Below are 57,671 nucleotides of genomic sequence, written 5' to 3' on the forward strand. Positions count from 1 at the left end.
CTGTATCAGGAAAAGTGGTAGAAGTCAATGAAGCGTTATTAGACCAGCCAGAACTTGTCAACGAAGCACCTTATGATCAATGGTTATTTAAAATTGAAGAAGTCAGCGACATTCAAGAAAATCTTTTGCAGAAAGAGGCTTATGAAAATTTAATTGCAGAGGAGGCATAAGAATGTCGAAAGGAAAATATGTCAGCCATACAGAGGCAGAACGACAAGAAATGTTAAAAACAATTGGTGTTGAAAAGCTAGAAGACCTTTATCAAGATGTTCCAGTTGAGATGAAAGAAACTTCATTAAACCTTCCAGACGGTCAATCAGAATTGGAAGTTAGCCAAGCGATATCAAAATTAGCTGAGCAAAACTACGTCTTTCATGATGTGTATCGAGGGGCGGGTGCGTACCGGCATTATATTCCGGCCTTAGTTCGACAAATTGCGAGTAAAGAAGAGTTTTTAACAGCTTATACACCCTATCAGGCCGAAATCAGTCAAGGTGTATTGCAATCGATTTTTGAATTTCAAACGATGATTTGTGAATTGACGGGGATGGATGTAGCGAACGCCTCTGTTTATGACGGAGCCACAGCAGCAGCAGAAGCAATGAATATGGTTGTTGATCGTCGCAAGAAAGTCGTGTTGATAAGTGACTCAATTCATCCAATGGTTAAAGAAACGATGCTAACGTATGCCACAGGGATGGGTGTCACGTTACGCACAGTTCCAACTCAAAACGGTGTGACCGATTTGACAAAACTAGAAGAAATGATGAGTAAAGAAGTGGCGGGTGTTTATGTTGAACATCCTAACTTTTACGGTATGTTAGAGCCGGCAGAGCGTATTGGTGAAATCATACATGAAGTCGGTGCCCATTACATACTTGGGGTTAAACCCATTGCAAGTATGATATTAAAATCTGCACGTGAGTATGGTGCCGATATTGCTGTCGGAGAAGGCCAAAGTTTAGGAATACCTTTGTCTTTCGGTGGTCCTTATTTAGGATTTATGGCGACGACGACTCGCCGTATTCGTCAGTTACCAGGTCGAATTGTTGGACAGACGGAAGACGAAGCGGGAAAACGTGCGTTTGTCTTGACTTTGCAAGCACGTGAGCAGCATATACGTCGTGAAAAAGCACAGTCTAACATTTGTTCTAACCAAGCGCATTGTGCGTTAACCGCTTCTATTTATATGTCTGTCATGGGCGTGCAAGGTCTAACGGAAGTTGCTCGTCAAAGTCACGCGAAAGCCCACTATCTCGCTGAACAGTTGGCGACTATTCCTGGATTTGATCTGGTATATTCAGGTGACTATTTTAATGAATTCTTGATGACAACTCCGATAGAAGCTCAATCTTTAGTTCATCAGTTAGAAGCGCATGATATTTTAGCTGGTTTACCTGTTGGTGAAAATATTTTATGGTGTGCGACAGAAGTCAATACTAAAGAAGCTATTGATGCACTCGTCACAGCGATTAAGGAGGTTGTCGCATGAAGTTAATCTTTGAAAGAAGTTTCGAAGGCCGTTTTAATGACATTTTGCCTAAGCTTGATGTTCCAACAGCGACTGTTCCAGAAGAACATCAACGTGTCATATCTCCGCGTTTACCAGAGGTTTCTCAACCTGAAATTAGTCGTCACTATACGGCTTTAGCGAAAGAAACGCATGGGGTTAATGATGGTTTTTATCCTCTAGGGTCTTGTACAATGAAATATAATCCGAAACTAAACGATGAAATGGCAGGATTAAAAGGATTTACAGATATTCATCCGTTACAACCACTTGAGACCGTACAGGGAGCTTTATCTGTTTTTACAGAACTCGAAAAAACACTTTGTGAAGTAACCGGGATGGATCATATGACATTTCAACCAGCTGCAGGAGCTCATGGTGAGTTGACGGCCCTATTAATGATTAAAGCCTATCATGTGTCACGAGGAGATACAAAGCGCACGAAGATCATCATTCCTGATTCAGCACATGGAACTAATCCTGCTAGTGCTTCTATGGTGGGGTTTGAAACTGTCAACGTTCCAAGTAATGAAAAAGGCTGTGTTGATTTAGAGGCATTAAAAGCAGTTATCGGAGACGATACGGCAGGTCTAATGCTAACTAATCCTAATACATTGGGAATTTTTGAGCCAAATATTTTAGAAATCACGTCACTGATTCATAAAGCAGGCGGCTTGAATTACTATGACGGCGCTAACTTAAATCCAATCATGGGAGTTGTACGGCCGGGTGATATGGGGTTTGACGTCGTTCATTTAAATATTCACAAAACCTTTTCAACACCTCATGGAGGCGGCGGCCCTGGTTCGGGTCCTATTGGCTGTAAAGAAGTGTTATTTGACTTTTTACCGACAGATTATCCTGTTGTCGCTGATGAGATGAAGGTTTGGCATCAATCACAGAAAAGTATCGGTCGCGTCAAAGCATTTTACGGACACTTTTTAGTGATGGTTCGAGCACTTACATACGTTAAAACATTAGGTAGTGACGGCTTGAAAGAAGCCGCCATGACGGCCGTTTTAAATGCGAATTATTTGCGAGCATCATTAAAAGATACTTTTGAAATCCCGTATGACGGGTTGTGTATGCACGAGTTTGTTATCTCATTAAAAGATTTGAAAAAAGAGACAGGTGTCAGTGCCTTAGACTTTGCAAAAAGCTTACTGGACTATGATGTTCATCCACCCACGATGTATTTTCCAATGACTGTACCTGAAGCTTTAATGTTAGAGCCAACGGAAACAGAAACGAAAGAGACATTAGACGAGGTTATTACTTTATACCGTGCTTTACACGAGCGAGCGTTAAAAGAACCGGATGAGCTTTTAAATGCCCCACATCATACTACGATTAAACGTGTGGATGAAGTAAAAGCAGCTAGACATCCAATTTTGAGATACGCTTTTAAAAACGAATAAAAAACGGTAGAATAGGATAATGACCATGGTCATTATCCTATTTTTGAAAGGAGATGTTTCAATGAATGATATGTTAAATCAATCAAGCCGTGATTTTTTAGCAGATTTGGCTTCAGATAAACCCGCTCCAGGTGGCGGAGGTGCTTCTAGCTTAGTAGCGGCATTAGGGACGGCGTTAGGTCAAATGGTGGTCCATTTAACTCAAAATAAAAAGAAGTATGCTAAATTTCAGTCGGATTACAAGCGCATTCTATCTGACTTACAAGCAAAGCAGACGCGTCTAGAAGAACTAGTAACAGAGGATGCGATTCAATTTTTACCCTTGTCTAAGGCATATGGTTTGCCTGAAACGACAGAAGCAGAAAAAAGTGAAAAGAACCGAGTGATGCAAAAAGCACTTTTAACAGCTTGCGAAGTGCCTTTAGAAATCATGAAACTAAGCAGTGACGTTTTGGATATACATGAAGAGTTGGTAGAAAAAGGAAGTCCATTAGTTTTAAGTGATGTTGGAGTAGGGGTTAGCTTCTTAAAAGCGGCTGTAGAAAGTGCCTCGTTAAATGTGCGTATTAATATTAAAATGATGACGTCTTCTCAGGAAAAAGATAAGCTTGCAGCAGATATGTCGACGCTCCTTAAAAAAGTCGATGAACAAGGAAACAGAGTGTTTAAACAAGTCGTTGACAAGCTTTCAAATTAAGAGGGTGAACGAGGGTGAAACAAGCTGAAAAATCGCGTTATCGCGAAGCAGGATTAGCAAAAATGAATCACTTGACGCCATCGCTACGTCAAAAAAGTGATGAGGCATTGTTAAAACAAGTCGAAAAATTAACTAGTTTTCAATCCGCATCGGTTATTTTTATTTACGTCGGTCAGAACTTTGAAATAAATACGCGTATTTGGATTGATAGGTGGCTGATGGCTGGAAAGAGAATTGCTGTGCCGAGAGTTGTGGGGAATGGAGTAATGGATGCTGTAGAAATTACATCATTAAAACAGTTATCCGTGAAAAAGATGGGGATTTTAGAGCCTGATGAAACGCATGACGCTCTTCCTTTAAAAGAAATAGATTTAGTCATAGTTCCTAACGTAGTCGCTGACCGATACGGTTATCGTATTGGATTTGGGGGTGGGTATTACGATCGTTTTCTTAAAAAAGAGATGTTCAAAACAGTCATGCCAGTTCGAAAGAGTCTATTAGTGGAACAAGTCCCTCGTGAGAAACATGATATCATCATCGATACAGTGGTAACAGAAGATGAAATAATCTTATGTAAGGAGAATGGGTTTGAAAGATAATATTATTCAGGGAAAAGAGATAGCAACTCCTATTTATGAAAAAATAGAGAGAGAGGTGCCAGTTCTTACGAAAAAACCTCACGTGGCAATCATGCGTGTCGGAGAGGATTCAAGTCAATTAGCATATGAACGTTCAGCTGTACGGCTATTTGAGCGTTCCCACATTACCGTGACTTGTCATGCATTTGCTGCCAATGTCACACAAGAAAAGTGGGATAAAGCTTTTGATGTTATAAATGATAGTGAAGATGTGACGGGAATTTTGGTGTTAAAACCACTTCCAGCTTCTTTATCCGATGAACATATAAAACATCATATTCACCCATTAAAAGATATTGATTGTATCGGATTGGAAAATATAGGTAATGTCTATCTTGGACAACACGAAACTTTTGGACCATGTACTGCAGAAGCTTGTTTGCTAATTCTTGATGAGATAAAAGAAGAGTGTGCTGGTAAGCGAGTCACGATTGTCGGTTTTGGTGAAGTCGTAGGACGACCTCTTGCCCATTACCTAACAAGAAGAGGAGCAACAGTAACGGTTTGCCATACGCGTACCAAAGATTTAGTTTCAGAAACGAAATGGGCGGACATTGTGATTGCAGCCGCTGGTCAAGCTGGCTTGATAACATCTGATCACATAAAAGAAGGTGCGATTGTTATTGATGTAGGGATTAATGTGGATGAGAATGGTCGTTTAGTTGGCGATGTCAATTTTAAGGACGTCCAACCAAAATGCAAAGCAATTACACCAGTTCCTGGCGGCGTAGGAACAGTTACTAACGCTATATTAGTAGCACATGCTGTCGAAGCTGCAAAAAAGCAAAGCTAAAAAAACACGGTAGAATCTAAATTCTACCGTGTTTTTTGAATGCCGACTGCAGGAATCGAACCTGTGACCTACGCGTTACGAGTGCGTTGCTCTACCTACTGAGCTAAGTCGGCATATTTCTATTTTACTCCTAAAATTTTATTTGTAAAGAGCAAAAAAGATAGAAAAATAAATTTTCTATCTTTTAGCTGTTAAAACATCCATGTAAGAAAATTAAGTAAGAAAAATAAGATAAATAGGGTAGCACTTACTTTAATATGCGTACCTTTAGTCATGACGAGATAGCCGATATACTCGCGAATGAACGCAGTTGGAAGATAAAACCATCTCGTTTTCGCGCCGACCCCTTGTGCATTGATTCCTTGGTATGCCGCCAGTTTTCCTGCACGTAACAGGTGATAATTATTTGTTGCAATGACGATTTTATTTGATTTAAAGCTATCAATACCGTCAGCTTTTTGTGCTACTTTTTCAGATAGCGCAATATTTTGTTGAGTATTTGTGGACTCATTTTCAATTAAAACCCGTGTGATATCTGGGTGATGTGTGTGAATATAAGCTGCCATCGCTTCTCCTTCTGAAATTAACTCATCAGGGCCTTGTCCACCGGAAACAATAATCGTAGGTTGTTGTTTTTTCTCTTCTAAACGATGATAAAGTTTGATGCCTGCTTCTATACGAGATGCAAGGAGTGGTGTCACTTTATCTTTATTTAATCCTGCCCCTAAAATAATGATATAATCGATTTTTCCACGAATTGGAACTTTATTGTATAGAAAAGCTGTAAGAGTAAACATGATAAAAATTCCCATAAAGTATAGAGCAAGCGTATTAACATAGCTAAACAGCGCGAGCAACCAGTGGTTTTTCAAATAGCGAGGCGCTAAGAAAAATAAAATTTGTAAACACAGAAGTCCTGTTGCTACAATGAGCGGTAAAAAGTTCGCAAGTGAAGGTCGCTCATACTTTAATAGAATTCTTTCATTCCAAAACAAGGCAATAATCATGGCATAAATACCAAAAAGTAACACAAGTAGTAGTAGAATACCTAGTGGTACAGCAAGAATAAAGGCAAGAGTCGTATTAACTTGTTCTAGAAATAAAATTAGTGCAATGCCACCAGATGTTAAAATGATAGTGAAATAAAACCCCGTCCAAAGACTGGTTGGCTTTTTTAATAAATAATAAGCAAAACCAATGCCCGGTAGAACAATTGTTAAGAAAATAAGCCAAAGAGTGACAGTGTTGTCCATAAAAAACCTCCTCGTTTAGTATCAAATATTAGTGTAGCAAACTTCTGCATTAGACGCTACTTTAAAAAAGAGTCGTCGTGTGTAAAAAGACGAGCGAAGACAACTTGACTTTAACGAGGCTAAAACCTATACTTAAAGTAATTATTTAAAGAGAAAATTATCACATATTAGGGGTTAGCACATGTTGGAAATCTTTTGATTTTTAACGTGAATGGGTGAGTATGCCACATCTGAGTTACGTTATCGAGCGGGTTTGTAATAATAATTAGCGCTCAAAAGTTTGTGATTATCATGACACGCTTACTTTGGTCTTACCAAGTAGGCGTTTTTTATATGAAAAGGAGTCGAGAGATAGTGATTAATGGGGAAACACGATTGGCAGGGATTATTGCAAAGCCAATTAAACACAGTTTATCACCGTTTATTCATAATACATCGTTTCAATTACTGAATGTGAACGGCGTCTATGTATCGCTTGAAACAGAAGCTGATAATTTAAGAGAAGCACTAAGTATGATTAAAATTTGGGAGATGTACGGTGTCAACATTTCAATGCCTTATAAAAGAGCGGTGATTCCTTATTTAGATAGTTTGTCAGAAGAAGCTGAGTTAACTCAAGCGGTTAATACTGTAGTTTTAAGTGATGGAAAATTGATCGGTCATAATACGGATGGCATAGGGTTTGTTTCTTTTTTAGAAGCAGAATCGATTGATTATCACAGGAAAGAAGTAGTGATATTGGGAGCCGGTGGGGCAGCGCAAGCGATTGTGACACAACTTGCGTTACAAAAAGTCTGTGCGATTCATGTGTTTAAACGGAATAATGAAACATTTGCCACTACGGTTGCTCAAATGAAACAACTTAGTCAGCACCTGGGAGTTGCTATTTCTGTCTATGACTTTGATGATATAAATGCTTTAAATTATCTATTAGAAAAAAATGTGATATTAGTAAATACCACCAATGTTGGAATGGGAGCACAGGCGACTTCGTCTCCACTTTCCCCTCAAGCGAAGTTACGAGCGGAGCATACGGTCATTGATATTATTTATTACCCGCTTGTGACGCCATTAATGAGACAAGCGCGCAATATGGGGTGTCAAACATTCAATGGTTTAGGGATGCTCGTTCATCAAGCGGCAGTTTCTTTTGAACTATGGACGGGAAAATCAATGCCTGTTAATGAAATATATAAGAGGTTGTTAGTAACCTTGTCAGGAGAAGAAGAAAATGATAATTAAATTACCTATCGATGTAACAGAAGATGACTTATTACGCTACGAAAGATATTTACGTCAGCATGAGATACCGTTTGTTTTTGATAAAGCTAGTCAACCTATACAGCTTGTCGTTCATTTATTAGAGCATCAACTAGATGCTTTCAAGCAAGAAGTTCCGTTTGATTGTGTGGAGAAAATCAAAGGGCCAGGTTTGCTGACGAGTCGCGAAGGACATCCTAATGATACGATTATCCAAACGAAACATCATATGATAGGTGGTACGAATTTAACGATTATGGCGGGTCCTTGCGCGGTAGAAAGTCGTGAGCAAATCTTTGAAGCAGCGAAAATTGCAAAAAAAGGTGGGGCTCACGTATTGCGTGGCGGTGCTTTTAAACCTCGTACCTCTCCATATACATTTCAAGGATTGGGCGAGCAAGGTTTAATTTGGATGCGAGAAGCTGCTGATTATTATGAGTTGGCTATGATTACTGAAGTTATGGATGAAAAAAATCTTCAACTAGTCGAGCATTATACAGATATTTTACAAATTGGTGCTAGAAACATGCAAAACTATCGGTTATTAGAAGCTGTTGGACGCAGTAGTAAGCCAGTTGCGTTAAAAAGGGGAATGGCAAGTACGATTGAAGAGTGGCTAAATGCCGGAGAATATATAGTGAGTCGAGGTAATCATCAATTGTTATTTGTGGAACGGGGTATTCGAACCTTCGAGCCATGGACACGTAATACCTTTGATATTAATGCTGTAGCGATGATGAAACAATTAACGCATTTTCCAATTATTGCCGATCCGAGTCACGGTGTCGGTAAATCAGAGTATGTAACAAGTGTCGCTAAAGCAAGTGTAGTAGCAGGAGCTCATGGGGTAATCGTCGAGGTTCATCCAGAACCAGAAAAGGCACTGTCAGACGGTCGTCAATCACTAGATGAGAAAGCCTATCTCAATATGTCACATCAAATTAAACAGCTTCATGAACTGAATCAAACGTTAGAAATGTAAAGGAGAATTCTAATGAAAATAGACATTACATTGCCTCATCATTCTTATACGATTGTTTTTAAACAATATGCGCTAGATTCATTTGCAGATTGGGTTCATGAAAACTGGCCGTTATCTAAAAAAATTGGCATTGTCAGTGACAGTGAAGTCAGTCGATATTATCTGGAACCTATAATGACGGCATTAACTGCTAAAGGGTACACGTGTAGATCATTTGTTTTTCCTTCAGGTGAAGAGAGTAAAAGTCCTGAGAATGCGCTAAATCTTTTGACATTTCTAGCGTCCGAATCTTTTTCAAAACATGACGGGCTTATCGCACTCGGCGGAGGTGTGGTAGGTGATTTGACTGGTTTTGTTGCGTCTATTTATATGAGAGGCATTGACTGGCTACAAGTGCCAACTACATTACTCGCTCAAGTTGATAGTAGTGTAGGAGGCAAGACAGCCATTAATTTACCTTCTGCTAAAAATATTGTGGGCTCTTTTTATCAACCAAATGGGGTATGGATAGATACCATGTTTCTTGAAACCCTTCCACAACGTCAACTTGCAAGCGGTATGGCAGAAGTTATAAAAATAGCAGCACTTATGGATGTATCTTTGTGGAGAGAGTTAGAAAAGTCATGTCTTGATACCGCGACAGGCACTGACTTTACCCATTGGATTTATCGTAGCTGTCAATTGAAGGCACAAATAGTTGAGCAGGATGAAAAAGACACTGGCATTAGGCATTTGTTGAACTTTGGTCATACATTTGGTCATGCTTTAGAACAAGTGACACATTATGAAAAGTACTTTCATGGTGAAGCCGTTGCGATAGGTATGATGCTGATTTTATCGTTACAAACTTCCTCAGAACAAACCAGAGTATTAGAAACACGCATGCGTCAAGTCTTACAACAGTTCCATTTACCAGTTACTTTACCGGATGAGATAGATTCTGTCGCTTTGTGGCAAGCGCTTAAGCTAGATAAGAAGCGTCATGGTCAGGAAATTAAATGGGTCGCTTTAGAAACGATTGGTAACGGGCAAATTTTGACAGATACGCTGACTGATTTTCATAGTAAGTTTATTAAATCGATAGGAGAGAACTAATATGCGTTTTTTAACCGCTGGGGAATCACACGGGCAAGCCTTGACGACTATCATTGAAGGAATGCCTGCTGGAATGGCGATAGATGTAGAAGCAATCAATCACGAATTATGGCGACGACAGCAAGGTTATGGTCGTGGCAATCGAATGAAGATAGAATCTGATCGGGTCAATGTATTATCAGGAGTGCGTCATGGTTATACGCTTGGCTCGCCTATAACGTTGCAATTGCTGAATAAAGACTATGATAATTGGCAATCAGTTATGGGGATTGAGCCTGTATCCGATATGAAAAAAAAGAAACGTCGTGTTACTAAACCTCGTCCAGGACATGCTGATTTAGCTGGTGGTATGAAGTATCAGCATGCTGATTTACGAAATGTTCTCGAACGTTCTTCTGCTCGTGAGACAGCCATGCGTGTCGCAGTGGGTGCTATTGCTAAGCAGTTTCTATCGCAGGTGAATATTGAAGTGTTAAGCCATGTTGTAGCCATAGGGCCGGTTATGGCTACATATCCCAAAGACTTAGGAATTAGTGACATAAAAAAAGCCCAGATGTCACCAGTTTTTTGTGTAGATGAACAAGCGTCAACCGAAATGATGCATGTTATTGATGAAGCGAAACAAGCAGGTGATACGTTAGGCGGTAAAATAGAGATAAAAGCTTATGGAGTGCCAGCAGGTATTGGGAGCTATGTACACTGGGATCGTAAACTAGACGGACAGCTTGCAGGTGCGTTAATGAGTATCAATGCATTTAAAGGCGTAGAGTTTGGCGACGGCTTTTTATTAGCGCATCAACCTGGCAGTCAGGTGATGGATGAAATTTATTGGGATGAGGCGAATGGTTTCTATCGTGGAAGTAATCATCTTGGTGGTTTAGAAGGGGGAATGACAAATGGTATGCCTTTAACCATCAAAACGGTCATGAAGCCTATACCAACACTTTATCGTCCTTTAAATAGTGTGGATATTGAAACAAAAGATGCTTATAAAGCAACCGTTGAACGGTCAGATGCGTGTGCCGTACCTGCGGCGAGTGTAGTAGCAGAAGGCGTGGTTGCTACTGTTTTAGCACAAGCAATTTTATCTCAATATAGTAATGATACAATGGCGCAAGTCAAACGAGCGATGGAAGAAGCCAACGTACGTCATCATCATTATTTAAAAAAGGAGTGAGTGAGAGATGACAGATAGTAAATTTTCCAAACGAATAAAAGGAACAATAAGAGTTCCAGGTGATAAGTCTATCTCACATCGCGCGTTGTTATTAGGTGCTATGGCAGAAGGATGTACGGAAATTGAAGGATTGTTAATGGCGGAAGATGTTCAATCTAGTATTCATCTTTGCCGTTCACTAGGAGTTGAGGTGACACAATCAGAAAAAATCACATGGGTGAAAAGTAAAGGGTATAAGAAGTTTCAAACTGTAAAAGCGCCTATTGATGTCGGAAATTCCGGGACTACTATGCGATTAGGGTGGGGAATGTTAGCCGGTCAAGGTGAAGACTATACGTTAACAGGAGATGAGTCGTTAAATAATCGTCCGATGGCTCGTGTGTTAGAACCATTAAGTTCAATGGGAATTGGCTGGAAAAGCTTAGCAAAACAAGGATGTGCGCCTATTACATTAAAAGGCGTCGACACACTTCGACCACTTTTTTATCGCATGCCTATTCCAAGTGCACAAGTGAAATCAGCCTTAATTTTAGCGGCATTACAAGCAGAGGGACTTTCAGTTATCGAGGAGCCAGTAGCGTCGCGTAATCACACGGAAGAAATGTTACCACTATTTGGTGGATGTTTGGAAGTCGCTGATAAACAAATTCGAATCGAAGGGCCCCAGTCATTAAACGGAACGACCCTCAACATTCCAGGAGATTTTTCATCGGCAGCGTTTTTTATTGTCGCTAGTTTAATTTTACCAGGTAGCGAACTTATCTTACGTCAGATTGGATTAAATCCGACTCGTACTGGGTTATTAACAGTGATTGAAAAAATGGGGGGAAAGTATCAGATAGTGGATGAAGAAGTAGGTATGGGCACACTTAAAGTACGCCATACGCGCTTGACTGGTACGATTATCAACGGGGAGTTGATTCCCACATTGATAGATGAAATCCCAATTATTGCTTTAATGGCAACGCAAGCTCATGGGGAAACGATTATTGCGGATGCTAGTGAGTTGAAAGTCAAAGAAACGAATCGGATTGATGCAACGGTGACTATGTTGCAACGTTTAGGAGCTAATATCATCTCTACAGAAGACGGCATGATAGTGAAAGGACCGACTCCACTTCATGGTGGGGTAGTCTCGAGTTGTGGAGATCATCGTATTGGGATGATGCTAGCTATTGCTCAGTTATTAACGTCTGAAACGATAGAAATTGAAGAAAAAGAAGCCATTAATATTTCTTATCCTGATTTTTTAAATGACCTAGATAATGTTACAGAGGTGTTGACATGAGCATTATATTGATAGGCTTTATGGCAGTGGGGAAAAGTACGATTGGTCAAGAGTTAGCAAAAATGTTACAACAACCGTTTATCGATTTAGATGAATGGATAGAAAAACAAGAGAAACAATCAATTAGCACGTTATTTGATGAAAAGGGAGAAGCGTATTTTAGGCAATGTGAGTGCCAAGCTTTAAAACACTGGCAAAATAAACCCGTAGTCATCGCGACAGGCGGGGGAATAGTGACGCATAACGCTTCACGTACTTTGTTAAAAAAACATCAGAATGTTATTGGATTGGAGTTAGAAGAGGCCTATCTAATGAAACGTCTAAATAATAAAGATGTACAAGCCACACGTCCTTTGCTTAAACAACAAACTCCTGCAGATATCTTATCACTTTATCGTCATCGTCTCGCTTACTATTATGAAGTAACGGATAATTGGTTTATTTATAGTAGTGAGCAGCCAGACGTGGTTGCGAAACGAATCATGTTATTTTTGAAAGATAAGACCTTCGTCTGAGTCAATTTTAGCGATTTTAGTGTACAATAAAGAAAATACGCAACAATAAAGGAGTGAGAACATGTCACGTATGTCAAGACATGAAAACAAACCTCATAAAAAGGTAACTGGGCAAAACATGAGTATCGCTCAAACTATTGCTAAATTTCTTTTACTTATTTTAATTCTATCGGCAGCTTTTTTTATGTATGAATATAAAAAAGGAGCACGAACAGCACAACATGATGATAAGATTGAAACCTTACCACCTGTTGCATTTAATGGGGAAAAAAGTCCTAAAGGGGGCTTAAATGTGTTGCTGCTTGGAAGTGACTCTCGCGGAAGTGATTTAGGCAGAGCGGATACCATTGTACTAGCTCGTTACGATCAAAAATCACGTACACCAAAAATGGTATCGTTTATGCGTGATTTATTTGTGGAAATTCCTGGTTATGGGTGGAATAAACTCAATGCAGCGTACGCATATGGTGGTCCTGAATTAGTCAGAGAAACGTTAAAACTTAATTTTGGTGTGACAAGTCAATATTATGTTGTGATGAGTTTTGAATCTTTTCCTAAAATTGTTGATACCTTACTAACCAATGGTTTAGAATTAAATGTTGAAAAAGATATTGAAGTTGACGGAATTGAGTTAAAACAAGGAAATCAACGGTTAACTGGTGAAGAAGCGCTAGCCTATGCTCGTTTTCGTATGGATGAAGAAGGAGATTTTGGTCGTGTGAGAAGACAACAACAAGTCTTAACGGCTATGATGCATCAAGGACTTTCTTTTAAAAATATTGCCCATGTCCCTGAAACAATAGGTATGGCACAAGGATATGCTAGTACCAATCTGAAAGCGAATGTCTATCCGACGATTGTCAAAGATTTTATTTTAAGTAAAAATAAAGCCTTAGAAAAACTATCAGTCCCTGTTGAAGGAAGTTTCTCATTCCAAAATTATGATGACATCGGCAGCGTAGTCGAATTTAACCAAGAACAAAATTTACAAGCATTGGATGACTTTCTGTAAGGATAAGGAATAAACATTTATTTGAAAAAACAAATGTGATATAATTTATCCGAACGTAATGAGTAAAAAAGAGGAGTTTATTATATGAAGACGGCAATAGTTACAGATAGTACCGCATTTCTGTCGGACGAAATAAAGCAACATCCTGATGTCTATGTCGTGCCGATTCCAGTTATTTTAGATGGTAAAATTTATAATGAAGGCATCGATATTGATGCCAACGATTATTATACTTTGCTTAACAATAGCAAGGAATTTCCCACCACGTCGCAACCTTCAATAGGTGAGTATTTAGAAATATTAAATTCTCTCGGAGAAAAAGGATATGACCGAGTGATTTGTATTCATTTATCTTCAGGTATATCAGGTTTTATTAATAATCTGATTTCAATGGCACCGGGAATTGAGACGATTGAAGTGGTACCTTTTGATTCGAAGATAACCAGTATGCCGATGGGACATATGGTAGAAGTCGCGTTAGAGATGAGCCAAACGAATCAACCTATCGACGATATACTAGAGAAGCTTGAGTACATTCGCGAAGGAACGCGTGCATTTTTAATTGTTGATGATTTAAATAACCTTGTTCGAGGCGGACGCTTACGTAATGGAGCGGCATTGATTGGAAGTTTATTAAAAATAAAACCGATTTTAACTTTTGATGATGGTGATATTGTCTTATCTGAAAAGATTCGTTCATCAAAAAAGGCTTTTCATCGAGCAGAAGATATTGTCGCAAAACACATTAAAAAAGGAAAAGGCGACTATCAGTATTACTTGATTCATGCAAATAATGAATCAGTCGCTTTATTAGAAAAAGCTCAATTAGAAGAAAAAATACCCGGTATAGAAGTTGAGATAGGGTATTTTGGGCCGGTTATCGGGACGCATCTAGGGGAAAAAGCGATTGGCTTTGCCTGGGCGCCTAAATAAGAATGCTATTATATTATTTATATTTTAAAAACTAGTCTATTTTTTTAAGGCTAGTTTTTTCTTTTGTTATTTTTTGACGTACGTTATAATAGTTACAGGTGTAACGATGTTACGTTTGTTCGTTTAACATTCGTAATAAATATAGTGAACATGAAAGGAAACGAAATATGAAAAAAACATTTCCAGACGACTTTTTATGGGGAGGCGCGACAGCTGCTAATCAAATGGAAGGAGCATATAGAGAAGGTGGAAAAGGACTGACGATTGCGGATATTTCACCTGGAGGAAAAGAACGATTAGCGTTATTAATGTCAGGTGATTTCCCTCTTGAAATTGACCACTCTCAATACCGCTATCCTAATCATCAAGGAATAGATTTTTATCATCGTTATAAAGAAGATATTGCTTTGTTTGCTGAAATGGGGTTTAAAACGTTCCGCATGTCTATATCGTGGGCAAGAATTTTTCCAAATGGCGATGAACTGGAGCCTAATGAAGCTGGACTAAAATTTTACGATGATGTGATAGAGGAATTGTTAAAAAATGGCATTGAACCAACTATTACGATGTCACATTATGAAACACCTTTACATTTAGTAAAAGAGTATGGAGGCTGGAAAAATCGCCAGCTTATTACTTTCTTTGAACGCTATGCTCGCACGATTTTAACGCGTTATCATAGTAAAGTGAAATATTGGATGACATTTAATGAAATTAATACAGGTGTATTTGGTTCATTTTTTAGTACGGCGATGCGCAACGCCACAATGGAAGAAAACTTCCAAGCGTTGCATCATCAGTTTGTAGCAAGTGCTATGGCAACTAAAATTGCTCATGAATTAAATCCTGAATTAAAAGTGGGATGTATGAGTATTTATGCGACAATGTACGCATATGATTGCCATCCGGATACAGTGATGGAACGTGATATTAAAAATCGTCTATTTAATTATTTCTGTAATGATGTTCAAGTTCGAGGGAGCTATCCAACCTATGCTTTAAAATTCTTTGAAGAGCAAGGTATCACAATCAATATGACGGAAGAAGATTTATCACTTATTGAACAACATCCTGTAGATTATTTATCATTTAGTTACTATATGTCAGCTGTTTATAGTCGAAATCCAGAGTTAGAAAAATCCCATGGAAACTTTTTTGGTGGAACAAAAAATCCGTATTTAAAAGAAAGTGAATGGGGATGGGAAATTGATCCCGTTGGCTTAAGAATAGCGTTAAATGATTTATATCAACGCTATAATGTGCCTCTTTACATCTCTGAAAATGGTTTAGGTGCGGTTGACGTGGTAGATGAAGACGGAAATATTCAAGACGATTATCGTATCGAATATCTAAAGGAACATATCGAGCAAATGTACTTAGCGATTGAAAAAGACGGGGTAGATTTATTTGCCTATACGCCATGGGGCTGTATTGACCTTGTCAGTGCTTCGACGGGAGAAATGTCTAAACGTTATGGATTTATTTATGTTGATTTAGATGATGAAGGAAACGGGACTTTAGATCGACGCAAGAAAAAATCATTTGAATGGTATCAGCGCGTCATTAATGAAAATGGTCTATCTTAGTTTGGAAACCACTAGATGATGTCTGGTGGTTTTTGTTATTAAATAGCAGTTTAGTGTTCTTTCATGGCAAGTAGGTGTATAATATTAGCTACTATCTATTATTGGAGCGATTTGATGAAATTGGATTGGAAAAGAAATTTATATATTGCATGGATTGGTTGTTTTTTCACAGGAGCAAGTTTTAGCCTTGTTATGCCTTTTATACCGGTATATATACGGGAATTGGGAGCACCTAAAGATCGCGCTGATTTTTATGCTGGACTGGCGATAAGTGTCACGGCTTTGGCAGCGGCTATCTTCGCACCAATTTGGGGAAGTTTGGCTGATCGTCGTGGTCGCAAACTGATGATGATTCGAGCAGCAGCAGGTATGACGATTACAATGGGCGCTTTAGCTTTTGTTCAAGATGTGTACACCTTATTAATCATGCGTACGTTTACTGGAGTTTTATCAGGCTATATTCCTAATGCCACGGCGATGATTGCTTCTCAAGTCCCACCGGAAAAAAATGGTTGGGCGTTGGGAACACTTTCCACTGGAGCAGTGGCTGGTAACTTAATCGGTCCTTTAATGGGTGGCTTTTTAGCTCAGACATTTGGTATACGTAATGTTTTCTTAATTACTGGAGGTATTCTACTCATCTCTTTAATTCTTACTATAGTTTATATCAAAGAAGATTTTGTACCAGTCAAAAAAGAAAATGTCACGCCAACTAAAGAACTCTTCAAAAACATGGAGCGACCGTCGTTATTATTTGGTTTGTTTATTACAACGTTTATTTTACAATTAGGAATTACAAGTATCAGTCCGATTTTAACGGTGTTTATCACAGAAATTGGCGGTAATCAACCGAATATTTTATTAATTAGTGGCATGATTGTGTCAGTGGCAGGTGTATCAGCGTTTATTGCATCGCCATTTTTAGGAAAGCTAGGGGACCGTTATGGCAATCATAACGTTTTAATGCTAGGCCTGTTAGCGTTTATGCTATGTATCTTACCCATGTCGCTCGTGCAGACTCCTTTTCAACTCGGCATGTTACGTTTTCTAATGGGCTTTTCGACCGGTGCCTTGATGCCGTCTATTAACTCGATTATCAGTAAAGTGACACCTCGAGAAGGCGTCAGTCGTGTGTTTGCTTATAACCAAGTCTCACAAAATATGGGGCAAGTGATGGGACCACTTGTAGGATCTACAGTTGCTATGGCGTTTAGTTACCGCGCAGTCTTTATTGTAACGGGAATGTTTATTTTATTTAACTTATTAGTTTCCTATGTAAATTTTAGAGGCACGATTGGGAAAAAGAGTTTCTCACGTCTTGAAAGTAAATAATACGACAAAATAAAAAAATCGCTAGATAGCGATTTTTTATTTTGTCGTGGTTTTTTTTGGTTGTGATGTTTCACCTAAAATAAAGACAGCTAGGGCTAAAACGAATGAGCCAATTAAAGCTGCAAATGGAGTGAAATGAGAACCGCCTAGTGCGGCTCCAAGATAAGCAATCATTTGTCCCATAATCAGAGACCAGATAAGTACTGTTACAAATCGCATTTAAGCCACCTCTTTTCAAGATAATTTTAGCACAATCTTCTTTAAAAGAAAAGAAAGAGATGAAAGAACTATCTCAGACATAACGAACAGGTTCATGATATAATACTTATAATAAGAGTAAGGAGTGATGAAATGGTGCTAGCTTCTTTACAAACATTTTCAGCCTATTCGTTACTTCAAAGTACGATTGAGATTGAGCGTTACGTGGCATTGGCAAGTGAAAAAGGGTATCAAGCTGTTGCATTGACAGATATCAATGTCATGCACGGTATGTTGGATTTAAAGAAAGCGTGTGAGAAGTATGAGATAAAGCCGCTCTACGGTATGACATTACGGTATCCATCTGGGGAGTCAAGTTCTGAAACATTTGATATCGTGCTTCTGGCAAAAAATCAACGTGGCTATCAAAATTTAATGCGTTTATCTTCTAAAATTCAACTATCCGAATCAGTTTCAACTGTGTATGAATACATGGATTATTTTGAAGAAATGATTGTCTTACTTCCTCCTGAAGGGTCAGAAATTAGTTTTCTGGTTGAAAAAGGTGACATCAAGCAGGCTCAAACATGGTTAAGTCAGTTGAAAAAGAAAGTGCCTTCAAAAGACATTTATGGTGGGTTGGCACTATATCAATCGCGTGAGTCAAGCGAAGCGCTACTATCTTTTTATCATAACGAACGTTTAAATACTGTTCCTTTACCTTTGCATCGCTATTTGTTACCTGAACATCATATGGCTGTAGAAGTAATGGACAGTATTCAAAAGGGGAATACTTTACAATGGGATGAATTGGAAAAAAATGGTCCTTACTATCTAACAGAGGGGACGATTTTTGCGCAAACTTATGAGCAGTTATTTGGCAAACATGTTTTAGATTGTTTAAAAAAAATCGTTGCCGAATGTAATGTTACGTTAGAACTGCATCAATCTTTATTACCACATTTTGATGTACCAACGACGGATACCGCTGCCAGTTATCTTAGAACGCTTTGCTACCAGTTTTTACCTGAACGTGTTTCAGGAGATTTAGCTGTTTATGAGGAGCGTTTAGAAAAAGAGTTAACCATTATTCATCAAATGGGCTTTGATGATTATTTCTTAATTGTTTGGGATGTCATGGCGTTTACCAGGCGAGAAAAGATTGTTACGGGCGCCGGTCGTGGTTCAGCAGCAGGGTCACTTGTTTCTTATGTATTAGGAATAACCGATGTCGACCCGATTCAATACGGTTTGCTTTTTGAGCGTTTTTTAAATCCGGAAAGACATACTATGCCAGATATTGATTTAGATATTCCTGATAATCGTCGAGATGAGGTATTGACATACGTCTATCAGCGATACGGAGCGAATCATGTGGCGCAGATTGCCACATTTGGAACGATGGCGGCTAAAATGGTCTTACGAGATGTTGCACGTGTGTTTGGCTTGAGCCAAAACGAAGCGAACCAATGGGCAAATGCGGTTCCTAACACATTAAAAATCACGTTAGACGAGGCGTACACGCAGTCCAAAGAATTGCGAGAGCTAGTCGCGACTTCTGGTCGCAATCAACAATTATATGAAATCGCTCGTGTGTTAGAAGGTCTACCTCGTCATGTGTCCACTCATGCAGCCGGAGTCGTTATTAGTGATAAGCCTTTAACAAAGTTTGTCCCATTGATGGCAGGTAGTCAAGAAATTCCTTTAACTCAGTTTACAATGCATGATGTTGAGGCTGTTGGTTTATTAAAAATGGATTTTTTAGGACTTAGAAATTTATCGATTTTAGATGAAACAATGCAACATATTCGCTATCACTATCGTCAAGAGATTAATCATCATGAAATTCCGATGAACGATCCTAAAACGCTAGCTTTATTTCAAAAAGGAGAAACGGTCGGTGTCTTTCAGTTTGAATCAAATGGTATTCGTCATGTGTTAAGGCAAGTCCAACCCACTTCGATTGAAGACATTGCCGCTGTGAATGCGTTATATCGACCTGGTCCGATGGAAAACATCGATTTGTTTGTTAAAAGAAAGCATGGTTTGCTACCGATAGAGTATCCAGATGACAGTTTAAAAGACATTTTAGATGTAACTTATGGGGTAATGATTTACCAAGAGCAAGTCATGCAAGTCGCATCAAAAATGGCGGGCTTTTCTCTTGGCCAGGCCGATATTTTACAACGAGCGATTAGTAAAAAAATCAAACATACTATGCTCGAGCAAAGACAAGCGTTTATCACAGGTGCCACTCGTCAAGGCTATTCCAGCAAAACGGCAGAGACTGTCTATCAATATATTGAAAAGTTTGCTAATTACGGGTTTAACCGTTCACACGCAATGGCCTATTCATTTGTTGGATATCAAATGGCGTATTTTAAGGTGCATTATCCTGCGTGTTTTTATGTCTCTTTACTGTCTTCTGTTAGAAATAACAACCAAAAAGTCATTCTCTATATTCAAGATGCAAGAAAAGCTGGAGTAAAAGTAGTAGGGCCTGATATTAATGAGAGTTTCGCTCGTTTTACCTTGAAAAAAAACACGATTCGCTTTGGTTTTGGTAGTCTTAAAGGTATTCGCCGTGACTTTATTCAAAATATTGTGGAAGAACGTCGCGCTCATGGTCCTTTTACTAGTTTAGATAATTTTCTTCTTAGAATTGATAATAAGTGGCTAAAAGAGGACTATATTCTACCTTTAATACAAGTAGGAGCATTTGACAAGCTTCACCAAAACAGACGTCAGTTAGTGGTCGATTTAGAGAGCCATTTGAAAAATATCTTGATAAGTGGTGGTAGTCTGGATTTATTGGAGATGATGACGCTTAAAAAAGAACGAGTAGCTGACTATGATTTATCTGAAAAATTAGCGCAAGAAGAGGCGCTAGTGGGTGTTTATTTATCTGGACATCCAGTTAAAGAATATCGTGTGTTAAAAATGATGCAACAGTGCGTCTCTATAAGTGATGTTGAAATCGGAAAGCCTGTAAGGTTGTTAGGTTATATTAAGCAAGTTCGTCAAATTAAAACGAAAAAGGGGGAATTTATGGCATTTGTGACCGTGAGTGATGAAACAGGAGAAATATCACTGACTGTTTTTCCACAGCTTTATCGAAAAGAACGAAAATCACTAGAAGAAAATAGAGTGATTCTTGTTCAAGGAAAAGTAGAAGAAAGTCGTTACAATCAAGAAAAGCAAGTGCTTGCGTCAGAAATACAGCTAGCCACAGCATTTGATGAAAAGATAGGAAAACAAATTTGTTATCTGAAAATAGAAAAAGGCCATAATGAGAAGGAAGACCTAGCGGCAATCAAAGCGATTGCTAAAAAACATAGTGGCATTACGCCCATCATCGTTTATGTCGAACAAAGTGACCAAAAATTTGTATTAAGTGACGAATTTTGGGTTTCCGATACTCAAGTGACCAAAAAAGAGTTATCCTATATTCTAGGAGAAACAAATGTCGTCTTTCGATAAAGACAGTGTGTGATTATTTTCAATTTTATTCTCATTTTCAAAGACTTTTTCAGAAAAAAATGGTAGAATGTTGAGTGGAAATAGATTTAAAGTAAAAATAACTTTAAGTATATTGCGTATAATAAATATGAGGTGAAAACTGGATGAAACGTATTGCAATTTTAACAAGTGGCGGAGACGCACCAGGAATGAACGCTGCTATTCGTGCAGTCACACGAAAAGCTATTCATGACGGCATTGAAGTCTTTGGTGTCAATTATGGCTATGCAGGTTTAGTTGCCGGAGATATTAGAAAACTTGAAATATCAGATGTAGGAGATATTGTACAACGTGGTGGAACATTCTTATATTCAGCTCGTTACCCTGAATTTGCAACAGTTGAAGGACAATTAAAAGGGATTGAACAACTTAAGAAATTTGAAATCGACGGTTTAGTTGTTATTGGTGGAGATGGTTCATACCACGGTGCTTTAGCATTAACGAAGCATGGTTTCCCTGCGATTGGTATCCCAGGAACTATCGATAATGATATTCCAGGAACAGATTTTACAATTGGTTTTGATACAGCGATTAATACAGTATTGGAGTCAGTCGATAGAATCCGTGATACAGCTACTTCTCATGTTCGGACATTCATTATTGAAGTAATGGGAAGAGACGCAGGCGATATCGCATTGTGGGCAGGACTTGCTGGTGGTGCGGATGATATTATTATTCCAGAAAAAGAATTTGATATGGCAGATGTAGCCAAACGTGTACAAGACGGACGTGACCGTGGTAAAAAACACTGTCTGATTATTTTAGCGGAAGGTGTCATGAAAGGTCATGACTTCGCAGAGAAATTATCAGAACATGGAGATTTCCATGCGCGCGTGTCTGTCTTAGGGCATGTCGTTCGTGGCGGTTCACCAACAGCGCGAGACCGTGTGTTAGCAAGTAAATTCGGCTGGGAAGCAGTTGAACTGTTAAAACAAGGAAAAGGCGGCTTGTGTATCGGTATGCAAGATAATCAAGTTGTTGCCAACGATATTATTGATACCTTAGAAAACGGCAAACATAAACCTGATTTATCTCTATATCAAATCAATAAAGAAATTTCATTTTAATTAGTCAGACAATCATTAATGATTTTAAATATACATAAATGGGAGCGTTAATAATGAAAAAAACGAAAATTGTATGTACGATAGGTCCAGCAAGTGAATCAATTGAAACGTTATCAGCCTTGATGAATGCAGGGATGAACGTTTGTCGATTAAACTTCTCACATGGAGATTTTGAAGAACACGGTAACCGCATCAAAAATATTCGTGAAGCTGAAAAATTAACAGGCAAGCGTGTCGCGATTCTTTTAGATACGAAAGGTCCAGAAATTCGTACACATGATATGGAAAATGGAGCGGTTGCTTTACATTCTGGTGATACGATTCGAGTTTCTATGACACAAGTCTTAGGAAATCACGAGCGTTTTTCAATTAGCTATCCTGAGCTAATCAACGATGTTGAAGTTGGCGGTCATATTTTACTAGATGACGGATTAGTAGATTTAGAGATTTTAGAATTAGACCACGAAAATGGCGAAATTGTAACAAAAGTTCTAAATGAAGGTGTATTAAAAAATAAAAAAGGGGTTAACGTCCCAGGCGCCTCTATTAACTTACCTGGTATTACAGAAAAAGATGAAGCAGATATTCGCTTTGGTATTTCACAAGATATCGATTATATCGCTGCAAGTTTCGTACGACGTCCTAGCGATGTGTTAGAAATTACTGAAATTTTAGAAGAAGAAAATGCTACACATATTCAAATTATTTCAAAAATTGAAAACCAAGAAGGTGTTGACAATATTGACAGCATCTTAAAAATCTCAGATGGCTTAATGGTTGCTCGTGGTGATTTAGGAGTAGAAATTCCAGCTGAAGAAGTACCTGTCGCACAAAAAGAATTAATCAAAAAATGTAATCAATTAGGTAAACCAGTTATTACAGCAACACAAATGCTAGATTCTATGCAACATAACCCTCGCCCAACACGTGCGGAAGCAAGTGACGTTGCTAATGCGATTTACGATGGTACAGATGCTATTATGTTATCTGGTGAAACAGCAGCAGGGGATTATCCAGTTGAAGCGGTAGAAACAATGGCACGTATCGCGGTTCGTACAGAAGAAGCGCTTGTCGATCAAGATGCTTTTGCCCTTAAAAAATATAGCCAATCTGATATGACAGAAGCTATTGGTCAATCTGTAGGACATACGGCACGTAACTTAGGCGTTAAAACAATTGTGGCTGCAACAGAGTCAGGCTATACGGCTAAGATGATTTCAAAATATCGTCCAAAATCTCATATTGTTGCGATTACATTTGATGAGCGTAAAGCACGCGGCTTGGCGTTAACTTGGGGTGTTTTCCCAGTTGTAACAGAAAAACCAGAATCGACTGATGAAATGTTTAACATGGCAACAGAAATTGCAAAAGACCGTGGATTTGCAAAAGAAGGCGACATGATTATCATTACAGCAGGGGTTCCAGTTGGTGAACGCGGTTCTACAAACTTGATGAAGATTCAATTTATCGGTTCAAAACTTTTAGAAGGTCAAGGAATCGGTGATACATCAGTTGTTGCAAACTCTGTTGTCGCAAAAACAGCAGAAGAAGCAGTGCGCAAAGCTGAAAAAGGGTGTATTTTAGTTGTGAAAACAACAGATAAAGATTATATGCCAGCTATTGAATTAGCAAGTGCGTTAGTCGTCGAAGAAGGCGGCTTAACATCTCATGCTGCAGTCGTTGGAATTGCAAAAGAAATTCCAGTTGTGGTTGGAGCTGAAAATGCAACAGAAATTATTGAAGATGATACTTTAATTACGATTGATGCAAAACGTGGCGACATCTACTTAGGTGAAACAGCAATTTCTCATTAATCGATAATTGGAAATCAAAAGCTAGGAAGAACTTAGTTTCTCCTAGCTTTTTTCTATCATTGTCAGAGTGTCACTTTCTATTTTAGGAAAGAGATGATAGAATAAAAGAATTATGAGTGAGGTCAAATAGGAGGGATAGCCATGAAAGAAGAGAAGCAAATTTCCTTCAAACGTCATGTGATTATTTTAGTTGTGACGGTCTTAATTGTTGCGTTAGTTTCAACGGTAGCGAGTTATCAAATCATTTCGAGAAAGCGTCAAGAAGCAATTTTAAATGAGATTGGTGGGGACTTAGGGGAAGTCGCGATGACCTATCAAAAGATTATGAGCCAGTATGTTGGAAAAGTGTCGCCTAAAGAGTTATCTGAAGGTGCTATAAAAGGAATGACCAATGCCCTAGATGATCCGTATACAGAATACTATTCTGGTGCAGAAAAACAATCGCTTGATGATACTATTTCTGGAAGTTTTGAAGGGATTGGAGCCGTTATGACGATTAAAGACGGTGTGCCAATGATTGCGGAACCACCTATCGCCGATACACCAGCTGAGAAAAAGCAATTAAGAGCGAATGATTTAATCTTAAAAATAGATGGAAAAGAAACAAAAGATGAAGAATTAACAGACGTAGTAAAAAAAATACGCGGGAAAAAAGGAACGGACGTGACGTTAACGATTCAACGTGATGCGGATGTTTTTGATGTGATTTTAACCCGAGATAAGATTCCAGTAGAATCTGTTTTTGCTCATATCGACAGTGAACAGCCAACAGTTGGTTATATTCAAGTGACGACATTTAGTGAAAACACAGCTGCGGATTTTGAAAAAGCTTTGGTTGACTTGAAAAAACAAGGAGCAAACTCTTATATTATTGATATGAGAAAAAATCCAGGTGGTTTACTGACAGCTGTCTTGTCAATGGCAAGCATGTTTGTTGAAGACGGTCAGACTATTTTACAAATTGAAAACAAAAATGGTGAAAAAGAAGAGATTAAAGCGGATAAAAAGCTAGATAATGGTCATAAAGTGAAAGAGCCTGTTGTGGTATTAGTGGATGAGCAAAGTGCTAGTGCTTCTGAGATATTTGCAGCGGCGATTAAAGAAGCAGCCAAGATGCCAGTAATAGGAACGAAGACTTTTGGAAAAGGAACTATGCAAAGTATTCAACCTATTACAGACGAAAGTGAATTAAAGCTGACGACGAACAAATGGTTAACACCTAAAGGGAATTGGATTCACAAAAAGGGATTGAAACCGACCATTGAAAGTCGCTATCCATTTTACGCTTATTTAAATCCAATGGATAAAGAAAATTCCTATCAATTTGGTGCTGAAGGGAAGCAAGTTTTGCTATTAAATGGCATGTTAGCTGGATTAGATTATGAGGTTAGTCAAGAGAGCGAAGTGTTTGATGCAGCTACCCAAGAAGCTGTAACACGTTTCCAGGAAGAGCATGATTTGAGCGCAACGGGCATTGCCAATCGTGATACGATAAATGCGATTGAAATGGCAGTGATTCAAAAATTAAAAGATAACGATCCGCAATATGATAAAGCTATTGAAACACTGTTATCATCAAGTGAGAAGGGTGAATAATCAGATGCATAATATCACTAAAGAGAAACTTATTTATTGGTTAAAACTGGTGGTAGTCGCATTGGTAACGGTTTTTATCATTCGTGGTTTTATCTTAATTCCTATGAAAGTGGAAGGCAACTCCATGGAGCAAACGTTGCATCCAAATGACTTTTTGGTTTATGAAAAAATATCTGAAATCAAGCGTTTTGATGTGATTATTTTTGAAGCACCTGACCATAATATTTATATAAAGCGTGTTATTGGTTTGCCAGGAGAGCATATAGCCTATCTCGATGATCAATTATATATTAATGATAAAAAAATAGACGAGCCCTTTTTAGGTCAAGCCAAAATTAAGCGAAATAGCAATCAGTATACGACAAATTTTGATAGTGAAGAATTATTAGAACAGAAGACGTTAAGTGAGGATGCTTATTTTGTACTTGGCGATAATCGACGCTTGAGTAAAGATAGTCGTTCGTTTGGGGAAGTAAAAGAATCGACGATTATTGGCAAAGCACGATTTGTATACTACCCATTTTCACATATAAAATGGATGTAGATAGCTAAAGAAAAATCCTGTTTTAAATAACAGGATTTTTTCTTTTCAAGAGTTATCAAACAAAGTTATATGTTACAATGAAGAAAAAGAATAAAGGAGTTTCAGTATGACAATTCAATGGTTTCCAGGTCATATGGCGAAAGCTCGTCGAGAAGTGACTGAAAAATTAAAATATATCGATATCGTTTTTGAATTAGTAGATGCGCGTTTACCATTATCAAGCCGAAATCCGATGATGGATGAAATTGTGCAGCATAAGCCACGTTTAGTTATTTTAAATAAAGGGGATTTAGCAGATCACGAAGAAACAATGAAGTGGCAACGTTATTTTAAGGAAGAAGGACACGAGAGTATTATTATTAATGCCAAAGAAGGTAAAGGAATCAAACAAATTACGTCAGTTTCGCAAATGTTACTCAAAGAAAAAAGAGAGCGACAAGTTGCTCGTGGTATGAAACCACAACCTATCCGTGCCATGATTATCGGTATTCCGAATGTTGGAAAATCAACGTTAATGAATCGTCTCGTGCGCAAAAATATTGCCAAGACGGGAAATAGGCCGGGAGTTACAAAAGGGCAACAATGGTTAAAAGTAGGTAATGAGCTAGAGTTACTTGATACACCAGGTATTTTATGGCCAAAATTTGAAGATGAAGAGATTGGTAAAAAGTTAGCTTTAACGGGAGCGATTAAAGACAATCTATTGCATCTGGATGATATTGCGTTATATGCGATTCGTTTCTTTAATGAATACTATCCACAACAATTACAAGCGCGTTATCAGTTAACTGATGATCAGTTAGCAGAAGATGCTGTCGCACAGCTGATGACTATTACCCAAAAACGTGGGTTCCGAGATGATTACGAGCGAGCGAGTGAGATGATTGTGCAAGAAATCAGAAATGGCCAGTTGGGCCGCTTAACTCTCGACCGAGTTGAAAATTGGGAGCATGAAGATGAGTAAAACGTTAACGATTGCCCAAATCAAAAAAAGATTAGCCGAGATACCAACGGAAGAAGAAGTAGCTATATTTCAACAAGATGAACGTAAAGGCGTCCAACAAGCATTAAAAAGCTATTTTAACCGTTTAGCTAAAGACGAAGAGCGACTATTAAAGCATGAGGAGATGTTGGCGTATGAGCGTCAGTATTTAGCAGAAGGCTTTCATTATGTGGCGGGTATTGATGAGGTGGGTAGAGGACCTTTAGCTGGACCAGTGGTAGCAGCAGCGGTTATTTTACCACCAGACGTTAACTTATTAGGGTTAAATGATTCTAAACAATTGAGTGAACAAAAAAGAAAAACTCTTTTAGCAGCGATTAAAGAACAAGCTATTTCAATAGGAATCGGTGTCGTTGAGGCAGATGAAATTGACCGGATCAATATTTACCAAGCGAGTAAAGTAGCAATGGCTCAAGCGGTGGAGAATCTAAAACAGCAACCTGATTGTTTACTTATCGATGCGATGACGATTGAGCAGTTACCTATCAGACAGGAAGCAATTATTAAAGGCGATCAGAAAAGTTTGAGTATTGCTGCGGCAAGCGTGGTCGCAAAAGAATATCGTGATGATTTGATGCGTCAGTATGGACAAGCATATCCTGGATATGATTTTGAACATAATGTAGGATATGGAACGCGTCACCATCTTGAAGGAATTGAAAAATATGGCATCACGCCTATTCATCGCCGAACATTTGCTCCAATTAAAAATATGATATAAACAGTATCCTTCCTTTCTTTTTGCGTATATACGTTATAGAGAGGAAGGAGTTTTTTTTATGGAATATATCGAACATGAATTTTTGGCTTATATTTTAAAACACTTGAAAGGTATTGGAAATAAAGGGTTACTTCGACTTTATGCACATTATGATTTAGCGAGTTTTTTATCAGCCAGTACGCTAGAATTACAAGAAATTGGGAAGGTTGGAACGCGTTACCGCGCGAATTTTATTGCAAGTATTCACTCACTCAAAGAACATTTGGATGTTTTTCAAGAAAAGTTTGCCGATGATTATTTTATCTCACTTTTTCATTCGGATTATCCAAAACGTCTTTTAGAGATATACAACCCGCCACTGGGTTTGTTCTATAAAGGAGATTTATCGTTATTAAGAAAAACAAACCTTGCTATAATTGGGGCTAGGGACTGTACAGTTTATGGTAAACGTGTTGTTGAAAACTTGATTCCAGAACTTATCAGAGAAGATATGGTTATTGTGAGTGGATTGGCGCGTGGCATTGATAGTATCGCTCATCGGACGTGCTTAGAAAATGGCGGCAGTACCATTGGTGTGATTGGATGTGGCTTAGATTGTTACTACCCTAGAGAAAATCAATTGTTGCAAGAGCAAGTGGCCAACGAGCATTTACTGATAAGTGAATATCGTCAAGGGACAAAACCGTTAAAACATCATTTTCCTGCGCGCAATCGGATAATTGCTGGTATCAGTCATGGTATTTGTATTATTGAAGCAAAAGAACGTAGTGGCACGTTTATAACGGCAGAATGTGCTTTAAATGAAGGGCGAGATGTTTTTGCTGTACCTGGTAGTTGCTTGCAAGAACACTCATTGGGCTGTTTGAAAATTATTCAAGAGGGAGCAAAATGTGTCTATCGTCCGCAACATATAATAGAAGAAATGCAAAACTATTTTTAAACAAAAATGGACAATCATTGACAAACCATCATCGAATAGCATAAGATTATCTACGATTCCTAAATAAAAAGAAATTTTAGATAAATGTGCTGCTAAAATGTAAAAGGTGGTAACAAAGTCATGGCATACAAATATTTGGTGATTGTAGAATCACCAGCTAAAGCAAAGACAATTGAAAAGTATCTTGGACGAAATTATAAGGTCGTCGCAAGTGTCGGTCATTTAAGAGATCTACCGAAAAGTCGAATGGGGATTGATATTGAAAATAATTATGAACCTGATTACATTTCGATTCGAGGCAAAGGGCCGATAATTAAAGATTTAAAGAAACATGCAAAAAAAGCGGAAAAAGTTTATCTAGCAAGTGACCCGGATAGAGAAGGGGAAGCAATCGCGTGGCACTTAGCACATTTGTTAGATTTAGATTTAGAAGATAAAAATCGTGTGGTTTTTAATGAGATTACGAAAGACGCTGTCAAGCAAGCCTTTAAAGAACCACGTCAAATTAATTTAGATTTAGTGGACGCTCAACAAGCTCGTCGAATTTTAGACCGCTTAGTAGGTTACTCGATTAGTCCGTTATTATGGAAGAAAGTCAAAAAAGGATTGAGTGCTGGACGTGTTCAATCAGTCGCTTTAAAAATGATTTTAGACCGGGAAGCGGAAATTAATGCATTCGTACCGCAAGAGTACTGGAGTATATCAGGTGATTTTATTAAATCTCGCAAAAAATTCCGTGCGAGTTTCTATGGCGTGGATGGAAAAAAACAAGCTCTTGATAATGAAGAAGATGTTAAGGCGATTACGCAACGATTGACCAATGATCAATATGAAGTAACGTCTATCACGAAAAAAGAACGTAAACGTAATCCAGCAAAACCGTTTACCACAAGTAGCTTACAACAAGAAGCTGCTCGTAAGTTGAATTTTAGAACACGCAAAACGATGATGGTTGCGCAACAATTATACGAAGGAATTTCGCTTGGGAAACAAGGAACAGTTGGTCTTATTACCTACATGCGTACAGATTCGACTCGTTTGTCAGATGTTGCGAAAGAAGAAGCTCATCGCTTTATTCTTGAAACCTATGGGGCGGAATACTCAGTTGGCATGGCGACCACAACGAAAAAAGAAAGTGGTGCACAAGATGCCCATGAAGCGATTCGACCTTCTAGCATTATGCGAACACCAGATTCAATAAAGTCGTACTTAGATAAAGACCAATTCCGACTATATAGCTTGATTTGGGCACGAACGGTGGCGAGTCGGATGAAGCCGGCGATTTTAGATACGATGCGAGTGACTTTAGAACAAAACGGAGTCGTATTTGTTGCTAACGGTTCAAAAGTGAAGTTTCAAGGTTTTATGAAAGTGTATGTTGAAGGTAAAGATGACGGCAAAGAGGAAAAAGAAAATATCCTGCCAGATTTGGAAAAAGGTGAGAGTGTTAAAGCAGTTGATTTAGAACCTAAACAGCACTTTACGCAACCTCCAGCTCGTTATAGTGAAGCAACACTGATTCGAACACTGGAAGAAAACGGAGTCGGTCGTCCGTCAACTTATGCACCGACACTTGAAACAATTCAACGCCGTTATTATGTTAAGCTCGTACAAAAACGTTTTGAACCAACAGAGCTCGGTGAAATTGTCAATGCGCTGATTGTGGAGTTTTTCCCTCAGATTGTGGACATGACCTTTACTGCTGAAATGGAAGCAGATTTAGATAAAATTGCTGAAGCTCAAGTCGACTGGGTGACAGTGATTGACCGTTTCTACCAGCCGTTTGAAAAAGAATTGGCCAAAGCTGAAGTGGAAATGGAAAAAATACAGATTAAAGATGAGCCCGCTGGATTTGATTGTGAACTTTGCGGACATCCGATGGTCATTAAATTAGGCCGTTATGGAAAATTTTATGCGTGTAGTAATTTCCCTGAGTGTCGTAATACAAAGCCAATTGTGAAAGAAATCGGCATGAAATGTCCGACATGTCACGAAGGGGAAGTAATTGAACGTAAGACGAAGAAGAATCGTATTTTCTATGGATGTAGTCGTTACCCAGAGTGCGAGTTTACGTCATGGGATAAACCAATTGCGCGTCCTTGTCCAAAATGTCAGCATTACTTAGTTGAAAAGAAAGTAAAAGGTGGCAAACGCGTACAATGTAGTGAATGTGATTATAAAGAGGATATTCAAAAATAATAGTAACCGAGGTGGAATGATGGAAAAACATGTGACAATAATTGGAGCTGGTTTAGCAGGAAGTGAAGCGGCTTGGCAAGCAGCAAATGCGGGAGTTAAAGTAACGCTGTATGAGATGCGACCGAAAAAGAGCTCGCCAGCACATCATACAGAGCAGTTTGCTGAACTAGTATGCTCAAATTCTTTTCGTGCTAAAGGACTTGGGAATGCAGTTGGCGTATTAAAAGAAGAAATGCGTCAATTTAATTCACTGATTATGTCGGCAGCTGCCAAACATGAGGTTCCAGCAGGCGGCGCCTTGGCTGTCGACCGTCATTTGTTTTCAGCTGAAGTGACTAAGCAGTTAAAAAATCATCCTAACATTACAGTGGTTAATGAAGAGATAACAGAAATTCCTACTGATGGTATTACTGTGATTGCGACAGGCCCATTAACATCTGAGTCTTTAGCAAAATCGATTGTGGAAATGACCGATTCAGAAGGCTTATACTTTTATGACGCTGCTGCGCCGATCATTGAAAAATCATCGATTGATATGGACAAGGTTTATTTGAAATCCCGCTACGATAAAGGGGAAGCGGCGTATTTGAATTGTCCGATGAGCAAAGAAGAATTTTATGCGTTTCGTGAGGCACTGGTAGAAGCAGAAGTTGCGCCTTTAAATAGTTTTGAAAAAGAAACATATTTTGAGGGCTGTATGCCAATAGAAGTAATGGCTAATCGTGGTGAAAAAACCATGTTATTTGGACCAATGAAACCAGTAGGGCTTGAAGATCCTAAAACAGGTAAACGTCCCTACGCAGTCGTGCAATTGCGTCAAGATAATGCTGCTGGCTCGTTATACAATATTGTTGGCTTTCAAACGCATTTAAAATGGGGCGAACAAAAACGGATTATTCAGATGATACCTGGTTTAGAAAATGCAGAAATCGTGCGTTATGGTGTGATGCATCGTAATACTTTTATGAACTCGCCAGAATTATTACTGCCGACTTATCAAGCACAGGGGGATGAGCGTTTGTTCTTTGCAGGGCAAATGACAGGCGTTGAAGGATATGTCGAAAGTGCTGCGAGTGGTCTTTTAGCAGGCCTTAATGCGGCACGTTTGGCGCAGGAAAAAGCACCGTTAATTTTTCCTCGTGAAACAGCAATGGGGGCTTTAGCGTACTACATCACGCATACAGACGCTAAACATTTTCAGCCGATGAATGTCAATTTTGGCATTATTGCAGACCTACCTGAGCGAATTCGTGATAAAAAAGAAAGAAATGAGCAGATAGCGCAACGAGCGTTAGCCCACATTGAGACGATTAAGCAAGAATTGGATTAGTACAAAAAAGAGAGCCTTGTCTAAAGGCTCTCTTTTTTTTTAGAAATAGTCATAAATATAGGGTTGTGGTTGATTGGTCATATTTAAAAAGTCTAGGTGCTGAATGTCACCGGTTAATTTGCCTGAGACATGCAATTGTTGAGCTGATTTATAGTTGAACAGTAATTGTGTCCAAGTTTCAATAGAACCTGATAAATCAGTGGCTTGCGATGAATCGATTTTGCGACAAACGTGTTGGTTGTTTTCACGCGTGATTTCCCAATTACCGTGATTCCACTCACAAAATGCATCTTCAACATGAATGGTTAGTGTTTGGTTCGGGCCAACTAAAGCAAGTGGGAACGATTCGATAAAAGATTGAAATAAAACGATGCGAATCATCATACTTGTTTCTAACTGACGTTTGACACTTCCCGGCTCTTGTAATAAAAAAGTCCAGTCATTTGTTAAACCGTGCTTAAAAATAAACGTATGATAGCTTGAAATATGTGATTTGATAAATGAGCACAATGATTTTAGTTCATCGATGGACGAACTAGCCATCTCAATCACGTTAAATGTTAACTGACTTGCATTCATCTCGTATATTAAGTAAGATGTCGCTGCTTGTCCATCAACGCTTAGCAGCGCGACATGTCGATTGGGATACTTGTTAAATTGATATTGCCACCACCAGTCGTCTCGTTGAAGACTGCCATGTTCAGTCGCTAGTGTTTTTTTATAAATACGTTTTAAATCTTCTAATATGTCATCCTCTTTCGTAGAAAATCGTGAAATGCTATGGCGATCATCCATTGGAAATGTTGGTAAGTCACTCCCTTGAATGGTACACGTTTCTTCATCCATGGCTGTAGCATAACCAAATTTTCGGTAAAAATGATGCGAAAAAGGCGCTAAATATGACAAAACAGTGTTATTTTCACGATAGTCATCGAACAAGCTGGTAAAAAGCTGGCGAATTGCACCTTGCCCGCGAGCTTCTGGATAGCTTGCGACATTTCCAATGCCTCCCATACGATACTCTTTATCGTAAACTCTGACTGTAAAAGGAAAACTCATTATTTTGCTCACTAAATTTTGATGCATAAAAAAACCATAATTATGCGCTTGCAGTGCTTTTTCTCGAAATAATCGATATGTTTGGTCGTCAAATGATTCCGGTGTAAACCCTTTGAAAGCATATGACGATAATTCATACATGGCTTGAATATCAGCCTCTGAAGAGAGTCGTCGAATCATCGTATTTCCTCCTTTTTGGTAAAACTTATTATAACATATCTCAATTACTCTGGAAATTTTTGAAGAAATTGTGTCTAATTTTGCAATTATTAGTTAAATTCTGACTATTCGTTTGTATTCAAAATCACGATGTGATACATTAATTTTGTAGAAAGTAGAGGTGGGAAAATGTGGAAGAAGATGTCATAAGTTTTTTAGCGGACTTACAACATACACGTCAATTTTCAGAAAAGACCATTTTAGCTTATCAAGGAGATCTAAATGACTATGCTTCTTTTTTAAGCGAATCAGGTGAGCCCAATTACTTAAACGTTGATTATCAAGACTTACGTATCTATCTGTCTTATTTATATGATAAAGGTTACAGTCGTTCGTCTATTAGTCGCAAGCTTTCAAGTTTAAGAAGTTTCTATCAATTTTTACTTTCTCAAAATAAAGTTGAGGAAAATCCTGTTACATACGTACAAATTAGGCAAAAAAATCAAAAATTGCCACGCTTCTATTATGAAAAAGAAATGACACAGTTGTTTGATGTTGCCTATGCTGGCGACCGTCCATTAGATTATCGTAACTGTGCGCTATTAGAATTAATGTATGCAACGGGCATCCGTGTATCCGAAGCGACCGGTATTCGTCTATCCGATATAGATACGACGACGGATATTTTACTTGTGCATGGAAAAGGAAATAAAGAGCGTTACGTTCCTTTTGGACACTATGCCAGTGAAGCAGTTCAACACTATATCAATCATGCACGTCCGAAGTTAATGAAGAAGGCAGAACATTCTTACTTATTCGTGAATGCGAAAGGCCAACCATTAACAACCAACGGTGTAAGGTATATTTATAAAGAACTGGTAAAAAAAACGACGTTAACATCCGACATACATCCACATATGTTGCGCCATACTTTTGCAACGCATTTGCTAAATAATGGAGCAGATATGCGAACTGTCCAAGAACTTTTAGGACACGAAAGTCTGTCGTCAACACAAATTTACGCACATGTGACGACAGAAAATTTACAGAGCACGTATCGTCATTTTCACCCGCGTGCTTAAAACTGATTATAAATGAAAGAGGTAACGATTATGGGATATACGACATTTCATTCTACGACCATTTGTGCTGTAGAAAAAGACGGAAAATTTGCAATGGCTGGTGACGGTCAAGTAACAATGGGAGAATCTGTTGTCATGAAAGGGACTGCCAAGAAAGTACGAAAAATCTATCACGACCAAGTCGTGGTTGGGTTTGCAGGAAGTGTAGCCGATGCATTTAATTTAGAAAATAAATTTGAAGCAAAATTGAATGAATTTAAAGGGAATTTAACCCGTGCCGCTGTTGAATTAGCAATGGAATGGCGTCAAGATAAAATGATGCAAAAATTGGAAGCGATGTTAATCGTGATGAATGATAAAGAGATGTTGGTTGTTTCTGGGACAGGCGAAGTTATCGCTCCAGATGACGGCATTTTAGCGATTGGATCAGGTGGCAACTATGCTTTAGCTGCAGCACGCGCCATGAAACGTCATGGTCACGAGAATTTAACTGCGGGCGATATTGCTCGAGAAGCGCTTCATGTGGCTGGAGACATTTGTGTCTATACAAATCATAATATTATCGTAGAAGAATTATAAAAGGTAGGATGTGTAAACCATGAGTAAAACACCAAAAGAAATAGTAGCAGAACTAGACCAATATATTATCGGTCAAAATAAAGCAAAAAAAGCCGTAGCTGTGGCTTTACGTAATCGATACCGTCGCATGCTTTTAGATGAAGAGATGCAACGAGAAGTCACACCTAAAAATATGTTAATGATTGGACCAACGGGTGTTGGTAAAACAGAAATTGCCCGTCGTCTGGCGCGTATTGTGAACGCTCCTTTTGTAAAAGTCGAAGCAACCAAATTTACAGAAGTAGGTTATGTCGGCCGTGATGTTGAATCAATGGTGCGTGATTTAGTAGAAGCCAGTATCCGTATCGTGGAAAAAGAGCAGCACGATCGGGTATACCATCGAGCACGTAAAGCAGCTAACGACCAATTAGTTAAAATTTTAGTGCCAGGTATTAAGAAAGAGCAAAAACAAGCGCGCAATCAAATGGAAATGATGATGCAAATGATGAATAGTTTCCAACAAGCGCCGGAAGAAGAAAAAGAAGAAGTCAATGAAACGATTAAAACAAATCGTCGAACAGTAAAAGATCAGTTAGATAAAGGGTTATTGGAAAATCGTGAAGTGACGATTGAAATTGAAGAGCCTTCAATGAAAATGCCTAGTATGAATAACGGTTTAGAACAAATGGGAATTGATTTAGGTGATACACTCAATGCCCTAACACCTAAGAAAAAAATCAAACGCACGGTGACAGTCAAAGAGGCGCGTGATATTTTAATTCAACAAGAATCTGAAAAACTTGTCAATAAAGCGGATATTCATAGTGAAGCAATTAAATTAGCAGCTAATAGCGGTATTATCTTTATCGATGAGATTGACAAAATTACGTCAAAATCACAACAATCTGGTGAAGTGTCACGTGAAGGCGTTCAACGAGATATCCTACCAATCGTAGAAGGATCGCAAGTTAATACAAAATACGGCACGATAGCAACCGACCATATCTTATTTATTGCTTCAGGGGCTTTCCATTTAAGTAAACCAAGTGATTTGATACCGGAGTTGCAAGGTCGTTTCCCAATTCGTGTTGAGCTTGATGATTTAACGGCAGAAGATTTCGTTCGCATCTTAACAGAACCGGAAAATGCCTTAATAAAACAATATCGTGCTTTACTTGAAACAGAAAATATCTCGGTAACCTTTACCAAAGAGTCCATTGAACGCTTAGCGGATATTGCTTATAAAGTAAACAGTGAAACAGATAACATCGGTGCACGCCGTCTTCATACTATCTTAGAACGTCTATTGGAAGATTTATTATTTGAAGCGGGCGATATGGATATGGGTGACATTATGATTACTGAAAATTATGTAAATGAAAAATTAGGAGACATAGTGAAAGACGAAGATTTATCACGTTATATTTTATAATATGCCAAGATAAGGAGTCATCTATGGAAAATTTACTTGAAAAAACTCGTAAAATTAATGAGTTATTACAACAAAAAAATAGTTTTAAAGAAGAGTTAGAACTGCCGTACAATCAAATGGCAGCTATTTTAGGTGATACGCTTGATGCCAATACCTATATTATTGATAAAAATGGTAGCGTGCTAGGATATCATGTCGAACATGACGTGAATAATCAACGCGTTAAAAATATGGTAGATTCACGTCAGTTTCCACTCGACTATACTCAAGAAGTATCAAGATTACCAAAAACAGAAGTCAATATTCCAATGAGCGATGATAAAACAGTCTTTCCTAAAGAATTTAGTGATGAATATCCTGAATCGGCTACGTCAATTATTCCGATATTTGGTGCGGGCGAACGATTAGGCACGATTATTCTAGGGAGAATTTCAGAGCGCTTTGGAGCGGATGATTTGATTTTAGCGGAGTATAGTGCCACTGTTGTTGGTATGCAAATACTTTATGAACGTTCACGTTCGATTGAAAATGATATACGTGAAACGACAGCCGTGCAAATGGCGATTAACAGCTTGTCTTATAGTGAATTGGTTGCAGTTAAAGCGATTATTGAAAAGTTAGGCAATCATGATGAGGGACGTATTACGGCTTCGAGTGTTGCAGATGAAATAGGCATTACGCGCTCTGTAATTGTCAATGCGTTGAGAAAATTAGAATCAGCAGGTGTTATCGAATCACGTTCGTTAGGTATGAAGGGAACATATTTAAAAATTATTAATCCGCGTTTACAAGAAGAATTAGCCAAACAAAGCGTATAAGGAGTGTGTTTAACCAGTGAGTTACAGCATTCAAAATCAATGGGTGATAGCGACATTTAAGACAGAAGGAGCAGAATTAACCAGTCTAAAACGTCGTGATTTAGATATCGAGTATTTATGGTCGGGTGATGCCACGTATTGGGGACGTCATGCCCCCGTATTATTCCCAATTGTCGGTCGTTTAAAAGATGATAGTTATCATTATCAAGGACAGACGTACCACATGAGTCAACATGGTTTTGCGCGTGATAAAGAATTTAAAGTGACTGAGGTTGGAGATGAGTTTATCCGTTTTTCATTAAGCGCGGATGAAGAAACGTTAGCCGTCTATCCTTTTCGATTTAAACTCGAGATTGAATACCGTTTAGAACAAAATCAGCTAATATGCTCATACCATGTGTCAAATGAAGGTGAAACGGAAATGTTTTACTCTGTTGGTGGACACCCTGCTTTTAATGTGCCGATAGATGGACAAGGAAGCTTTGCTGATTATTATTTAGATTTCTATCCGATGAAGTCACGTCTATTATTACCTTTGCAAGGTGCATATGTTGATGAAGACGCCGTAACGCTAGGTCAAACTAATACACGAATCGCGATTCAGCGTGAATTATTTAAACAAGATGCTCTCATTTATCAAACGACTGGCGAAAATAGCTTTAGCATCCGCTCAGATAAAACGGACCGTGCTGTGACTGTTATGTTTGATAATATGGATTTTGTTGGTATTTGGAGTCCTTATCCAAAAGATGCCCCTTTTGTTTGTATAGAACCTTGGCAAGGTATCGCGGATACGGTTACGAGCAATGGAAATTTAGAAGAGAAGAAAGGAATTCAACGCTTGTCACCTCAAGCTTCACAAGTTAATTCCTATACGATTCGTTTAGATTAAAAAAGAGCGGTACCTAAAAGGTATCGCTCTTTTTATTACTCACCAATCAGTTTGGCAAGTTGTTGAAATTTTCTATTTTGAGCTGCGGCGATTTGTTCATTAGTAAGAACACCTTGATAAATATTAACGCCTTTTTGTAAAGAAGGAGTCTGACGCAAGACATCATTTAAATCATGGGTCGCCATTTGCATCGCATATGGAAGTGTTGCGTTTGTTAAAGCAATCGTAGAAGTACGTGCGACATTACCAGGCATATTAGGTACGGCATAGTGGATGACACCATGACGAACGTAAGTTGGATTGCTATGAGAGGTCACGTGGTCAATCGTTTCAAAAATACCACCTTGGTCGACAGCGACGTCTACGATGACAGAACCTTCTCCCATACTTGCGACCATTTCTTCTGTTACAAGAGTAGGGGCTTTAGCACCGGGAATTAAAACGGTACCGATGACAACATCTGCTGTTTTTACTGTTTCAGCAATATTATGCGCATTTGAAATTAGTGTCTGTATTTCATTCCCAAACAACGCATCAAGTTCGGCTAAACGTTTTTGGTTAACATCTAAAATCGTAACATTTGCGCCTAAACCAATAGCGATTTTAGCAGCATTCGTCCCAACATTTCCGCCACCTATAATGACGACGTTACCTTTCTTAACACCAGGAATACCGGCTAAAAGAATCCCTTTGCCCCCTTTTGACTTTTCTAAAAGCTGAGCACCAATTTGCACACTCATACGACCAGCGATTTCACTCATCGGTATGAGTAAAGGAAGTGAGCGATCCTCTAATTGAATGGTTTCGTAAGCAATCGCTGTTACTTTGGCATCGATTAACGCTTGTGTTAATTCTGTGGCTGGAGCTAAATGTAAATAAGTAAAGAGAATAAGATTTTCACGGAAATAGTGATATTCACTTGGCTTTGGTTCCTTTACTTTCATGACCATGTCAGCTTGCCACACGAAAGCAGGGTCATCTGATAAAATCGCACCAGCTGCTTCATATGCGTCATCTGTAAAACCAGAACCTTCACCAGCATTTTTTTCTACACGTACTTCATGTCCTTGTTTAAGAAATGCTTCAACGCCAACAGGTGTCAGAGCTACTCGATTTTCATTATCGAGAATTTCTTTCGGTATTCCGATAATCATATTTTAACCACCTTTTCTATTTAACTACCATTTAATTGTAACATGAAAAAAGATGAGTTAAAAATAATACCTTGATTTTTTTATTTTTTGCTGCTACGTAAACCAAAAGGAACGCGACTTTCCGTCCCATTTATAATCCGTTTGATGTTTTCACGGTGTCTTAAAATAATAAAAAGTGTAATGACTATTGCTAAGCTAATAAGTAGAGGGTCTTTATGCGCTAAAATAGCAGGAGCAATATTTGGAATAAAAATAGTTGACAAAGTAATGAGTACGGCAGCAATCATGCTTGTCAAACTAACAGTGCTGGTGATTAAAAGCGTAATCACAAAAATAGAAGCTGAATATAAAAAGAAAATAGGTGAGTAGGCTAATAACATGCCAGCGCTGGTTGCAACGGCTTTTCCTCCTTTAAAATGAGCAAAAATCGGAAAGGTATGGCCTAAGATAGCGGCTAGACCAGCCCATAATGGATTAATACTTAAGTGAAAGAAAAGAGGTAAATATGTTGCTAGAGTCCCTTTTAAAATATCCATGAATAAGACCATGAGACCGGCTTTTTTACCTAACACACGAAATGTATTCGTTGTACCAGAGTTACCACTTCCAAACTGGCGAATATCCTTCTGATAAAAAGCTTTGCCAATCCAAACACCTGAAGGAATGGAGCCTAATAAGTAAGCAAATAATAAAACGACGAGAGTCATTGGAATAAGTCCTTTCTGTATATTAGTGTGTTTTATTTTATCATGAATAACATCTAGCGACAATCTAATCCATCTCAAGACGGATTAACTTTTTTTCAACGGTATGTTAAACTAACTATGTGATGAAAGGGTTACTCAGTTCGGGAAGGAATGGTTAGTATGGCGATAGGCACACATCGTCCCACACGAATTATCGTTAATTTGGACGCAATTAAACAAAATATACAGCAGGAGCGAGAGCAACTAAAAGACAATCAGGAAATATATGCTGTGGTAAAAGCAAATGGCTATGGTCATGGAGCTGAAGCTGTCTCAAAAGCCGCTTTAGAAGCAGGGGCGACAGGCTTATGTGTGGCTATTTTAGATGAGGCTATAGCATTAAGAAAAAGTGGTATTGAGGCGCCTATTTTAGTATTAGGTGTGACGGATGTCAGAGATATTACTTTAGCCGTTAATTATAATATCATTTTAACAGTGCCAAGTCTTAAATGGTTGGAAACAAGTTTACCCGTGCTTGAAACATCTCAAGTGACCTTACGTTTTCACCTTAAATTAGATACTGGAATGGGACGGATAGGAGTCAGAGAGCGTGAGGAATTAAAAACATTGTTAGAAGTGGTTAAGGCTTCTCCTTACTTAAGTTTAGAAGGTGTTTTCACTCACTTTGCCACGGCTGATAGTGAGAATGAGGATTACTTTAATCATCAAGTCACAAGATTTAAACAACTACTCGAGTGTTTTGAAGAACTTCCTCAGCACGTCCACTGTGCTAACAGTGCCACTGCTATATGGCATGATGATTTACCAACAACGATTATTCGTTATGGAATTGGGATGTATGGCTTAAATCCGTCAGGCACTAGCTTGTCTTTGCCGCATCCATTACTTCCCGCTTTAAAATTAGAAACGGAATTAGTACATGTTAAGCAAGTTCAAGAAAAGACGTCGATAAGTTATGGCGCGACATATTCAGCGAACCCAGGGGATTGGATTGGAACGTTACCGATTGGTTATGCTGACGGATGGGTAAGAGCAATGCAAGGTTATATCGTGATGATAGATAATCAGCCATGTGAAATAATTGGTCGCGTTTGTATGGACCAATGCATGGTTAAACTTCCATATTACTTGCCAGAAGGTACAGCGGTTTCTTTAATCAACAGTGAAGTTTCAGAAAGAATTTCTCCCACTGCGATTGCCGAGTATTTAGGAACGATTAATTATGAAGTTTTGTGTTTATTAAGTGAACGTATACCAAGAGTCTATCAATAAGCCGTCGTAAAAAACAGTTCAGCACTGAACTGTTTTTTCCTTTTATCGTATTTTCACTAGTCAAATTGAATTAAAATATGCTATTATTCACAATGGATTTTGCAAAAAATAATTTTTAGCGTATGATATAAAAGAATAGAAACGGAACATATGTTTCGATAAGTTATGCGAATATTGCAATATAAGGAGTCTCAACCATGCCAAAAAAAGTACAAAATGAATATAATGACGCCTCTATTCAAGTCTTAGAGGGATTAGATGCGGTAAGAAAACGTCCAGGAATGTATATTGGATCAAATGACACGCGTGGACTTCATCATTTAGTGTATGAAATAGTTGATAACTCAGTAGATGAAGCGTTGGCTGGCTACGGTAATCAAATTGATGTCACGATTTATAAAGATGGTAGTATCGGTGTCAAAGACTATGGAAGAGGGATGCCGATTGGGATGCATCAATCAGGCGTTCCAACAGTACAAGTTATCTTTACCATTCTTCACGCAGGTGGGAAGTTTGGACAAGGTGGCTATAAAACGTCAGGTGGACTGCACGGTGTAGGAGCCAGTGTGGTTAACGCGCTTTCTGAATGGCTAGACGTGACCATCGTCAGAGATGGCGTTGTATATGAGCAACGTTTTAAAAATGGTGGAAAACCAGATGGAACACTTAAAAAAATGGGGAAGACGAAAGAAAAAAATGGGACGACCATTCGATTTTTACCAGACGCAAGTATTTTTACTACGACTAATTTTTCTTATCATGTCTTAGCGGAACGCTTGCGAGAGTCAGCTTTCTTATTAAAAGGTTTAAAAATTACCCTACGAGATGAGCGTTCTGAAGAAGTGGTGGAAGATGTTTTTCACTATGAAGAAGGTATTAAAGAGTTTATCGAGTATTTGAATGAAGAAAAAGATGACTTGACGCCAGTGGTTTACTTTAGTGGTGAACGTGATGACATTGAGATTGAATTTGCTTTTCAATATAATGACGGCTACTCTGAAAATATTTTATCTTTTGTAAATAGTGTTCGGACAAAAGATGGCGGGACGCACGAAATGGGTATGAAAACCGCGATGACAAAAAGTTTTAATGAATATGCTAAACGAACGGGACTTTTAAAAGAAAAAGATAAAAACTTAGATGGAAATGATTTTCGTGAAGGACTGACGGCGATTATTTCTGTTAGAATTCCAGAAAATATTTTGCAATTTGAAAGTCAAACGAAGGTAAAATTAGTAACTGTCCCCGCAAGAACGGCTGTAGAATCGCTCGTTAGTGAGCAATTTGGTTTTTATTTACAAGAACATAGTGACATTAGTGATATGCTTATTAGAAAAGCTATCAAAGCACGTGAAGCGCGAGACGCGGCACGAAAAGCGCGTGAAGATAGTCGTAATGGGAAAAAACGAAAGAAAACGGATGCGTTGCTTTCAGGAAAACTGACACCTGCACAATCACGAAATCCTAAGAAAAACGAACTTTATTTAGTGGAGGGGGATTCTGCTGGAGGCTCAGCTAAGCAAGGAAGGGACCGTCGTTTCCAAGCAGTGTTACCATTACGTGGTAAAGTCATTAACACTGAAAAAGCTAAACTAGAAGATATTTTGAAAAACGAAGAGATTAATACGATGATTCATACAATTGGTGCAGGTTATGGCGCTGATTTTACTTTAGAAGATTGTAACTATGACAAGATTATTATTATGACCGATGCGGATACAGATGGTGCGCATATTCAAACATTGTTATTAACATTCTTTTATCGTTTTATGACACCGTTAGTTGAAGCGGGACGTGTCTATATTGCGTTACCTCCTCTTTATAAAGTGTCTAAAGGACGAGGGAAGAACGAGAAGATTGCGTATGCCTGGACAGATGAAGAGCTAGAAACAGTGACACAAGATGTCGGTAAAGGATATACGTTACAACGCTACAAAGGTCTAGGTGAAATGGACGCGACACAACTTTGGGAAACAACGATGAATCCTGAATCGCGGACGTTAATCCGTGTGACACTGGATGAAGAAGATGGTGAATCTGGTAGTAACGAAAAAATCGTGTCCACGTTAATGGGCGATAAAGTGGATAAACGTCGTCGTTGGATAGAAAACAACGTCGCCTTTACCCTAGAAGAAAGTGGAAGTATTTTAGAAGAAGCCCAAGAAAAAAATTCCCTTGAAACTGCAACCGCAATTAGCTTGTTTGAGGAAACAATGGATGAAGGTGGAGAAGAATAATGGGACGTAATCAATCTATACAGGAATTGGCACTTAAAGATGTTATGGGAGACCGTTTTGGTCGTTATTCCAAATATATTATTCAAGAGCGAGCATTACCCGATATTCGCGATGGATTAAAACCGGTACAACGTCGGATATTATATGCGATGCATCAAGACGGTAATACTCACGATAAAGCATTTCGAAAATCTGCCAAAGCCGTCGGAAATATTATGGGGAATTATCATCCACATGGAGATAGCAGTATTTATGAAGCAATGGTTAGGATGAGCCAAGATTGGAAATTGCGAAATATCTTAGTTGAGATGCACGGTAATAATGGGAGTATGGATGGTGATCCACCTGCTGCAATGCGTTATACAGAAGCACGGCTTTCTCAGTTAAGCAACGAGTTGTTATCTGATATTGAAAAAGAAACAGTCGACTTAGTATGGAACTTTGATGATACTGAAAAAGAACCGACTGTTTTACCAGCGCGCTATCCTAACTTATTAGTCAACGGTTCGACTGGTATTTCAGCTGGTTATGCAACCGAAATACCACCGCATAATTTAGGAGAAGTGATTGACGGGACAGTATATTTAGTGGACCATCCTAATGCGTCACTTGAAAAATTAAACGAGTTTATCAAAGGACCTGATTTTCCAACAGGGGGCATTTTACAAGGGCAAAAAGAACTGAAAAATGCTTATGAAAAAGGTAAAGGCCGTGTTGTACTTCGCTCGAAAGCAGCCATTGAAGATATTAAAGGTGGTCGTCAACAGATTGTCATTACGGAGTTGCCGTATGAAGTCAATAAAGCGGTATTAGTTAAAAAAATGGACGAAATGCGCTTAAATAAAAAGGTCGAAGGGATTTCGGAAGTCAGAGATGAATCTGACCGTACGGGTTTAAGAGTCGTCATCGAATTGCGTAAGGATGCAAATGCAGAAGGTATTCTTAACTACTTATATAAGAATACAGATTTACAAGTTAATTATAACTTTAATATGGTCGCCATTGACAATCAACGTCCGAAGCAAGTATCATTACGCGATATTTTATTAGCGTATGTTAATCATCGTCAAGATGTTGTCACAAGACGCTCTCAGTTTGAATTAAAACGCGCTCAGAGAAGACAACATATTGTTGAAGGATTAATGAAAACTCTCTCGATTCTCGACCAAGTGATTGCCACGATTCGTCAAAGTAAAGATAAGAAAGATGCGAAGCTAAACTTAATGGCCGCGTATCAATTTACAGAACAACAAGCAGAAGCAATCGTTTCTTTACAATTATATCGCTTAACTAATACTGATATTACAGCGTTACAAAAAGAAGCGAAAGAATTAGCGGAAGAAATCGAGATTTTAACCAATGTTCTATCCGATAGTCATGCTTTGAATCGCGTGATAAAAAAAGAATTGCGTGAAATAAAAAAACAATATGCGACGCCACGTTTAACAAAAATCGAAAAAGAAATTGAAGAGATTGTCGTGGAAACAGAAGTTTTAGTTGCGCAAGAAGATGTTGTAGTTAGTGTGACGCGCGAAGGCTATTGGAAACGTAGTAGCACGCGTTCTTACAGTGCATCAGCTGCAGAAGAAATTGGAATGAAAGAGTCTGACTATGTGGTTTATGCAGCGCAACATCATACGTTAGAACAATTACTTTTTGTCACGTCAAAAGGGAATATGCTCTATCGACCTGTTCATGAGTTGCCTGAATTAAGGTGGAAAGATGTAGGGGAACATATCTCTCAATCTCTAACAGGCATTACCTCGGATGAGGAAATCATTGCTGTCTTCCCTTATGAAGAGAAGATGGCAGAGGAGACCTTTGTCTTTATTAGCCGTAATGGTATGATAAAACAGACGAAAATCAAAGAGTTTGCACCATGGCGGACGTATAAGACACGCCCGACAATGTGTATGAATTTAAAAGAAGCCGATGAAATTGTCAACGTCTATCAAGTGCAAGAGCCGATAGGATTAGATGTTTTCCTAGTGAGTCATCGTGGATTTGGTTTAAGATATGCGTTAGAGGAAGTCAATACGGTTGGGCCACGCGCCGCAGGTGTTATTTCGATGAATCTAAAAGAGGATGATTACATTATCAATGGGCTATTAGTGTATTCAGAAGGGGATACGCCGATTACCTTAGTGACACAACGTGGAGCGGTGAAACGGATGCTAGCACAGGAGATTAGCCCGTTGAGTCGTGCTAAACGTGGAATCATGGTTATTCGTGAGCTTAAGAAAAATCCTCATCGCTTAGTTTATTTAAAAGAATCTGAAAGTGATGACGAGATGATTTTACTTACACAAAAAGGAACTCAGCATACAGTTAAGTCGTTAGACTATCCGATAAGTGACCGTACATCAAATGGGTCATTTGCTTTAGATGAATCTAAAGAAGGAGCAGTAGTACGTGTCCATGCGCAACAACGCTTGTCTGATTTATTAGATAGTCATTCTTCAGCAATAAATAATGGCTAAAATTAACACCTTAATCGCTCAATAATAGGAGCGGTTAAGGTGTTTTTATGATAAAATGATGAAAAGGAGTGAACAAGATGAAAATGAGATTAGAAAACAACTTTAATGATAACCTTAATCGCATTATGCCTTCACCAATTCGTTCATTTGATCAAGCTGTAAGTCAGATTCCTGGAATTATCAAATTAACGCTAGGTGAGCCAGATTTTGCAACACCAAAAGCGGTTAAAGAAGCAGCAAAATCTGCGATTGATTTAGATTATTCGCACTATACCCATAATGCAGGCACACTTAATCTGCGAGAAACTATTGCTGATTTTATGTCAGCACGACATCAGTTATCTTATGATGCAGACACAGAAATCACAGTGACAATTGGGGCGACAGAAGGGTACGCAGCTGCACTTCTGACTGTTTTAAACCCGGGTGACTGTGTCTTGATTCCGACACCCACTTTTCCGGGTTATGAACCCGTCGTGACAATGGCGGGGGCGGAAGCGATTCATCTTGATACGTCATCCACTGATTTTGTGCTAAGTGCTGAACAGTTAGAAGCTGTGTTTGCTACTCATGGTGAACGGATTAAAGCAATTGTTTTAAATTATCCGAGCAATCCAACTGGGGTTACCTATACGGAGGAAGAATTAGCAGCGTTGGCACGTGTATTAAGAAAACATGATGTGTTTGTCATCGCTGATGAAATCTATGCGGAATTAATTTACGATGTTGAGCATATTTCAATTGCCCGTTTTCTACCCGAGCAAACGATAGTCGTTCAAGGTCTGTCTAAATCCCATGCTATGACAGGGTGGCGAGTAGGATTTGTCTGCGCCCCTGCATATATCACGACAGAAATTCGTAAGACGCATCAGTTTTTAGTGACGTCTACGCCCACGATGTTGCAAGTGGCGAGTGAAGTTGCTCTGAGAGAAGCTATGGATGCAACTGAAGAGATGCGCCAAGCTTATCAAATACGCCGCGATATTGTATGTGACGCTTTGGCTAGCTTGAATATGGAAGTCGCAAAACCAAATGGCGCTTTCTATGTTTTTGCCAAAATTCCTGAAGAGTTAGGTCTAGATGATAATGAGTTTTGTGAACGCTTGGCAGAGCGTGCGAAATTGGCAGTAATTGCTGGTTCTGCTTTTGGTCCGGGAGGAGAAGGGTACGTGCGCATTAGCTACGCTGCTGATGTCGAAACGTTACGCTATGCGATGAATCGTTTGAGCCGTTTTTTAAATGGAAAACTCTATTTATAAAAATGAAAAAGCTCATTACCTATGAATAGGTAATGAGCTTTTTCTCCAAAACTTTACCGTGTCTTCCACAAAACACTTAATGGTAAAGGGGCATTCCTATAAAAAGGAATGCGTGTCGCCTCATCGCATAACGGAATTATAGCACATACTGTTTAGAATGACAATTTAAATTTATTAGAAATATGGTATAATAACGTGGCACTGCTTTTTAATACAAAGGACGTGAAGATATGCAAGAAGAATATCTCGCTATTTGTGATAGTCAGCAACAAGTAATCGGAAAAAAATCACGGGCAGCGGTTCATCGAGATGGGGATTGGCATCAAACTTTTCATTTTTGGGGCTATCATTATAATGATCGAGGAGAGTTAGAGTTGTTATTGCAACAGCGAAGTCAAAAGAAACAGGACTTTCCTAACCAATTTGATATGACGGCATCTGGGCATATTCAATTTAATGAAACGATTGAGGATGGTCTTAGAGAAGTAAAGGAAGAAATAGGCTTATCTCTAATGTGGTCTGAATTAGAACCACTCATGGTTTATCCCATTTCATACAAATTGGAGGATTGGATAGATAATGAGTTTAGTCATGTTTATCTCTATCTTTTATCTCCGAAAGAAATGGAAGCGACTTTTTTACAAGAGGAAGAAGTAGAAGGGGTATACTGGTGCTCACTCTCAGAACTAACGAAAGTGGTAAATCAATCAAATTACGCGACTGAAGTAAAAGGTTACCGGCAAGAAGAAGGCAACAAGATACCGACTAAGAAAATACTCAGACGGTCTCGAATGTGTATAGATGCTCCGAGTTACTACCACAGTTTAATTGAAAAATTAAACCAAAAACAAGCGCGAGAAAGGGGCGTCAAACATGAACATTGAAAAAACTAATCGTATGAATGCGTTATTTGAGTTTTATTCCACCCTTTTAACTGAAAAACAAATGAATTATATGGAATTATACTATGCCGATGATTTTTCTTTAGGTGAAATTGCCGAAGAATTTAACGTGAGTCGACAAGCAGTCTATGATAATATAAAGCGTACAGAAAAAATACTAGAAGCGTATGAAAAAAAGTTGCACTTATATTCTAATTATATTATGCGAGAATCGCTTTTAGAAAAAATGAAAGACTATCTAAAAGATACATATCCAGAAGAGGATATGTTAGCCAACTGGATTAAAGAATTACAAGAAATAGAAGAATAAAGGGGTAGACATTATGGCTTTTGAAAGTTTAACAGATCGCTTACAAGCGACAATGAAAAATTTAAAACGTAAAGGAAAAATTACGGAAGCAGATATAAAAGAAATGATGCGTGAAATACGTTTGGCATTACTAGAAGCCGACGTAAACTTCAAAGTCGTCAAGGACTTTACTAAACGTGTGAGCGACCGGGCGTTAGGTGAAGAAGTGCTTGAGAGTTTAACTTCGACACAACAAATTGTCAAAATTGTGGATGAAGAGTTAACAGAGACTTTAGGCTCTGAAGCTGTACCACTAAATAAATCACCCAAAATTCCAACGATTGTCATGATGTCTGGTTTACAAGGTGCTGGTAAAACGACATTTGTTGGAAAACTAGCAGGCTTCTTGAAAAAAAATGAGAAAGCCCGTCCATTATTAATCGCAGGTGACGTGTATCGTCCAGCTGCAATCGACCAATTGAAAGTCATCGGACAACAACTGGATATCCCAGTCTTTGAAATGGGAACGGATGTCAGTCCCGTAGAAATTGTACGTCAAGGGTTAGCACAAGCGCGTGAAAATAAAAATGACTATGTGTTCATTGATACGGCAGGACGTTTACATATTGACGATGTATTGATGAACGAGCTTCAAGAGATTAAATCGTTAGCCCAGCCAGATGAAATCTTATTAGTTGTTGATGCGATGACTGGACAAGATGCCGTGAATGTCGCTCAGAGTTTTAATGAACAGCTAGATATTACAGGGGTTGTTGTCACAAAACTTGACGGTGATACCCGAGGTGGTGCGGCGCTATCCATTCGTGCTGTAACAGGCAAACCAATTAAATTTATCGGGACGGGTGAAAAACTAACTGATATCGAAGTGTTCCACCCAGATAGAATGTCTAGTCGTATTCTAGGTATGGGAGACATGCTTACTTTAATTGAAAAAGCTCAGCAAGAGTACGACGCTGAAAAAGCAGAAGAACTTGCAAAGAAAATGAAAGAGAATACGTTTGACTTTAATGACTTTATCGAGCAATTAGATCAAGTCATGGGTATGGGACCGTTAGAAGATTTACTAAAGATGATTCCAGGTATGTCGAATGTTCCGGGAATTGACCAAATTCAAGTCGATCCGAAAGATGTCGAACGTAAAAAGGCAATGGTTTATTCCATGACACCCGCAGAGCGTGAGAATCCAGACTTACTAAACCCGAGTCGTCGTCGTCGTATTGCAGCCGGATCAGGTAACAGTGTGATAGAAGTGAACCGCATGATAAAACAATTTAAAGAATCTCGCAAAATGATGCAACAAATGACGAATGGTAAAATGCCAGCAGGTATGGACCAAATGCTAGGCGGTGGCATGAAAGGTAAAATGGGCAAAATGGCACTCAACCAAATGGCTCGAAAACAACGAAATGCGAAGAAAAAAGCTTTAAGACAAAAGAAAAAACGTAAATAAAATAAAAAAATAGAGCTGTAAAGAAAAAACACTTTACATCTCTTTTGAATAGTGGTAAACTTATTTTCGTGATCAAATTGATGGAGGTGACATAATATGTCAGTTAAAATTCGTTTAAAACGTATGGGATCTAAGAAAAACCCATTTTATCGTATGGTAGTAGCAGATTCACGTTCTCCACGTGATGGCCGTTATATCGAAGTTGTAGGTACATACAGTCCAACTGAAGAGCCTGCAAAAGTTAGCATTAAAGAAGATGTTATTTTAGACTGGTTAGCTAAAGGGGCACAACCTTCAGATACAGTTCGTAACATTTTATCAAAAGAAGGCATCATGCAAAAACATCATGAGGCTAAATTTGAAAAAAAATAAGGTGGGCTGAAAAATGACAGATGTGAAAGATTTGGTTTTAACCATTGTCCGTCCGTTAGTCAGTTATCCTGAAGCGATTGAATTAGAAATAGAAGAGTCTGATGACTTTCTAGAATATAATTTGACCGTACACCCTGACGATGTAGGTCGCGTGATTGGTAAACAGGGTCGAGTGGCAAAAGCGATTCGTACGATTGTTTATTCTGTGAGATTAGACGGAGCCAAGCGCGTGCGTTTAAACATTGTCGATTAGACATTAAGAGGTGACTCTTAATGTCTTTTTTGTTTGTGTGCGAGGTCGCTATAAACGTGATACAATAACATCATCGATGAAATTGAAGGATGTGAATTTATGACAGAATATTTAAATGTCGGGAAAATAGTTAACACACAAGGAATCAAAGGAGAAGTTCGCGTTATATCTCGCACAGATTTTCCAGAAGAGCGTTATAAAAAAGGCAATACGTTATATTTATTTCAAAACAATGAGTTAGTAAAGCCATTAACGATTGCGAGTTATCGTGTTCATAAAAATTTTGTTTTGCTAAGTTTTGAAGGCCATCCGTCAATAAATGATGTAGAAATTTATCGTGACGGTATTTTAAAAGTTGCCAAAGAGGATACGCAAGAGTTAGACGACCATGAATTTTATTATCATGAAATCATTGGATGTGATGTCTATGATGAAACGCGTGGTTTACTAGGAAAAGTGAAAGAAATATTATCACCGGGAGCTAATGATGTGTGGGTTATACAAGTACCTAAAGGAAAGGATATTTTAATTCCTTATATTGAATCAGTGGTGTTAAATGTCGATGTCACAACACAACGAATTGATGTCAGCTTGCCAGAAGGGTTGGTAGATGATGAAGATTGATGTGTTGACGCTTTTTCCGAAAATGTTTGAAGGACCGCTAAATGAATCAATTTTAGGTAAGGCACAGGCAAAAGAGCTAGTGGAGATGACTGTTCATAATTTTCGTGATTTCTCTACCAATAAACATCAACAGGTCGATGACTATCCATATGGTGGTGGAGCAGGCATGCTATTAAAAGTTCAACCGATAGCGGATGGTTTAAAAGCAATAGATGTGCAACATCCGACAACACAGAAACGCATTATTTTGTTAGATCCTGCGGGACAAAAGTTTGACCAAACTTTAGCTGAAGACTTTTCTAAGGAAGAGCATTTAGTTTTTATTTGTGGGCATTATGAAGGGTATGATGAGCGTATTCGCTCTTTAGTGACAGACGAAGTTTCTATTGGCGATTATGTTTTAACAGGTGGTGAATTAGCCGCAATGACCATGATTGATGCTACGGTTCGTTTATTACCGGATGTCTTAGGAAACGCGGAGTCGGCTGTAACTGACTCACATTCGACAGGCTTACTCGAACATCCCCATTATACACGACCAGCAGAATATGAAGGGATGAAGGTACCAGAGGTCTTATTAAATGGTCATCATCAAAAGATAGAAGAGTGGCGCTTAAAAGAATCGTTACGACGTACTTATTTGCGACGTCCAGATATGTTGGAAACACTTGAATTAACACCAACTATGGAAAAATATTTAGCTGAAATTAAAAACGAAAAAGAGTTTTAAAAACAAGTGAGATTCTCACTTGTTTTTTTAAAACCGCTTTACGAAAATAATTATTAATGTTAATATATAACGGTAATAATTATCTTATAGGGGGTTTTTTAATGAAAAGGTTTTTTGAACAAGCGCAACAATTTGGTAAATCATTTATGTTGCCAATCGCTGTGTTACCAGCAGCTGGGTTATTATTAGGGATAGGTGGTGCATTATCTAATCCGAATACTGTTCAAGCTTATCCAATGTTAGATATTTCATGGTTGCAAGCAGTGTTCACAGTTATGAGTTCAGCAGGGAGTATTGTTTTTGCTAATTTACCAATAATTTTTGCTATTGGAGTAGCAGTTGGCTTAGCTAAATCAGATAAGGGAACAGCAGGATTAGCTTCTCTTATTGGATATTTAGTAATGAATGCGACAATTAACGCTATTCTTATTTTAACTAATACACTAGCAACAGATAACTTGGCATCTGTTGGACAAGGAATGACGATGGGGATTCAAACATTAGAATCCGGTGTATTTGGTGGTATTATAGTAGGTATTATGACAGCAATGCTACATAACCGTTTTAACAAAACAGAATTACCGACTATTTTAGGTTTTTTTGGTGGCTCTAGATTTGTTCCAATTATTACAGCTTTCTCAGCTGTTGTTTTAGGTTTAATTATGTTTTATGTTTGGCCGTTGTTACAGAGTTTGATATTTGGCATGGGAAATATTGTTAATGGAACCGGTTATATAGGCACATTCTTTTATGGATTTATATTGAGAATGTTGGGGCCATTAGGCTTACATCATATTTTTTATTTGCCTTTTTGGCAAACTGCTTTGGGCGGAAGTTTAGAAGTTGGTGGGCAGTTGGTCCAAGGAACGCAAAACATTTTCTTTGCACAGTTAGCAGATCCTAATACAAGTCAATTTTTTGAAGGAACATCTCGTTTTATGTCAGGGCGTTTTATTACGATGATGTTTGGATTAATAGGGGCAGCATTTGCTATTTATCGCACTGCAAAACCAGAGAATAAGAAGATTGTAGGAGGTTTAATGTTATCGGCTGCATTAACGTCATTTTTAACTGGTATTACAGAACCACTAGAGTTTTCTTTTCTATTTATCGCCTTTCCGTTGTATGTCGTTCATGCCGTTTTTGATGGACTTGCATTCATGATGGCTCATATTTTAAAAATTACAATCGGTCAAACTTTCTCAGGTGGCTTTATTGATTTTATTTTATTTGGTATTTTACAAGGTCAAGATAAAACTCACTGGTTGTATGTTATTCCAGTAGGGATAGTCTGGTTTTTCTTATATTATGTGACGTTTAGTTTTTTAATCAGAAAGTTTAATTTTAAAACTCCTGGTCGAGAAGAAAAAATGTCAGTAGAAAATAGCTATAAAGGTACAGAAAGAGGAGAAAAAATTATTCACGCTTTAGGTGGTCGTCAAAATATTGAGAATGTTGACTGCTGTGCTACTCGTTTGCGTGTGACAGTTAAAAATAGTGCTAAAGTATTGGATGAGGAGTTACAGGAGACTGGTAGTAAAGGTTTGGTTAAAAAAGGCAATGGTATCCAAGTAATTTATGGACCAAGTGTAACAATTATTAAAAACGAAGTAGAAGAAATACTGGGGGAATAAATATGTTAAATAAAATAAAAAATGGCTTGGTTGTTTCTTGTCAAGCTCTTCCAGATGAACCTTTACACAGTTCTTTTATCATGGGAAGAATGGCAGTGGCTGCAAAACAAGCCGGTGCGGTTGGAATTCGCGCGAATAGCAAAGAAGATATTATCCAAATTAAGAAGCAAGTCGACCTACCCGTTATTGGGATTGTAAAACGTGATTATGAAGATTCGGATGTATTTATAACAGCCACCATGAAAGAAATACATGAGTTACATGCGTCAGGTTGCGATATGGTCGCTTTAGATGCTACAAACCGACTCCGTCCAAATGGTCAAACATTAAATGAGTTTATCAATGAAATTCGCTCGACTTATCCAGACATGGTCTTAATGGCGGATTGTGCGACAGTGGAAGAAGTATTTGAAGCAGAAAGATTAGGCTTTGATTGTTTGTCGACGACATTAATGGGCTATACAGCGGAGTCACAAGGTATGGTTCTTCATGCCAATGATTTTGAAAAACTTAGAACCATTTTAAACCGTGTTTCAACACCCGTCATCGCAGAAGGCAATATTAAGACACCTGCTCAAGCTAAACGAGTGATAGAGTTAGGTGTTCATGCGGTTGTAGTGGGTAGTGCCATTACGCGTCCACAATTAATTGCGAAAGATTTTGCTCAAGCGGTCGAAAGCGTCGATAACTAGTTGATAAATAAAAGATACTCTTAACGAGTGTCTTTTTTATTTTGAATGAATTTAAAAATAACGTCTCTTAGAGGATGCAATTTTTTTAAATATCAAGTATACTAATTTGAGTAGAAACTGTGAAAGAGTGATGTTAAGTGGCTCAATTGTTTTTTAGATACGGTGCGATGAATAGTGGGAAATCCATTGAAATTTTAAAAGTAGCACATAACTATGAAGAGCAGAATAAACCGGTCGTGTTAATGACGAGTGGTTTAGATACACGTGATGGGATTGGAACGGTGGCAAGTCGGATTGGATTGGACCGTCAAGCAACACCTATCTTTAGCGAAACCAATGTATTTGAGTATATTCAACAGTTAGATTTTAAACCTTACTGTGTGTTAATTGATGAAGCACAGTTTTTAGAAAAGCACCATGTCGAACAATTAGCAGAAATTGTGGATGAGCTAGATATTCCAGTCATGGCGTTTGGGTTGAAAAATGACTTTATGAATGAATTATTTGAAGGCTCGAAATATTTATTACTATATGCAGATAAGATTGAAGAATTAAAAACAATTTGTTGGTTTTGTCATCGTAAAGCCATTATGAATCTACGTATTTCAGATGGCAAACCTGTTTATGCAGGCGAGCAGATTCAAATTGGTGGGAATGAAGCTTATTTTCCTGTTTGTCGTAAGCATTACAAGGATCCTAAATTGTAGCGTTTCATCATCATGTAACAAAAACAAAGAGGAAATCAAGTAGATAAAGGAGTAATGATATGTTTGATCAGTTACAAGCAGTAGAAGACCGTTACGAAGAGTTAGGGGAGTTACTAAGTGACCCAACAGTCGTAACCGACAACAAACGTTTTATGGAGTTATCAAAAGAAGAAGCGAATACGCGTGAAACAGTTGCTGTTTATCGTCGTTATAAAGAAGTCGTACAAGGAATTGCAGACGCTGAAGAGTTGTTATCAGAAAACCTTGAAGACGATATGGCGGAAATGGCCAAAGAAGAGCTTCATGAATTAAAAGATGAAAAAGAAGAACTAGAAGAAAAAATGAAAATCTTATTGTTACCGAAAGACCCGAATGATGATAAAAATATCATTATGGAAATTCGAGGAGCTGCGGGTGGCGATGAAGCTGCGTTGTTTGCTGGCGACCTTTTTGAGATGTATCAAAGCTATGCACAGAGCCAAGGTTGGCGCTTTGAGGTAATGGAAGCAAATATTACGGGAATTGGTGGCTATAAAGAAGTTATCGTCATGATTTCAGGAGAGAATGTTTACTCTAAATTAAAATATGAAAACGGTGCTCATCGTGTGCAACGTGTCCCTTCAACAGAATCTCAAGGGCGCGTACATACATCGACTGCTACGGTAGTCGTATTGCCAGAGGCTGAAGACGTTGAGATTGATTTAGATGATAAAGATATTCGTGTCGACATCTATCATGCAAGTGGTGCAGGAGGTCAGCACGTTAACAAGACGGCATCGGCCGTTCGTTTGACTCATGAGCCAACGGGAATAGTGGTTGCTATGCAAGACCAACGTTCACAGTTACAAAATAGAGAAAAAGCGATGCAAGTGTTACGTGCACGTGTCTATGATAAAATTCAACAAGAGGCACAAAGTGAATACGATGCCAATCGTAAATCAGCGATTGGGACGGGTGACCGTTCTGAACGTATTAGAACGTATAACTTCCCACAAAATCGTGTGACCGATCATCGCATAGGTCTGACAATTCAGCAATTAGATCGAATTCTTTCAGGAGAATTGGATGATATTGTAGATGCGTTGATTATTTATGATCAAACGCAAAAACTGGAGAATATGCAAAATGGTTAATCGTACGTATGGAGAAGTCCTAAATTGGGCTTCTTCTTTTTTAGAAAAGTGTGGGAAAGACACACATATTGCAGCCTATTTAATACGAGAACGTCAACAATGGACACAAACTGATTTACTTATACATTTACGTCAGCCCATGCCTGAACAGGCTATTTGTCAGCTTGAACACGATTTACAACGTATTGAGCAGGACTATCCCGCTCAATATATTATTGGGGAATGTGATTTTTATGGAGAACGGTTAATCGTGACGGAAGATACGCTGATTCCTCGTCCAGAAACAGAAGAATTAGTCGCACTTTGTTTAGAACGCTTTCCAAATACGAAGGAAGAACTGACCGTAGTGGATGTTGGAACAGGAACGGGAGCGATAGCTTTGGCGTTAAAACGTCACCGCCCCCATTGGCATGTAATCGGATTGGACATTAGTAAAAATGCGTTGAATGTAGCAAAACAAAATGCTGAAAAGTTACAGTTAGACGTGGTGTTTATTGAAAGTGATTTGTTACAATCTTTTCAAGGAAAAGCCGATATTGTCATTTCCAATCCACCCTATATTGCAAGTAGTGAGTGGTCTGTGATGGATGAGAGTGTTCGGAAATACGAGCCGACTACCGCGTTGTTTGCTGAAAATGAGGGCTACGCGATATATCATCAGTTGTTTAAAGAATTGCCTCGTGTTATGGGAGAAAAAGGTGCGCTTTTTTTAGAACACGGCTATCTACAACAAGCACAGCTCATTGCAGATGTGAAAAAAAAGTGGCCGGATAGTGAAGTGAAAGGCTATCAAGATATGGCGGGTCAAGACCGCATGATTGAAATGAGTTGGAATAGAAAGAAGGCAGAGTAATGTCAGTAAAATGGGATAAAAGTCAACTAGTCGTGGCAGCGGAGGCTCTTAGAGCGGGAAAACTTGTCGCGTTCCCAACTGAAACGGTTTATGGGTTAGGGGCGGATGCGACAAATCCTTCAGCTGTGAAGTCTGTTTACACGGCTAAAGGACGTCCAAGTGATAATCCTTTGATTGTACATATAGCAAGTCCTGAAGAAGTGTTACATTATACCGAGAGTATACCGCCAGTAGCATCACTCTTGATGAAAGAGTTTTGGCCGGGACCACTCACACTTATTTTTAAATTAAAACCGAATGCTTTAGGGAAAGAAGTGACGGGCGGTATGGAAACAGTGGCTTTTCGTATGCCTGATAACGAGGTAACCTTAGCACTTATTGAAGCAACAGGTCGACCACTTGTTGGGCCTAGTGCGAATACATCAGGTAAGCCAAGTCCTACGACAGCCGAGCATGTTTTGCATGACTTACAAGGAAAAATT

53 protein-coding genes and 1 tRNA gene (2 of these 54 cut by a window edge) are annotated in these 57,671 nt (G+C 38.5%); 48 read left to right on the plus strand and 6 right to left on the minus strand.

Features of this window, described 5'->3' with window-relative positions; genetic code table 11:
• The 6 genes from gcvH to CBF33_RS03115 form a co-directional block, all read left to right on the plus strand.
• Positions 1 to 170: the 3' end of a glycine cleavage system protein GcvH gene (gene gcvH, locus CBF33_RS03090; RefSeq protein ID WP_126761503.1), read on the plus strand. 217 nt of this gene lie to the left of the window's left edge; only the last 170 of its 387 coding nucleotides appear in the window; the start codon falls outside the window, past its left edge; the stop codon is at positions 168 to 170.
• 2 nt (positions 171 to 172) lie between these two features.
• Positions 173 to 1,492, plus strand: coding sequence for an aminomethyl-transferring glycine dehydrogenase subunit GcvPA (gene gcvPA / locus CBF33_RS03095; protein WP_126761505.1), 1,320 nt, complete (start codon positions 173 to 175; stop codon positions 1,490 to 1,492).
• Positions 1,489 to 2,928 (plus strand): aminomethyl-transferring glycine dehydrogenase subunit GcvPB, encoded by a 1,440-nt coding sequence (gene gcvPB, locus CBF33_RS03100; protein WP_126761507.1) that lies wholly within the window; start codon positions 1,489 to 1,491, stop codon positions 2,926 to 2,928. Before gcvPA ends, gcvPB begins: the two co-directional genes overlap by 4 nt.
• Positions 2,929 to 2,989: 61 nt before the next feature.
• Positions 2,990 to 3,625, plus strand: a complete 636-nt coding sequence (locus CBF33_RS03105) for a cyclodeaminase/cyclohydrolase family protein (RefSeq protein WP_170167735.1) — start codon at positions 2,990 to 2,992, stop codon at positions 3,623 to 3,625.
• A 14-nt stretch (positions 3,626 to 3,639) separates the two neighbouring features.
• Positions 3,640 to 4,224 (plus strand): 5-formyltetrahydrofolate cyclo-ligase, encoded by a 585-nt coding sequence (locus CBF33_RS03110; RefSeq protein ID WP_126761511.1) that lies wholly within the window; start codon positions 3,640 to 3,642, stop codon positions 4,222 to 4,224.
• On the plus strand, positions 4,214 to 5,056 hold the full coding sequence (locus CBF33_RS03115) for a bifunctional 5,10-methylenetetrahydrofolate dehydrogenase/5,10-methenyltetrahydrofolate cyclohydrolase (protein ID WP_170167736.1): 843 nt from the start codon (positions 4,214 to 4,216) through the stop codon (positions 5,054 to 5,056). The genes CBF33_RS03110 and CBF33_RS03115 overlap by 11 nt, the downstream gene beginning before the upstream one ends.
• 40 nt (positions 5,057 to 5,096) lie before the next feature.
• Here CBF33_RS03115 and CBF33_RS03120 read toward each other — a convergent pair.
• Together CBF33_RS03120 and CBF33_RS03125 are read right to left on the minus strand one after the other, a co-directional pair.
• Positions 5,097 to 5,169: transfer RNA gene (locus tag CBF33_RS03120), tRNA-Thr, on the minus strand.
• Between the two features lie 78 nt (positions 5,170 to 5,247).
• Complete coding sequence (locus CBF33_RS03125; protein WP_126761515.1) at positions 5,248 to 6,309, minus strand: YdcF family protein; 1,062 nt, start codon at positions 6,307 to 6,309, stop codon at positions 5,248 to 5,250.
• Between the two features lie 333 nt (positions 6,310 to 6,642).
• On the opposite strand from CBF33_RS03125, the gene CBF33_RS03130 reads away from it, so the two are divergent.
• The 10 genes from CBF33_RS03130 (at position 6,643) to CBF33_RS03175 (ending at position 17,489) form a co-directional block, all read left to right on the plus strand.
• On the plus strand, positions 6,643 to 7,551 hold the full coding sequence (locus CBF33_RS03130) for a shikimate dehydrogenase (protein WP_170167737.1): 909 nt from the start codon (positions 6,643 to 6,645) through the stop codon (positions 7,549 to 7,551).
• Positions 7,541 to 8,551 carry a 3-deoxy-7-phosphoheptulonate synthase gene (gene aroF, locus CBF33_RS03135; protein WP_126761519.1) on the plus strand — a complete coding sequence of 337 codons (1,011 nt, stop codon included), beginning with the start codon at positions 7,541 to 7,543 and terminating at the stop codon, positions 8,549 to 8,551. Before CBF33_RS03130 ends, aroF begins: the two co-directional genes overlap by 11 nt.
• 12 nt (positions 8,552 to 8,563) lie before the next feature.
• Complete coding sequence (aroB, locus tag CBF33_RS03140; protein ID WP_126761521.1) at positions 8,564 to 9,646, plus strand: 3-dehydroquinate synthase; 1,083 nt, start codon at positions 8,564 to 8,566, stop codon at positions 9,644 to 9,646.
• 1 nt (position 9,647) lies between these two features.
• Positions 9,648 to 10,823, plus strand: coding sequence for a chorismate synthase (gene aroC, locus CBF33_RS03145; protein WP_126761524.1), 1,176 nt, complete (start codon positions 9,648 to 9,650; stop codon positions 10,821 to 10,823).
• Between the two features lie 7 nt (positions 10,824 to 10,830).
• Positions 10,831 to 12,111, plus strand: a complete 1,281-nt coding sequence (gene aroA / locus CBF33_RS03150; RefSeq protein ID WP_126761526.1) for a 3-phosphoshikimate 1-carboxyvinyltransferase — start codon at positions 10,831 to 10,833, stop codon at positions 12,109 to 12,111.
• A complete protein-coding gene (locus tag CBF33_RS03155; protein WP_126761528.1) occupies positions 12,108 to 12,626 on the plus strand; it encodes a shikimate kinase in 519 nt (172 codons plus the stop codon). Before aroA ends, CBF33_RS03155 begins: the two co-directional genes overlap by 4 nt.
• A 61-nt stretch (positions 12,627 to 12,687) precedes the next feature.
• Complete coding sequence (locus CBF33_RS03160; RefSeq protein WP_126761530.1) at positions 12,688 to 13,638, plus strand: LCP family protein; 951 nt, start codon at positions 12,688 to 12,690, stop codon at positions 13,636 to 13,638.
• A gap of 84 nt (positions 13,639 to 13,722) precedes the next feature.
• Complete coding sequence (locus tag CBF33_RS03165) at positions 13,723 to 14,571, plus strand: DegV family protein (RefSeq protein ID WP_126761532.1); 849 nt, start codon at positions 13,723 to 13,725, stop codon at positions 14,569 to 14,571.
• Positions 14,572 to 14,738: 167 nt separating this feature from the next.
• Positions 14,739 to 16,157, plus strand: coding sequence for a glycoside hydrolase family 1 protein (locus CBF33_RS03170; protein ID WP_126761534.1), 1,419 nt, complete (start codon positions 14,739 to 14,741; stop codon positions 16,155 to 16,157).
• A gap of 114 nt (positions 16,158 to 16,271) precedes the next feature.
• Positions 16,272 to 17,489, plus strand: a complete 1,218-nt coding sequence (locus CBF33_RS03175) for a multidrug efflux MFS transporter (RefSeq protein WP_126761536.1) — start codon at positions 16,272 to 16,274, stop codon at positions 17,487 to 17,489.
• A gap of 36 nt (positions 17,490 to 17,525) precedes the next feature.
• On the opposite strand, the gene CBF33_RS03180 is transcribed toward CBF33_RS03175, so the two are convergent.
• The gene (locus tag CBF33_RS03180; protein WP_126761538.1) at positions 17,526 to 17,708 is read right to left on the minus strand and encodes a DUF2929 family protein; all 183 of its coding nucleotides are present in this window, start codon (positions 17,706 to 17,708) and stop codon (positions 17,526 to 17,528) included.
• Between the two features lie 132 nt (positions 17,709 to 17,840).
• Between CBF33_RS03180 and dnaE the strand changes: the two genes are divergently transcribed.
• The 10 genes from dnaE to trmFO all read left to right on the plus strand — a co-directional run bounded on the left by dnaE (position 17,841) and on the right by trmFO (position 32,420).
• Positions 17,841 to 21,167, plus strand: a complete 3,327-nt coding sequence (gene dnaE / locus CBF33_RS03185) for a DNA polymerase III subunit alpha (RefSeq protein WP_126761540.1) — start codon at positions 17,841 to 17,843, stop codon at positions 21,165 to 21,167.
• 143 nt (positions 21,168 to 21,310) lie between these two features.
• The gene (gene pfkA / locus CBF33_RS03190) at positions 21,311 to 22,273 is read left to right on the plus strand and encodes a 6-phosphofructokinase (RefSeq protein WP_126761542.1); all 963 of its coding nucleotides are present in this window, start codon (positions 21,311 to 21,313) and stop codon (positions 22,271 to 22,273) included.
• 53 nt (positions 22,274 to 22,326) lie between these two features.
• Entirely contained in the window at positions 22,327 to 24,087 is a 1,761-nt protein-coding gene (gene pyk, locus CBF33_RS03195) for a pyruvate kinase (RefSeq protein ID WP_126761544.1), read from the plus strand.
• Positions 24,088 to 24,228: 141 nt separating this feature from the next.
• The gene (locus tag CBF33_RS03200; RefSeq protein ID WP_126761547.1) at positions 24,229 to 25,683 is read left to right on the plus strand and encodes a S41 family peptidase; all 1,455 of its coding nucleotides are present in this window, start codon (positions 24,229 to 24,231) and stop codon (positions 25,681 to 25,683) included.
• Positions 25,684 to 25,687: 4 nt separating this feature from the next.
• Positions 25,688 to 26,227 carry a signal peptidase I gene (gene lepB, locus CBF33_RS03205; protein WP_023605760.1) on the plus strand — a complete coding sequence of 180 codons (540 nt, stop codon included), beginning with the start codon at positions 25,688 to 25,690 and terminating at the stop codon, positions 26,225 to 26,227.
• Between the two features lie 106 nt (positions 26,228 to 26,333).
• A complete protein-coding gene (gene ylqF, locus CBF33_RS03210) occupies positions 26,334 to 27,191 on the plus strand; it encodes a ribosome biogenesis GTPase YlqF (protein ID WP_023605761.1) in 858 nt (285 codons plus the stop codon).
• Positions 27,184 to 27,951 (plus strand): ribonuclease HII, encoded by a 768-nt coding sequence (locus CBF33_RS03215; protein WP_126761549.1) that lies wholly within the window; start codon positions 27,184 to 27,186, stop codon positions 27,949 to 27,951. The genes ylqF and CBF33_RS03215 overlap by 8 nt, the downstream gene beginning before the upstream one ends.
• Before the next feature lie 58 nt (positions 27,952 to 28,009).
• Complete coding sequence (gene dprA, locus CBF33_RS03220; RefSeq protein ID WP_126761551.1) at positions 28,010 to 28,891, plus strand: DNA-processing protein DprA; 882 nt, start codon at positions 28,010 to 28,012, stop codon at positions 28,889 to 28,891.
• A gap of 120 nt (positions 28,892 to 29,011) precedes the next feature.
• The gene (topA, locus tag CBF33_RS03225) at positions 29,012 to 31,090 is read left to right on the plus strand and encodes a type I DNA topoisomerase (protein WP_126761553.1); all 2,079 of its coding nucleotides are present in this window, start codon (positions 29,012 to 29,014) and stop codon (positions 31,088 to 31,090) included.
• 19 nt (positions 31,091 to 31,109) lie between these two features.
• Positions 31,110 to 32,420, plus strand: coding sequence for an FADH(2)-oxidizing methylenetetrahydrofolate--tRNA-(uracil(54)-C(5))-methyltransferase TrmFO (gene trmFO, locus CBF33_RS03230; RefSeq protein ID WP_126761556.1), 1,311 nt, complete (start codon positions 31,110 to 31,112; stop codon positions 32,418 to 32,420).
• A gap of 39 nt (positions 32,421 to 32,459) precedes the next feature.
• Here the strand turns inward: trmFO and CBF33_RS03235 are convergent, their stop codons facing one another.
• A complete protein-coding gene (locus CBF33_RS03235; protein WP_126761558.1) occupies positions 32,460 to 33,659 on the minus strand; it encodes a GNAT family N-acetyltransferase in 1,200 nt (399 codons plus the stop codon).
• 170 nt (positions 33,660 to 33,829) lie between these two features.
• Between CBF33_RS03235 and xerC the strand changes: the two genes are divergently transcribed.
• Genes xerC through CBF33_RS03260 form a run of 5 tightly spaced genes read left to right on the plus strand, consistent with a single transcriptional unit; the run spans position 33,830 to position 38,420 of the window.
• The gene (gene xerC, locus CBF33_RS03240; RefSeq protein ID WP_126761561.1) at positions 33,830 to 34,720 is read left to right on the plus strand and encodes a tyrosine recombinase XerC; all 891 of its coding nucleotides are present in this window, start codon (positions 33,830 to 33,832) and stop codon (positions 34,718 to 34,720) included.
• A gap of 30 nt (positions 34,721 to 34,750) precedes the next feature.
• Positions 34,751 to 35,299: an ATP-dependent protease subunit HslV gene (gene hslV, locus CBF33_RS03245; protein ID WP_023605768.1), complete on the plus strand. Its 549-nt coding sequence runs from the start codon at positions 34,751 to 34,753 to the stop codon at positions 35,297 to 35,299.
• Positions 35,300 to 35,318: 19 nt separating this feature from the next.
• Positions 35,319 to 36,710, plus strand: coding sequence for an ATP-dependent protease ATPase subunit HslU (hslU, locus tag CBF33_RS03250; RefSeq protein WP_023605769.1), 1,392 nt, complete (start codon positions 35,319 to 35,321; stop codon positions 36,708 to 36,710).
• Between the two features lie 23 nt (positions 36,711 to 36,733).
• Positions 36,734 to 37,528: a GTP-sensing pleiotropic transcriptional regulator CodY gene (gene codY / locus CBF33_RS03255; protein WP_126761563.1), complete on the plus strand. Its 795-nt coding sequence runs from the start codon at positions 36,734 to 36,736 to the stop codon at positions 37,526 to 37,528.
• Positions 37,529 to 37,544: 16 nt separating this feature from the next.
• Positions 37,545 to 38,420 (plus strand): aldose 1-epimerase family protein, encoded by an 876-nt coding sequence (locus CBF33_RS03260; RefSeq protein ID WP_126761565.1) that lies wholly within the window; start codon positions 37,545 to 37,547, stop codon positions 38,418 to 38,420.
• Between the two features lie 35 nt (positions 38,421 to 38,455).
• On the opposite strand, the gene ald is transcribed toward CBF33_RS03260, so the two are convergent.
• Together ald and plsY are read right to left on the minus strand one after the other, a co-directional pair.
• Positions 38,456 to 39,574, minus strand: a complete 1,119-nt coding sequence (ald, locus tag CBF33_RS03265) for an alanine dehydrogenase (RefSeq protein WP_126761567.1) — start codon at positions 39,572 to 39,574, stop codon at positions 38,456 to 38,458.
• 80 nt (positions 39,575 to 39,654) lie between these two features.
• A complete protein-coding gene (gene plsY, locus CBF33_RS03270; protein WP_023605773.1) occupies positions 39,655 to 40,281 on the minus strand; it encodes a glycerol-3-phosphate 1-O-acyltransferase PlsY in 627 nt (208 codons plus the stop codon).
• A gap of 159 nt (positions 40,282 to 40,440) precedes the next feature.
• Between plsY and alr the strand changes: the two genes are divergently transcribed.
• From alr to CBF33_RS03355, 17 genes are all read left to right on the plus strand, one after another.
• Entirely contained in the window at positions 40,441 to 41,553 is a 1,113-nt protein-coding gene (gene alr, locus CBF33_RS03275; RefSeq protein WP_126761569.1) for an alanine racemase, read from the plus strand.
• A 197-nt stretch (positions 41,554 to 41,750) separates the two neighbouring features.
• Positions 41,751 to 43,790: a DNA topoisomerase IV subunit B gene (gene parE, locus CBF33_RS03280; protein WP_126761571.1), complete on the plus strand. Its 2,040-nt coding sequence runs from the start codon at positions 41,751 to 41,753 to the stop codon at positions 43,788 to 43,790.
• Positions 43,790 to 46,270 (plus strand): DNA topoisomerase IV subunit A, encoded by a 2,481-nt coding sequence (gene parC, locus CBF33_RS03285; protein ID WP_126761573.1) that lies wholly within the window; start codon positions 43,790 to 43,792, stop codon positions 46,268 to 46,270. The genes parE and parC overlap by 1 nt, the downstream gene beginning before the upstream one ends.
• An 83-nt stretch (positions 46,271 to 46,353) precedes the next feature.
• Complete coding sequence (locus tag CBF33_RS03290) at positions 46,354 to 47,529, plus strand: aminotransferase class I/II-fold pyridoxal phosphate-dependent enzyme (RefSeq protein WP_126761715.1); 1,176 nt, start codon at positions 46,354 to 46,356, stop codon at positions 47,527 to 47,529.
• A 230-nt stretch (positions 47,530 to 47,759) separates the two neighbouring features.
• Entirely contained in the window at positions 47,760 to 48,413 is a 654-nt protein-coding gene (locus tag CBF33_RS03295) for an NUDIX hydrolase (RefSeq protein ID WP_126761575.1), read from the plus strand.
• Positions 48,403 to 48,741: a putative DNA-binding protein gene (locus CBF33_RS03300; RefSeq protein WP_023605779.1), complete on the plus strand. Its 339-nt coding sequence runs from the start codon at positions 48,403 to 48,405 to the stop codon at positions 48,739 to 48,741. Before CBF33_RS03295 ends, CBF33_RS03300 begins: the two co-directional genes overlap by 11 nt.
• Positions 48,742 to 48,754: 13 nt before the next feature.
• Entirely contained in the window at positions 48,755 to 50,191 is a 1,437-nt protein-coding gene (ffh, locus tag CBF33_RS03305) for a signal recognition particle protein (RefSeq protein WP_126761577.1), read from the plus strand.
• A 96-nt stretch (positions 50,192 to 50,287) separates the two neighbouring features.
• Positions 50,288 to 50,563: a 30S ribosomal protein S16 gene (gene rpsP / locus CBF33_RS03310; protein WP_023605781.1), complete on the plus strand. Its 276-nt coding sequence runs from the start codon at positions 50,288 to 50,290 to the stop codon at positions 50,561 to 50,563.
• A gap of 13 nt (positions 50,564 to 50,576) precedes the next feature.
• The gene (locus tag CBF33_RS03315; protein WP_023605782.1) at positions 50,577 to 50,816 is read left to right on the plus strand and encodes a KH domain-containing protein; all 240 of its coding nucleotides are present in this window, start codon (positions 50,577 to 50,579) and stop codon (positions 50,814 to 50,816) included.
• 99 nt (positions 50,817 to 50,915) lie between these two features.
• Positions 50,916 to 51,440 carry a ribosome maturation factor RimM gene (gene rimM, locus CBF33_RS03320; RefSeq protein WP_126761579.1) on the plus strand — a complete coding sequence of 175 codons (525 nt, stop codon included), beginning with the start codon at positions 50,916 to 50,918 and terminating at the stop codon, positions 51,438 to 51,440.
• Positions 51,430 to 52,170, plus strand: coding sequence for a tRNA (guanosine(37)-N1)-methyltransferase TrmD (gene trmD / locus CBF33_RS03325; protein WP_126761719.1), 741 nt, complete (start codon positions 51,430 to 51,432; stop codon positions 52,168 to 52,170). Before rimM ends, trmD begins: the two co-directional genes overlap by 11 nt.
• Positions 52,171 to 52,271: 101 nt before the next feature.
• Positions 52,272 to 53,804, plus strand: coding sequence for a PTS transporter subunit EIIC (locus tag CBF33_RS03330; protein ID WP_126761581.1), 1,533 nt, complete (start codon positions 52,272 to 52,274; stop codon positions 53,802 to 53,804).
• Between the two features lie 2 nt (positions 53,805 to 53,806).
• A complete protein-coding gene (locus tag CBF33_RS03335; protein WP_126761583.1) occupies positions 53,807 to 54,496 on the plus strand; it encodes an N-acetylmannosamine-6-phosphate 2-epimerase in 690 nt (229 codons plus the stop codon).
• Positions 54,497 to 54,633: 137 nt separating this feature from the next.
• Positions 54,634 to 55,203, plus strand: coding sequence for a thymidine kinase (locus CBF33_RS03340; RefSeq protein ID WP_023605787.1), 570 nt, complete (start codon positions 54,634 to 54,636; stop codon positions 55,201 to 55,203).
• Between the two features lie 59 nt (positions 55,204 to 55,262).
• Positions 55,263 to 56,336, plus strand: a complete 1,074-nt coding sequence (gene prfA, locus CBF33_RS03345) for a peptide chain release factor 1 (protein ID WP_023605788.1) — start codon at positions 55,263 to 55,265, stop codon at positions 56,334 to 56,336.
• Positions 56,329 to 57,189 (plus strand): peptide chain release factor N(5)-glutamine methyltransferase, encoded by an 861-nt coding sequence (gene prmC / locus CBF33_RS03350; protein ID WP_126761585.1) that lies wholly within the window; start codon positions 56,329 to 56,331, stop codon positions 57,187 to 57,189. The genes prfA and prmC overlap by 8 nt, the downstream gene beginning before the upstream one ends.
• Positions 57,189 to 57,671, plus strand: the 5' end (the start) of a protein-coding gene (locus tag CBF33_RS03355) for an L-threonylcarbamoyladenylate synthase (RefSeq protein ID WP_126761592.1). It continues 558 nt past the right edge of the window; only the first 483 of its 1,041 coding nucleotides appear in the window; the start codon lies at positions 57,189 to 57,191; the stop codon falls past the right edge of the window. Before prmC ends, CBF33_RS03355 begins: the two co-directional genes overlap by 1 nt.

It is taken from the genome of Vagococcus lutrae (assembly GCF_003987555.1).
GTDB lineage: Bacteria > Bacillota > Bacilli > Lactobacillales > Vagococcaceae > Vagococcus_A > Vagococcus_A lutrae.

Bases quoted from the DNA above. Each gene is read 5' to 3' on its own strand.
- CBF33_RS03235 (WP_126761558.1), bottom strand. From the start codon at position 33,659: ATGATTCGACGACTCTCTTCAGAGGCTGATATTCAAGCCATGTATGAA.
- plsY (WP_023605773.1), bottom strand. From the start codon at position 40,281: ATGACTCTCGTCGTTTTATTATTTGCTTACTTATTAGGCTCCATTCCT.
- topA (WP_126761553.1), top strand. From the start codon at position 29,012: ATGGCATACAAATATTTGGTGATTGTAGAATCACCAGCTAAAGCAAAG.
- ald (WP_126761567.1), bottom strand. From the start codon at position 39,574: ATGATTATCGGAATACCGAAAGAAATTCTCGATAATGAAAATCGAGTA.
- CBF33_RS03330 (WP_126761581.1), top strand. From the start codon at position 52,272: ATGAAAAGGTTTTTTGAACAAGCGCAACAATTTGGTAAATCATTTATG.
- lepB (WP_023605760.1), top strand. From the start codon at position 25,688: ATGCATAATATCACTAAAGAGAAACTTATTTATTGGTTAAAACTGGTG.
- CBF33_RS03130 (WP_170167737.1), top strand. From the start codon at position 6,643: ATGAAAAGGAGTCGAGAGATAGTGATTAATGGGGAAACACGATTGGCA.
- ylqF (WP_023605761.1), top strand. From the start codon at position 26,334: ATGACAATTCAATGGTTTCCAGGTCATATGGCGAAAGCTCGTCGAGAA.
- aroB (WP_126761521.1), top strand. From the start codon at position 8,564: ATGAAAATAGACATTACATTGCCTCATCATTCTTATACGATTGTTTTT.
- codY (WP_126761563.1), top strand. From the start codon at position 36,734: ATGGAAAATTTACTTGAAAAAACTCGTAAAATTAATGAGTTATTACAA.
- CBF33_RS03180 (WP_126761538.1), bottom strand. From the start codon at position 17,708: ATGCGATTTGTAACAGTACTTATCTGGTCTCTGATTATGGGACAAATG.
- CBF33_RS03155 (WP_126761528.1), top strand. From the start codon at position 12,108: ATGAGCATTATATTGATAGGCTTTATGGCAGTGGGGAAAAGTACGATT.
- gcvPA (WP_126761505.1), top strand. From the start codon at position 173: ATGTCGAAAGGAAAATATGTCAGCCATACAGAGGCAGAACGACAAGAA.
- dprA (WP_126761551.1), top strand. From the start codon at position 28,010: ATGGAATATATCGAACATGAATTTTTGGCTTATATTTTAAAACACTTG.
- pfkA (WP_126761542.1), top strand. From the start codon at position 21,311: ATGAAACGTATTGCAATTTTAACAAGTGGCGGAGACGCACCAGGAATG.
- rimM (WP_126761579.1), top strand. From the start codon at position 50,916: ATGACAGAATATTTAAATGTCGGGAAAATAGTTAACACACAAGGAATC.
- ffh (WP_126761577.1), top strand. From the start codon at position 48,755: ATGGCTTTTGAAAGTTTAACAGATCGCTTACAAGCGACAATGAAAAAT.
- CBF33_RS03165 (WP_126761532.1), top strand. From the start codon at position 13,723: ATGAAGACGGCAATAGTTACAGATAGTACCGCATTTCTGTCGGACGAA.
- prmC (WP_126761585.1), top strand. From the start codon at position 56,329: ATGGTTAATCGTACGTATGGAGAAGTCCTAAATTGGGCTTCTTCTTTT.
- rpsP (WP_023605781.1), top strand. From the start codon at position 50,288: ATGTCAGTTAAAATTCGTTTAAAACGTATGGGATCTAAGAAAAACCCA.
- CBF33_RS03175 (WP_126761536.1), top strand. From the start codon at position 16,272: ATGAAATTGGATTGGAAAAGAAATTTATATATTGCATGGATTGGTTGT.
- CBF33_RS03300 (WP_023605779.1), top strand. From the start codon at position 48,403: ATGAACATTGAAAAAACTAATCGTATGAATGCGTTATTTGAGTTTTAT.
- parC (WP_126761573.1), top strand. From the start codon at position 43,790: ATGGGACGTAATCAATCTATACAGGAATTGGCACTTAAAGATGTTATG.
- aroF (WP_126761519.1), top strand. From the start codon at position 7,541: ATGATAATTAAATTACCTATCGATGTAACAGAAGATGACTTATTACGC.
- prfA (WP_023605788.1), top strand. From the start codon at position 55,263: ATGTTTGATCAGTTACAAGCAGTAGAAGACCGTTACGAAGAGTTAGGG.
- CBF33_RS03105 (WP_170167735.1), top strand. From the start codon at position 2,990: ATGAATGATATGTTAAATCAATCAAGCCGTGATTTTTTAGCAGATTTG.
- CBF33_RS03290 (WP_126761715.1), top strand. From the start codon at position 46,354: ATGAGATTAGAAAACAACTTTAATGATAACCTTAATCGCATTATGCCT.
- CBF33_RS03170 (WP_126761534.1), top strand. From the start codon at position 14,739: ATGAAAAAAACATTTCCAGACGACTTTTTATGGGGAGGCGCGACAGCT.
- pyk (WP_126761544.1), top strand. From the start codon at position 22,327: ATGAAAAAAACGAAAATTGTATGTACGATAGGTCCAGCAAGTGAATCA.
- CBF33_RS03200 (WP_126761547.1), top strand. From the start codon at position 24,229: ATGAAAGAAGAGAAGCAAATTTCCTTCAAACGTCATGTGATTATTTTA.
- trmFO (WP_126761556.1), top strand. From the start codon at position 31,110: ATGGAAAAACATGTGACAATAATTGGAGCTGGTTTAGCAGGAAGTGAA.
- hslU (WP_023605769.1), top strand. From the start codon at position 35,319: ATGAGTAAAACACCAAAAGAAATAGTAGCAGAACTAGACCAATATATT.
- alr (WP_126761569.1), top strand. From the start codon at position 40,441: ATGGCGATAGGCACACATCGTCCCACACGAATTATCGTTAATTTGGAC.
- CBF33_RS03215 (WP_126761549.1), top strand. From the start codon at position 27,184: ATGAGTAAAACGTTAACGATTGCCCAAATCAAAAAAAGATTAGCCGAG.
- CBF33_RS03295 (WP_126761575.1), top strand. From the start codon at position 47,760: ATGCAAGAAGAATATCTCGCTATTTGTGATAGTCAGCAACAAGTAATC.
- CBF33_RS03125 (WP_126761515.1), bottom strand. From the start codon at position 6,309: ATGGACAACACTGTCACTCTTTGGCTTATTTTCTTAACAATTGTTCTA.
- CBF33_RS03315 (WP_023605782.1), top strand. From the start codon at position 50,577: ATGACAGATGTGAAAGATTTGGTTTTAACCATTGTCCGTCCGTTAGTC.
- aroA (WP_126761526.1), top strand. From the start codon at position 10,831: ATGACAGATAGTAAATTTTCCAAACGAATAAAAGGAACAATAAGAGTT.
- CBF33_RS03160 (WP_126761530.1), top strand. From the start codon at position 12,688: ATGTCACGTATGTCAAGACATGAAAACAAACCTCATAAAAAGGTAACT.
- CBF33_RS03335 (WP_126761583.1), top strand. From the start codon at position 53,807: ATGTTAAATAAAATAAAAAATGGCTTGGTTGTTTCTTGTCAAGCTCTT.
- aroC (WP_126761524.1), top strand. From the start codon at position 9,648: ATGCGTTTTTTAACCGCTGGGGAATCACACGGGCAAGCCTTGACGACT.
- gcvPB (WP_126761507.1), top strand. From the start codon at position 1,489: ATGAAGTTAATCTTTGAAAGAAGTTTCGAAGGCCGTTTTAATGACATT.
- hslV (WP_023605768.1), top strand. From the start codon at position 34,751: ATGGGATATACGACATTTCATTCTACGACCATTTGTGCTGTAGAAAAA.
- dnaE (WP_126761540.1), top strand. From the start codon at position 17,841: ATGGTGCTAGCTTCTTTACAAACATTTTCAGCCTATTCGTTACTTCAA.
- trmD (WP_126761719.1), top strand. From the start codon at position 51,430: ATGAAGATTGATGTGTTGACGCTTTTTCCGAAAATGTTTGAAGGACCG.
- parE (WP_126761571.1), top strand. From the start codon at position 41,751: ATGCCAAAAAAAGTACAAAATGAATATAATGACGCCTCTATTCAAGTC.